Annotated in this window: 48 protein-coding genes, 1 pseudogene and 1 riboswitch; of the genes and pseudogenes, 23 read left to right on the top strand and 26 right to left on the bottom strand. The window is 74.2% G+C overall.

The features are described 5' to 3' along the window. Positions 1-194: 194 nt before the first annotated feature. The 4 genes from ABZ862_RS34440 (at position 195) to ABZ862_RS34425 (ending at position 3,005) form a co-directional block, all read left to right on the top strand. Positions 195-632, top strand: coding sequence for a universal stress protein (locus tag ABZ862_RS34440; RefSeq protein ID WP_360967155.1), 438 nt, complete (start codon positions 195-197; stop codon positions 630-632). A 164-nt stretch (positions 633-796) separates the two neighbouring features. Then, positions 797-1,093 (top strand): DUF1918 domain-containing protein, encoded by a 297-nt coding sequence (locus ABZ862_RS34435; RefSeq protein ID WP_360967152.1) that lies wholly within the window; start codon positions 797-799, stop codon positions 1,091-1,093. Continuing rightward, positions 1,077-1,964, top strand: coding sequence for a universal stress protein (locus ABZ862_RS34430; RefSeq protein WP_360967149.1), 888 nt, complete (start codon positions 1,077-1,079; stop codon positions 1,962-1,964). Before ABZ862_RS34435 ends, ABZ862_RS34430 begins: the two co-directional genes overlap by 17 nt. 264 nt (positions 1,965-2,228) lie before the next feature. Beyond that, positions 2,229-3,005: a chitosanase gene (locus tag ABZ862_RS34425; RefSeq protein WP_360967169.1), complete on the top strand. Its 777-nt coding sequence runs from the start codon at positions 2,229-2,231 to the stop codon at positions 3,003-3,005. 148 nt (positions 3,006-3,153) lie between these two features. On the opposite strand, the gene ABZ862_RS34420 is transcribed toward ABZ862_RS34425, so the two are convergent. The 5 genes from ABZ862_RS34420 to ABZ862_RS34400 all read right to left on the bottom strand — a co-directional run bounded on the left by ABZ862_RS34420 (position 3,154) and on the right by ABZ862_RS34400 (position 8,166). After that, entirely contained in the window at positions 3,154-4,479 is a 1,326-nt protein-coding gene (locus tag ABZ862_RS34420) for a lipase family protein (RefSeq protein WP_360967146.1), read from the bottom strand. Between the two features lie 322 nt (positions 4,480-4,801). Further along, positions 4,802-4,960: a hypothetical protein gene (locus ABZ862_RS34415; protein ID WP_360967143.1), complete on the bottom strand. Its 159-nt coding sequence runs from the start codon at positions 4,958-4,960 to the stop codon at positions 4,802-4,804. A gap of 174 nt (positions 4,961-5,134) precedes the next feature. Continuing rightward, positions 5,135-5,587, bottom strand: coding sequence for an NAD(P)H-dependent oxidoreductase (locus ABZ862_RS34410; protein WP_360967140.1), 453 nt, complete (start codon positions 5,585-5,587; stop codon positions 5,135-5,137). 55 nt (positions 5,588-5,642) lie between these two features. Next, a complete protein-coding gene (locus ABZ862_RS34405) occupies positions 5,643-6,524 on the bottom strand; it encodes a diacylglycerol kinase family protein (protein ID WP_360967137.1) in 882 nt (293 codons plus the stop codon). Positions 6,525-6,606: 82 nt separating this feature from the next. After that, on the bottom strand, positions 6,607-8,166 hold the full coding sequence (locus ABZ862_RS34400) for a hypothetical protein (RefSeq protein ID WP_360967134.1): 1,560 nt from the start codon (positions 8,164-8,166) through the stop codon (positions 6,607-6,609). 318 nt (positions 8,167-8,484) lie between these two features. Then, positions 8,485-8,659, top strand: a riboswitch (cyclic di-AMP (ydaO/yuaA leader). Between the two features lie 56 nt (positions 8,660-8,715). On the opposite strand from ABZ862_RS34400, the gene ABZ862_RS34395 reads away from it, so the two are divergent. From ABZ862_RS34395 to ABZ862_RS34370, 6 genes are all read left to right on the top strand, one after another. Continuing rightward, a complete protein-coding gene (locus tag ABZ862_RS34395) occupies positions 8,716-10,281 on the top strand; it encodes an NlpC/P60 family protein (protein WP_360967131.1) in 1,566 nt (521 codons plus the stop codon). 201 nt (positions 10,282-10,482) lie between these two features. Further along, entirely contained in the window at positions 10,483-11,037 is a 555-nt protein-coding gene (locus tag ABZ862_RS34390) for an SAV_915 family protein (RefSeq protein WP_360967128.1), read from the top strand. Further along, complete coding sequence (locus ABZ862_RS34385) at positions 11,034-11,336, top strand: DUF6317 family protein (protein WP_360967125.1); 303 nt, start codon at positions 11,034-11,036, stop codon at positions 11,334-11,336. Before ABZ862_RS34390 ends, ABZ862_RS34385 begins: the two co-directional genes overlap by 4 nt. Then, positions 11,336-12,625, top strand: a complete 1,290-nt coding sequence (locus ABZ862_RS34380) for a WXG100 family type VII secretion target (RefSeq protein ID WP_360967122.1) — start codon at positions 11,336-11,338, stop codon at positions 12,623-12,625. The genes ABZ862_RS34385 and ABZ862_RS34380 overlap by 1 nt, the downstream gene beginning before the upstream one ends. After that, positions 12,603-13,118, top strand: a complete 516-nt coding sequence (locus tag ABZ862_RS34375; RefSeq protein WP_360967119.1) for a hypothetical protein — start codon at positions 12,603-12,605, stop codon at positions 13,116-13,118. The genes ABZ862_RS34380 and ABZ862_RS34375 overlap by 23 nt, the downstream gene beginning before the upstream one ends. A gap of 252 nt (positions 13,119-13,370) precedes the next feature. After that, positions 13,371-13,847, top strand: coding sequence for a hypothetical protein (locus tag ABZ862_RS34370; RefSeq protein WP_360967117.1), 477 nt, complete (start codon positions 13,371-13,373; stop codon positions 13,845-13,847). Between the two features lie 86 nt (positions 13,848-13,933). Here the strand turns inward: ABZ862_RS34370 and ABZ862_RS34365 are convergent, their stop codons facing one another. Further along, the gene (locus tag ABZ862_RS34365; protein WP_360967114.1) at positions 13,934-14,488 is read right to left on the bottom strand and encodes an XRE family transcriptional regulator; all 555 of its coding nucleotides are present in this window, start codon (positions 14,486-14,488) and stop codon (positions 13,934-13,936) included. Between the two features lie 9 nt (positions 14,489-14,497). Further along, a complete protein-coding gene (locus tag ABZ862_RS34360) occupies positions 14,498-16,792 on the bottom strand; it encodes a helix-turn-helix transcriptional regulator (protein WP_360967111.1) in 2,295 nt (764 codons plus the stop codon). 321 nt (positions 16,793-17,113) lie between these two features. On the opposite strand from ABZ862_RS34360, the gene tgmA reads away from it, so the two are divergent. The 3 genes from tgmA (at position 17,114) to ABZ862_RS34345 (ending at position 19,298) form a co-directional block, all read left to right on the top strand. Then, positions 17,114-17,305, top strand: coding sequence for a putative ATP-grasp-modified RiPP (gene tgmA / locus ABZ862_RS34355; protein ID WP_360967108.1), 192 nt, complete (start codon positions 17,114-17,116; stop codon positions 17,303-17,305). A 14-nt stretch (positions 17,306-17,319) separates the two neighbouring features. Beyond that, a complete protein-coding gene (gene tgmB / locus ABZ862_RS34350; RefSeq protein ID WP_360967105.1) occupies positions 17,320-18,318 on the top strand; it encodes an ATP-grasp ribosomal peptide maturase in 999 nt (332 codons plus the stop codon). A gap of 92 nt (positions 18,319-18,410) precedes the next feature. Beyond that, positions 18,411-19,298: a Gfo/Idh/MocA family oxidoreductase gene (locus ABZ862_RS34345; RefSeq protein ID WP_360967103.1), complete on the top strand. Its 888-nt coding sequence runs from the start codon at positions 18,411-18,413 to the stop codon at positions 19,296-19,298. A gap of 66 nt (positions 19,299-19,364) precedes the next feature. Here the strand turns inward: ABZ862_RS34345 and ABZ862_RS34340 are convergent, their stop codons facing one another. Together ABZ862_RS34340 and ABZ862_RS34335 are read right to left on the bottom strand one after the other, a co-directional pair. Continuing rightward, positions 19,365-19,805, bottom strand: coding sequence for an Lrp/AsnC family transcriptional regulator (locus ABZ862_RS34340; RefSeq protein ID WP_360967101.1), 441 nt, complete (start codon positions 19,803-19,805; stop codon positions 19,365-19,367). Between the two features lie 61 nt (positions 19,806-19,866). Next, positions 19,867-21,216 (bottom strand): transaminase, encoded by a 1,350-nt coding sequence (locus ABZ862_RS34335; protein ID WP_360967098.1) that lies wholly within the window; start codon positions 21,214-21,216, stop codon positions 19,867-19,869. A 351-nt stretch (positions 21,217-21,567) separates the two neighbouring features. Between ABZ862_RS34335 and ABZ862_RS34330 the strand changes: the two genes are divergently transcribed. Next, a complete protein-coding gene (locus tag ABZ862_RS34330; protein ID WP_360967095.1) occupies positions 21,568-22,035 on the top strand; it encodes a hypothetical protein in 468 nt (155 codons plus the stop codon). 49 nt (positions 22,036-22,084) lie between these two features. On the opposite strand, the gene hypE is transcribed toward ABZ862_RS34330, so the two are convergent. The 14 genes and pseudogenes from hypE to ABZ862_RS34260 all read right to left on the bottom strand — a co-directional run bounded on the left by hypE (position 22,085) and on the right by ABZ862_RS34260 (position 37,513). Further along, on the bottom strand, positions 22,085-23,185 hold the full coding sequence (gene hypE, locus ABZ862_RS34325; RefSeq protein ID WP_360967167.1) for a hydrogenase expression/formation protein HypE: 1,101 nt from the start codon (positions 23,183-23,185) through the stop codon (positions 22,085-22,087). Between the two features lie 25 nt (positions 23,186-23,210). Then, positions 23,211-24,353 (bottom strand): hydrogenase formation protein HypD, encoded by a 1,143-nt coding sequence (hypD, locus tag ABZ862_RS34320; RefSeq protein WP_360967093.1) that lies wholly within the window; start codon positions 24,351-24,353, stop codon positions 23,211-23,213. After that, on the bottom strand, positions 24,350-24,667 hold the full coding sequence (locus ABZ862_RS34315; RefSeq protein WP_360967090.1) for a HypC/HybG/HupF family hydrogenase formation chaperone: 318 nt from the start codon (positions 24,665-24,667) through the stop codon (positions 24,350-24,352). The genes hypD and ABZ862_RS34315 overlap by 4 nt, the downstream gene beginning before the upstream one ends. 40 nt (positions 24,668-24,707) lie before the next feature. Continuing rightward, positions 24,708-27,110: a carbamoyltransferase HypF gene (hypF, locus tag ABZ862_RS34310; protein ID WP_360967088.1), complete on the bottom strand. Its 2,403-nt coding sequence runs from the start codon at positions 27,108-27,110 to the stop codon at positions 24,708-24,710. Beyond that, positions 27,107-27,883, bottom strand: a complete 777-nt coding sequence (gene hypB, locus ABZ862_RS34305; protein WP_360967085.1) for a hydrogenase nickel incorporation protein HypB — start codon at positions 27,881-27,883, stop codon at positions 27,107-27,109. The genes hypF and hypB overlap by 4 nt, the downstream gene beginning before the upstream one ends. 150 nt (positions 27,884-28,033) lie before the next feature. Then, positions 28,034-28,375: pseudogene (locus ABZ862_RS34300) on the bottom strand (hydrogenase maturation nickel metallochaperone HypA); the annotation flags it as partial. A gap of 370 nt (positions 28,376-28,745) precedes the next feature. Next, positions 28,746-29,303: a hydrogenase maturation protease gene (locus ABZ862_RS34295; protein WP_360967082.1), complete on the bottom strand. Its 558-nt coding sequence runs from the start codon at positions 29,301-29,303 to the stop codon at positions 28,746-28,748. Next, on the bottom strand, positions 29,300-30,751 hold the full coding sequence (locus ABZ862_RS34290; RefSeq protein ID WP_360967080.1) for a hypothetical protein: 1,452 nt from the start codon (positions 30,749-30,751) through the stop codon (positions 29,300-29,302). Before ABZ862_RS34290 ends, ABZ862_RS34295 begins: the two co-directional genes overlap by 4 nt. Next, the gene (locus ABZ862_RS34285; RefSeq protein WP_360967077.1) at positions 30,748-31,455 is read right to left on the bottom strand and encodes a DUF6084 family protein; all 708 of its coding nucleotides are present in this window, start codon (positions 31,453-31,455) and stop codon (positions 30,748-30,750) included. Before ABZ862_RS34285 ends, ABZ862_RS34290 begins: the two co-directional genes overlap by 4 nt. Then, positions 31,452-32,111 carry a DUF5947 family protein gene (locus ABZ862_RS34280; protein WP_360967074.1) on the bottom strand — a complete coding sequence of 220 codons (660 nt, stop codon included), beginning with the start codon at positions 32,109-32,111 and terminating at the stop codon, positions 31,452-31,454. The genes ABZ862_RS34285 and ABZ862_RS34280 overlap by 4 nt, the downstream gene beginning before the upstream one ends. Next, positions 32,108-32,677, bottom strand: a complete 570-nt coding sequence (locus ABZ862_RS34275) for a hypothetical protein (protein ID WP_360967071.1) — start codon at positions 32,675-32,677, stop codon at positions 32,108-32,110. The genes ABZ862_RS34280 and ABZ862_RS34275 overlap by 4 nt, the downstream gene beginning before the upstream one ends. Then, complete coding sequence (locus tag ABZ862_RS34270; protein ID WP_360967068.1) at positions 32,674-34,458, bottom strand: nickel-dependent hydrogenase large subunit; 1,785 nt, start codon at positions 34,456-34,458, stop codon at positions 32,674-32,676. Before ABZ862_RS34270 ends, ABZ862_RS34275 begins: the two co-directional genes overlap by 4 nt. 96 nt (positions 34,459-34,554) lie before the next feature. Continuing rightward, positions 34,555-35,643: a hydrogenase expression protein HypE gene (locus ABZ862_RS34265; protein ID WP_360967066.1), complete on the bottom strand. Its 1,089-nt coding sequence runs from the start codon at positions 35,641-35,643 to the stop codon at positions 34,555-34,557. 85 nt (positions 35,644-35,728) lie between these two features. Continuing rightward, on the bottom strand, positions 35,729-37,513 hold the full coding sequence (locus ABZ862_RS34260) for a hydrogenase maturation protein (protein ID WP_360967064.1): 1,785 nt from the start codon (positions 37,511-37,513) through the stop codon (positions 35,729-35,731). Between the two features lie 463 nt (positions 37,514-37,976). Between ABZ862_RS34260 and ABZ862_RS34255 the strand changes: the two genes are divergently transcribed. The 5 genes from ABZ862_RS34255 to ABZ862_RS34235 all read left to right on the top strand — a co-directional run bounded on the left by ABZ862_RS34255 (position 37,977) and on the right by ABZ862_RS34235 (position 42,318). Then, on the top strand, positions 37,977-39,605 hold the full coding sequence (locus tag ABZ862_RS34255) for an ATP-binding protein (RefSeq protein WP_360967062.1): 1,629 nt from the start codon (positions 37,977-37,979) through the stop codon (positions 39,603-39,605). Further along, positions 39,602-40,024: a roadblock/LC7 domain-containing protein gene (locus ABZ862_RS34250; RefSeq protein ID WP_360967059.1), complete on the top strand. Its 423-nt coding sequence runs from the start codon at positions 39,602-39,604 to the stop codon at positions 40,022-40,024. The genes ABZ862_RS34255 and ABZ862_RS34250 overlap by 4 nt, the downstream gene beginning before the upstream one ends. Continuing rightward, positions 40,021-40,383: a DUF742 domain-containing protein gene (locus ABZ862_RS34245; protein WP_360967056.1), complete on the top strand. Its 363-nt coding sequence runs from the start codon at positions 40,021-40,023 to the stop codon at positions 40,381-40,383. The genes ABZ862_RS34250 and ABZ862_RS34245 overlap by 4 nt, the downstream gene beginning before the upstream one ends. Before the next feature lie 142 nt (positions 40,384-40,525). Then, positions 40,526-41,101: an ATP/GTP-binding protein gene (locus tag ABZ862_RS34240; protein WP_360967053.1), complete on the top strand. Its 576-nt coding sequence runs from the start codon at positions 40,526-40,528 to the stop codon at positions 41,099-41,101. After that, the gene (locus ABZ862_RS34235) at positions 41,098-42,318 is read left to right on the top strand and encodes a cytochrome P450 (RefSeq protein ID WP_360967050.1); all 1,221 of its coding nucleotides are present in this window, start codon (positions 41,098-41,100) and stop codon (positions 42,316-42,318) included. The genes ABZ862_RS34240 and ABZ862_RS34235 overlap by 4 nt, the downstream gene beginning before the upstream one ends. A gap of 127 nt (positions 42,319-42,445) precedes the next feature. Here the strand turns inward: ABZ862_RS34235 and ABZ862_RS34230 are convergent, their stop codons facing one another. Beyond that, positions 42,446-44,008 carry a helix-turn-helix domain-containing protein gene (locus ABZ862_RS34230; protein WP_360967048.1) on the bottom strand — a complete coding sequence of 521 codons (1,563 nt, stop codon included), beginning with the start codon at positions 44,006-44,008 and terminating at the stop codon, positions 42,446-42,448. 498 nt (positions 44,009-44,506) lie between these two features. Here ABZ862_RS34230 and ABZ862_RS34225 point away from each other — a divergent pair, with 498 nt between their 5' ends. Together ABZ862_RS34225 and ABZ862_RS34220 are read left to right on the top strand one after the other, a co-directional pair. Further along, a complete protein-coding gene (locus ABZ862_RS34225) occupies positions 44,507-45,127 on the top strand; it encodes an L-threonylcarbamoyladenylate synthase (RefSeq protein ID WP_360967046.1) in 621 nt (206 codons plus the stop codon). A gap of 111 nt (positions 45,128-45,238) precedes the next feature. Continuing rightward, positions 45,239-46,009: a dienelactone hydrolase family protein gene (locus ABZ862_RS34220; RefSeq protein WP_360967043.1), complete on the top strand. Its 771-nt coding sequence runs from the start codon at positions 45,239-45,241 to the stop codon at positions 46,007-46,009. Positions 46,010-46,072: 63 nt separating this feature from the next. Here the strand turns inward: ABZ862_RS34220 and ABZ862_RS34215 are convergent, their stop codons facing one another. Then, positions 46,073-48,472, bottom strand: a complete 2,400-nt coding sequence (locus ABZ862_RS34215; protein ID WP_360967040.1) for a M4 family metallopeptidase — start codon at positions 48,470-48,472, stop codon at positions 46,073-46,075. Between the two features lie 425 nt (positions 48,473-48,897). Between ABZ862_RS34215 and ABZ862_RS34210 the strand changes: the two genes are divergently transcribed. Continuing rightward, a complete protein-coding gene (locus ABZ862_RS34210; protein ID WP_360967036.1) occupies positions 48,898-49,728 on the top strand; it encodes an aldo/keto reductase in 831 nt (276 codons plus the stop codon). 105 nt (positions 49,729-49,833) lie between these two features. Here ABZ862_RS34210 and ABZ862_RS34205 read toward each other — a convergent pair whose 3' ends face one another. Further along, positions 49,834-50,298, bottom strand: a complete 465-nt coding sequence (locus ABZ862_RS34205; protein WP_360967033.1) for a peroxiredoxin — start codon at positions 50,296-50,298, stop codon at positions 49,834-49,836. A gap of 676 nt (positions 50,299-50,974) precedes the next feature. On the opposite strand from ABZ862_RS34205, the gene ABZ862_RS34200 reads away from it, so the two are divergent. Next, the coding region (locus tag ABZ862_RS34200) for a beta-ketoacyl synthase N-terminal-like domain-containing protein (RefSeq protein ID WP_360967030.1) at positions 50,975-56,496 on the top strand (5,522 nt) is incomplete at its 3' end.

The following is a 56,496-nucleotide window of genomic DNA, read 5'->3' as shown; positions in this document are numbered from 1 at the left end:
CCAAGAGCCGAACGGCCCTGCACCCGGAGCGCTACGGCCCTGCATGGGGGCACGGGAGGGCGTGACGGAACGGCAGGTGGGCGCCCCTCCCGCCGGCCGGCCCGGCGGCAGCGGGAGCGCCCCGCCCGGAAGGGAGAGACGATGGGCGGGGACGGCCGGAGTGCGGTGAAGGGGGTGCACGAGAGGTGGACGCCATGGACGCAAACTCCTCCGCTCGCCGTGTCGTCGCGGGTGTCGACGGGTCCGCGTCGTCGTTCGAGGCGCTGCGCTGGGCGGTCCGGTACGCCGCGCTGACCGGCGGGACGGTCGAAGCGGTGACGGCCTGGGAACAGCCGTCGGGCTGGTTCGCGCCGCCGATGGAAGCGGCCTTCGACCTGGAGAGCGCCCGGGAGGTGCAGGCGAGGGAGCTCCGCGAGGCCCTCGGGGACGAGGACGCCGCCGGGGTGCGCGCCGTACTGGTGCACGGGAACCCGGGTGATGTGCTGCTGCAGTCCGCCGAGGGGGCGGCGGTACTGGTGGTGGGCAGCCGGGGGCACGGCGGTTTCGCCCGGGCGATGCTGGGCTCGGTGAGCCAGCGGGTCGCGCTGCACGCGGACTGCCCGGTCGTGATCGTCCGCGCCGGCAAGCCGTGACGCGCCGCGGGCCGGATGCAGGGGGTCGCCGGTGGCCCGGCCCGGGGGCCGACAGGCCTCGTGTCGGGACCATCGCCCCCTGCCGGTCAGGGCGATACGGGCATTTCATGACATCAGGAAGGGAAATCCCCTCTCCCCGTTCAGGTCGAGGAGGCGAGGGCGAGATGAGCGCACCCGCACCGGCCCACAAGAGCGAGAAGACGGCCGTCCCGTTCGCGGCCGAGGCGACGGGCAACGCCGTGCGGGCCCGCGTCGGCGACGAGATCGTCGTACGCGGCACCGCGGGCGGAGTCGTCACCCGGGACGGCGAGATCGTCGGTGTCCACCACCCGGACGGCAGTCCGCCCTACGACGTGCGGTGGTCGGACACCGGACACGTGACCCTGTACTTCCCCGGGCCCGACTCCTTCGTCAGGCACCTGGTCCACACGTCAGGAGGCGGCGATGTCCGTACCGAGTGACCGCCGGCCGATCGTGGCCGGGGTGGATCCGGACCCCGGGAAGCGGATGGCGCTGGCGTGGGCCGCCGACGAGGCCGCCCGCCGCCGGGTGCCGCTGCGGCTGGTGCTCGCCGAGGGGGTGCCGACCACCGGCTACCGGGGCAGCCGCGACCTGCCGTCCTGGGAGGAATGGAACCGCACCCGGCACGTGGCGGGCGAGGCCGCGCTCAAGTCCGCGGTGGACTTCGTGGAGGCCCGGCAGCCCGGGACCGAGGTGTCCGGGACCCTCGCGGAGGGCGACCCGGTGTGGCTGCTCGGGGAGCAGAGCAAAGACGCCTCGGCCGTCGTGCTGGGGTCGTGGCACCTGAGCCGGCGGCGGGGGCTGATGAGCCGGGCGTCGGTGGCGCTGCCGGTGCTGGCGCACAGCCACTGCCCGGTGGTCGTGGTGCCCGAGCCGGAGCACGTCACCCAGGAACCGGCCTACGTGGTCGTCGGCGTGGACGGCAGCGAGCACTCCGTCGCAGCCGTGGACCTGGCCTTCGAGGAGGCGGCGCTGCGCGGCGCCCGGCTGCGCGCCCTGTACGTGTGGAGCCCGGGACTGCTCGGGGTGATGGACGAGGCGGCGGCCCGGCTGGAGGGGCGGCGGCTGCTCTCCGAGATCGTCGCGGGGCGCGGCGCGGCCTGTCCGGACGTGGAACTGCGGCACGAGCTGGTCAGCGGCCACCCCGTGGAGAAGCTCGCCGAGGCGTCCGAGCACGCGCTGGCGCTGGTGGTGGGCTCCCGTGGCAGGGGCGGTTTCGCCGGGATGCTGCTGGGCTCGGTGAGCCAGGGTGTGCTGCGGCACGCGCACTGTCCCGTGATCGTCGTACCGCGGGGCGCCGGGCCCGCGTGACCGGGGGCGCCGGGCCTGAGCGGAGGGAGCCGGTCCGAGGCGCGGATCCGGTGCGCGGATCCGGGTACGGGGTTCTTGTCCGGGTCCGCGGACTTGGGCCACGGAGGGTGTGCACGGGCGGCCATTTCTGATAGTAAACCTTCCTGTCAGACAGCGGGACACCCCACTCCCTCCCCCCACTCAGTACCTGGAGTCACCGTGGTGCAGAAATCCGCCGGACCGGCGCATGCCGCCACCTCCTCACGGCGCGCCCTCCTCGCCCTCATGGGTGTGGCGGGCGCGTCCCTGGCCGCCGTCCCCCTGGTGCGCAGCCAGCGCGCCTCCGCCGCCGCGCCCGGTCTGGACGACCCGGCGAAGAAGGAGATCGCGATGCGGCTGGTCTCCAGCGCGGAGAACTCGTCGCTGGACTGGAAGGCGCAGTACCGGTACATCGAGGACATCGGCGACGGCCGCGGGTACACCGCCGGGATCATCGGCTTCTGCTCGGGCACCGGCGACATGCTGGAGCTGGTCGGGCTCTACACCGACCGGGTGCCCGGCAACGTCCTCGCCGGGTACCTGCCCGCGCTGCGGGAGGTCGACGGGACCGACTCGCACGACGGCCTCGACCCGGACTTCCCCGCCGACTGGCGCAGGGCGGCGCAGGACACCGCGTTCCAGCAGGCGCAGGACGACGAACGCGACCGGGTGTACTTCGACCCGGCCGTCCGGCAGGGCAGGACCGACGGCCTGCGCGCTCTGGGGCAGTTCGCGTACTACGACGCCCTCGTGATGCACGGCGACGGCGACGACCCCACCGGTTTCCGCGGCATCCGGGCGCGGGCGCTGCGTTCCGCGGAGCCGCCGGCGCAGGGCGGTGACGAGACGGCGTACCTGAACGCCTTCCTGGACGCCCGGGTGTGGGCGATGGAACAGGAGGAGGCGCACAGCGACACCAGCCGTGTCGAGACCGCGCAGCGCGTGTTCCTGCGCAACGGCAACCTCGACCTGGACACACCGCTCGACTGGAAGGTGTACGGCGACAGCTACCACATCGGCTGACGCCGCGCCGGGCACCGCCCGGAGGGCATGGCGCCGTGGACCGTCCGGGTACGCCACGGACGGCCCACGGGGGTTCCCCGCCCGGCCGCGGGCGTGAGGGGTCACGGCCGGGCGGGTGTCCGACGGGCCCGCCGGACGGCGGCGGGGCCTACGGCTGGACGGGCAGCGCCGCGCAGCCGGAGCCGGCGGCCCGGCCCGCCAGGCGGTCGGTGAGCCAGGACACCGCCGCGCCCTGGTCGGCGAGCAGCGGGGCGAAGTGGTTGAGCAGCGCCCGGCCCACGCTCGGCAGCACGACCGGCACGTAGGTGACGTCGCCGCCCTTTTGGCACCAGGACACGGCCATGTCGCGGGCCTGGGCGTGCGGTACGAGGTCGTCGGCGGTGCCGGTGGCCACCCGGACCGGGCCGGCGGGCTTCAGGGTGCCGATGCGCTGGGCCGCCAGGAAGGCCTTCAGCGCGGGTTCGGCCGCGACGACGTCCTCGATGGACTCGCCGTTCGCCGTCCAGGCGGTGCTGCGCACGGAGTTGTAGGCCAGCAGCGTGTCGCCGACGCACATGGTGGACAGGTCGGCCAGCGCCGCCTTGCCCGCCGTGTTGAGATGGGCCTCGACGACCGGCCGCAGGGCCGGGTCGGACTGCAGGAAGCCGTTGACCGACCAGCCCAGGGCGCCGGCGAGGTCGCTGCCGTCGATCCCCTTCATGACGGCGGACAGGTCGGCGGGCGGGGCCCCGGAGTAGGTGCCGGAGAGTTCGACGTCGGGGGCGTAGGAGGGCTGGAGCTCGGCCGCGGCGGCCGTGGCCCCGCCGCCCTGGCTGTAGCCGAAGAGACCGACGCGCGAGGCGGCGGTGACCGACGCCCCGGCCAGGGCGCGGGCGGCGCGGACGGCGTCCAGCACGGCGTGGGCCTCGTCGACGCGGTTGACGTAGGTGTGCAGCCGGTCCGTCGCGCCGAGGCCGATGTAGTCGGTGACGACGACGGCGACGCCCTGGGCGAGCAGCCGGTAGACCGAGAGGTCCTCGTAACCGACGGACACCGTCTGGCCGTTGAGGACCAGCGGGTGCTCCAGGCCGAGCGAGGCGGCGCACTGGTCGCCCTGCCCCATGGTGCCGGGGGCGAGCACGACGAGCGGGCGGTCGCCGCCGCCCTTCCAGACGGCCGTGGGTTCGATGTAGGCACCGGTGACGGCGGCGGGGCCGCCCGCCGAGTCGGTGGTCTTGTACATGATGCGCGTGGCCCGGCCCGGCAGCGGGCCGCCGATGCTCGGCAGGCTGAGGGCCAGGGTGAGCGGCTCGCTGCGGATCAGGGTGCCGTCGGCCGCCGGGAGGCTCGCCGGGGGGTTGTAGAAGGCGGGGACGGTGACACCGCGGGAGACGACGGGGTCCGTCCCGGTCGCCGCGGCGGCCGGGACGGCCTGTGCGCCCAGGCAGACGGCGGCCGTGACGGCGGCCGCCAGCAGGCGGATATTCATGGACATGACATTCCTCCTGGGGAGGGGGAGGCGGAACGTCCCCGCGCGGACCCCGCGGGCCGGGCGGCCCGGTGGCGTACGGGGTCCCGCAGGTGGCGCGGGCGCACGGTCGTCCCACCGGCACACCCGCGCCGCTCCGAAGCGGTTGTCCAGGACCGTACGACGACAGCTGTTACCGGCGGTAGCACCTCGAAGGTTACGGTTCAGTAATATGACGCGCCGTCTAATAGCGCACACGGCGGCACCCCGTCCCGCTCTACGCGCGTAGGTACACGGCGGACCCGTCCGGTGCGGCCGCTCCTCCCCTGCCGTCCTCCACCCGCCGCCCTCAGCGCACCTGCGCCCGCCGGGCGTTGTTGTAGAGACGCAGGAGATGCTTGGCCGCCGCGCACGGCGCCCCGTCCGCGGTGCACTGCCGGCACGTCCGCAGATGGTCTTCGTAGACATCTCGGGCACGCTGCACCGGGCTGTCCTGTTGAGTTGTCATGCCTGTTCCTCGCACGGGAAATGGGAAAGAAGGGCGACACCGGAACCACTCACGCGGCTCGCCCGGAACATGAATGATGATCTTGTTACTTGCGGTAGGGGAAGGGACGCCCGGGTATTTCCGAATGCCCGACAGGGATGACTCCGTACCCTCTCAACAGCCTTGCGCGAAAGCTCAGTTCATCAAGCCCGCGGCGAGGGTCGCGCCGAGTTCCCAGCAGGCCTCGGTATCGGCCCGCGTGGGCTGCCCGGTCACGGTCACCGCCTCGGCCGTACGGCGCCAGCCGAGCCCCGTCGTGATCGCCTCCATGGCGCGCACCGCGCCGGTGACGTCGTTCCCGCCGTGCACGTAGTACCCGAAGGGCCGGCCGCGCGTGGCGTCGAGGCACGGGTAGTAGATCTGGTCGAAAAAATGCTTCAGTGCCCCGGACAGGTAACCCAGGTTGGCCGGAGTGCCCAGCAGATACGCGTCGGCGGCGAGCACGTCGGCCGCCGTGGCGGCCAGGGCCGCGCGCCGCTCCACCCGGACGCCCTCGATCTCGGGGGCCGTCGCACCGGCCACGACGGCCTCGAACATCGCCTGGCAGTGGGGCGAGGGCGTGTGATGCACGATCAGCAGAGTGGGCACAGCCAGAACCCTGCCCGGCGCGCCGCCCGGGCGCAAACGGGGTGCCGCCGCCCGGCTACCCCACGACCCGCAGAGCACCCGGCAGCACCCGCGCCGTCACCGGCAGGACCGCCTCGACCTCGCCGTCGGCACCGTAGGGCACCTCGCGGTCGGCCTCGATGCGCACCTCCCTGCCCCGCAGGACACAGACCTCGGGCCGCCGGACGTGGGTGCCGGAGGCGAGGTCGTTCATCAGGGCGAAGAACAGCCGGCGCGGCGCGTGCCGGATCATCACGATCTCCAGTTCGCCGTCGTCGACCCGGGCGCCGGGCGCGATCATGCGGCCGGAGCCGTAGTAGGGCGAGTTGGCGGCCACGACGGTGTACCCGCGGTGGGTGCGGGGAACCCCGTCGACCGTGACGCGGTACCCGGCGGGCCGCCAGGTGGTGACGGCGCGCAGACCGCCCGCGTAGTAGGAGGCGGGGCCGGTCAGCAGCCGGGCCCGGTTGGCGTGGCGGTTGGCGAGGGCGTCGACGCCCGCGTACACGCTGCCGAGCACGACCGTGCGGTGGTGGACGGCCGACTCCACCTCGATGGTGTCGACGGCTCGGGGCCCGGCGTGCAGCAGCCCGTTCGCCAGCGCGGCCGGGTCGCGGGGCAGTCCGAGGGCCCGGGCGAAGTCGTTGCCCCGGCCCGCCGGGACGATGCCGAACAGGGCGCCGGTGCCGCTCAGAGCGCCGCCGACGGCGCCGGTGATGCCGTCACCGCCGACGGCGAGGACCACCCGGCCCCGCCGGCCGGCCTCCCGCGCGAGTTCCCGGGCGTGCGCCAGACCGGTGCTGTACTCGGTGTCCACCCGGGCACCCGCCTCGCGCAGCAGCCGGACCGCCGCCGGCGGTGCCGCGGCACCCGTCGACCCCCCTGCCGTGGGGTTGACGACGGCGGTGAAGTCTCGCATCGGGGGTGCCTCCGGGCGGTGGACGATCCTGGCAGGCAGGAATACCAGGTCAGCCGCCCTGCTGTCAGTCCCGGGGGCCGGCTCAGCCGCTGGTCCCCAGGCCCGAGGTCACATAGGCGCACTCGGTGTAGATGTAGCCGGAGCGCAGTTTCGCGGTGTCGGTGCCGTTGCTGGAGTAGGCGGAGCTCTTCGGCTTGTGCAGGAAGTACGTGGTGCCCGGCGGCAGGCTGATCGTCTTCTGCGGGTAGTTCTTGCCGCCGCTGCACGGCTTGAAGCCGCTCAGCAGCGTGCTGCCCCAGCCGTACGCCGTGCAGCTCCCGCACGGCTTCAGGGTGACGCTGCCGGTCACCGGGCCGGTGTAGAGAACGGTGATCTCGTCGGGGCTGTCGTTCTTGATGGTGACCGAGAGGCTGCCGCCGGACGCCGTCGTCGGCACCTTCTTCCCCGCCGCGGGGACCGACTTGGCGATCTCGGCCGCGATCACGATCTTCTTCGCGCGGGCGCTGTTGCGGTCGTTCCCGTTGTCGGCGACGAACTTGTCCAGGGTCGTCATCGCGGAGTCGAAATCACCGTCCTTGTACTGGTCGAGCCCGCACGCGTAGCCGCCCGCCGAGGCGCTGCGGCCGGCGCGGTCCGCGGCCTTGCCCAGACCGCCGGAAGCCGTGCCCGTGCCCGACAGCGTGCCGATCTGGGAGCCGAGGCTCTCCAGCCGGTCGACGGCCGCACAGGGGTCGCCGCCCCGCACGGCGCCGGCCGCCTTGTCGACCGCGGAGCCGACCGCCGGTTCCACCTTCGAGGCCTGCCCGGACTCCGGGAAGGTGGAGAGGAGTTCACCGAAGTACGGTGCCCAGTCGGTGCCGCCGGAGGCCAGGCCGTCCGACCCGCACGCGTACAGCGAGGTGGCCAGCCGGTCGTCCGGCCAGCCGGCGAGCGTGCCGAGCTGCTTCCCGGGCATGGTGCGGGGGACCGTGCGCAGATACTTCAGGGCCGGGATCGCGGCGCAGTACTGCTTGCGCTCGTAGGCGGCGCCGACGGTGGAGTAGAAGGTGCGCAGCCTGCCGGGAACCCGGTCGGCGGCCCGGGAGCCCGGGTGGTCCGCGACCAGGCCGCGGTAGGTGCCGAGTGCCGTGCGGTAGTCCGCCTGCGCGCTCTCGAACGGCTGCGTGCCCGCCTTCGCGACCAGTCGGTCGGCCTTCTCCAGCCGGTCGAGGAGCATCTGCTGGACGGCCTCGTCACGGGCCCGGTCGTACAGCACCGCGCCCCCGGCGGGCACCGCGAGCAGCAGCAGCCCGAGCACAGCGGCCAGCGGGGCACGGCCGGGCCAGGTCAGCCGGGTGCGCAGCCCGACGGCCGCACCGTGGGCCGCGGCCGCCGCGAGGACGACGGCGTAGCCGGTGAGCGCGGCGCCCGGGACTCCGTCGGCATCGGCGGGCAGTGCCACGAACAGCAGGACCACCGTGGCCGCCCAGCAGGCCGCCGCTCCGAGCCAGTGCCGTACGAGCACATAACCGAGGCCCAGTCCGCTGAGGTTGAGCAGGGCCACCGCGGCGGCGCGCGAGCCGTCGGCCGGCGCGGGCGGCGCGGGCGGCGGAGCCGGGGGTCCGGGCGGCATCGGCGGCGGGAACGGCGGCACCGGCGGCATCGGTGGATTCTGCGCGTTCTGTGAATGCTGTGGACCCGGCGGAGGGCCGTATCCACCGCTCGATGGGCCGTACGGACCGTACGCATCTCCGGACATGGCGGCTCCCCCGGTCAACTCTCACCACATGTCTATGTGTTGCCAGTGTACGGACGACAAGGACCGCTCACCAGAACAAATGGGCGAGCACGCCGGTGGTGCGCCGGGGCGACATCACGATTACGTATCGGACATTCCCCGCTTCAACCTTCACGGGAGACACACATGTTCGTTAAGTTGGCGCCTGGGCCGTACGATTCCTCCGGCGAACCCCGCCGGGTCGCACGGCCTCCGCCGAGTCCGGTACGGCCAGTGAGGCGTCCGGAGCCGGGGACCCACCGAATCCCGGGGTGAATCGGCCCGACCGCCCTTCGGGGCGAGGGCCGTAGGGCATGCCTTCCGAGTTCCGCCGCCCGAACCCGTCAGCTAACCCGGTAGGCGGAGTACGGAAGGAGTACGTCCCCCATGGCGCCGGAACGCAATCAGCGTCGCGGAGGCTCCGGCCTCCCCGGTATGCGTGACTCCGATCCGTTCACGGGAGGCGACGGTCCCAGCCGCGCCGAGGTGAAGCGGCGGATCGACAGCCTCTACAACCGGGCCGAGACCGACAGCAGGACCTTCAACGCGACCCGCGCCATGACGCTGGGCACCTCGTCCCCGGGAGCACCGGCGGTCCGCCCGGCGTCCGGCAGGGGACGCGGCGGCTCCGACCCCGCCCTCGACGCCGTCGCCCGGCAGTGGTTCGACATGGCGCGGGGCTCACTGGGCCCCACCGTGGCCGCGGCGCTGCCCCCGGACCGGCTGCCCGACCGCTCGCCCGCCGCCCTGCCGGGCCGCCAGGACTTCAGTGACACCGTCCGCGAGCTGGAGGCCGCCGCGCGTCCCGCCCTGGAGCTGACCGCGGGCCCCGCCACCGCCCTGCCGGCCCTTCCCCCGGCCGAACGCACCGCTGTGATGCCCGAACTGACGGCGGCCCCGGCCGAACTCCGGCCCCCGGCGATCGAACCTGCCGCGCCACCGGCGCAACTCCCGCCCCTGCCCCTCCCGTTGGCGCCGGGGACGGTCACGGTCCCGGGCATCCCGGCCCAGCCGGCCCCCGTCGAAGCGGCCGCGGCCCTGCCGACGGCGGCCCAGCCGGCCCCCGCCCGGCCGTTCACCGCCCAGCCGTTCACCGCCCAGCCGTTCACCGATCAGCCGTTCCCTTCCCAGCCGCTCACGGATCCGTTGTTCACGGAGCAGCTGTTCACCGCGCCGCCCGCGGCCGTCCCCGGACCCGCGCCCGTGGCATCGGCCGCACCCTGGCCGGCGGCGGTCCCCGCGTCACCCCCGCGCTCCCCCTCCCCCGCCAAGCCGAACCGCTCCTCGATGGGTCCCGCCAAGGACCGCAACCGGCTCAAACTCACCGCGGCCCGCCAGCTGCTGGCCCGTCACGTCGCCCGGCTCGCACCGCCGGAACCCGCGCAGACGCCCCCGGCATCTGTGGACCGGGCCGTCCGGCCGACCGCCCCGGCCGCTCCTCCCCGCGGCCCCGAGGGCCAGTGGCCGCCTCAGCAGCCCGACGGCTACGGCACCGCCGTGTACACCGCCCCGGCCGGCGTGACCGCCCCGGGCCCGGCCACCGGCCCCGTCCCGGTCGTCCCGGCGGCGTCAGCCGCCCCGGCCGCCCCCGAACCTCCCGCCCCCCGGCCTCCCGTCGCCCCGTCGCCGGATTCCGCCACCCCCGGCAAGGCCGCGGCGGCGCTCGGTTTCGCCCGTGGCCAGATCGGGCGCCCCTGCCTCTCGGGAGCGGCCGGCCCCGAGGCGTACGACTGCGGCGGGCTCACCCAGGCGGCGTGGCGGGCCGCCGGGGTCGCCCTGCCGCGCACCGCGCAGGAGCAGGCGGGCACGGGCACCGCGATCCCGCTCACCGAGCTCCAGCCCGGCGACCTGCTGTTCTTCCACGGGGATTCCAGCCATGTCGGCCTGGTCACGGGGACCGGGACGATGATCCACGCGCCGGGCCCGGGGGCTTCCGTGCGTGAGGAGTCGGTCTTCTTCGCCGGGCCGCAGGCCATCCGGGGCGCCGTCCGCCCCGTGTGACGGCCTCTGTGCACCCGTCGGCCGCCACGGCCTGGTCATGGAAAAGTCAAGAGATGATCAGGCCGGAACCAAGCGGTCGTATGGGTTGGGTATGCCGCCGCCCGGCCGACCGACATAGCCGGATTTCGGCCCGCCCCCGCTGACTACCGTGGTGCCCCCCGTCCGACGACGGGTGAAGCGCACGGCGCAAAGGGGGCGGCGATGGTGCCGATACGTTCGCGGATACTGGACTTCGTGGAGCCGGGGCCACCCGATGTCCCGTCCGACGGCCCTCCCGGCACCCCCCACGGGCCCTCCGCCGCCACCGGGGCCCCCGCCCCCGGTGCGCACCGCTCCCGTCTCCTGGACTACGCCGACGCCGCCCCGCCGCCGCGCACCGGCCCCGACGGACGCCCGGGTCCGCGGCCGGGCGTCCCGCCGTACCACACACCGGTGTTCGTGCCCGCCCATCCCCGGTACGTCGACGCCACCGACCCGCGGGGCCGCGCGGTGCGCGTGCCGTTCATCGCCTACGAACTGTTCGCCGCCGCACCCGGCACGGCGACCGCTGCCGTGGCCTTCGCCTTCACCTCCCTGGAGCGGCTGGTGGCCGCCCTGGGTGACGCCCAGCCGTGGATCGCCACCTCGCTCGGCCCGCTGGCCGAGGGGATGCGCGAGCGCGGCGCGGGCGTCGTCCTCGACCCGCGTCCCGTTCCCGGGCAGATCAACTGGCGGCCCGCCGATCTGGCCGCCTACGCACGGGAGGTGCGCGGATGACCGCCGACTTCAAGGCCCTCACGGCCGACCTCACCTCGATGGCGAAGACCTTCCACGACCAGGCCCGGGACTACCGCGCTCTCGCCCCGGACGTCGCCCCGCCGGTGGCGAGCGGCGGGGACGAGGGCCTCGACCACGCGATCAAGGAGGTCGCCGACCTCCTCGTCGCCCTGCACACCGGCTTCGCGGACCGGCTCGACGACCACGGCGACAAGGTGACCTACGCACGCGACTCCTTCCACCGCCACGACGTCGACGTGCACGGCATGTTCGAGGACCTGATGGCGGGTGAGGGCTGATGGGCGACAGCTGGGTGGGCGGTGACATCGGCGGGCTGCGCACGATGGCCGACACGTACCGGAACGCCAAGGACAAGCTCGACGACGTGGTGCGGCCCCTCAGCCAGGCCGTGGAGACGCTGGTGACCGACGCCGCGTGGAAGGGCGACGCCGCCGAGACCTTCCGGGCCCGCTGGAGCGAGGACGCCCTGACCGCCGGCGCCTTCGCCAACCTGGTGCACGACGCGGGCGACGTCCTCGACACGCTGGTCCAGGCGCTGTCGGGCTGCGAGACCGCACTGCAGAACGCGGAGTCGGTCGCCGTGGGCAAGGGCGTGCCGATGGGGCAGAAGGGGGTGCCGCAGTCCTTCATGACCGCCGATCCGCCGAGCGCCGAGGACCAGAAGACGATCAGCGCCTTCCACGAGTACGACCAGGTCCGCCAGGAGATCCTGCAGACCGCGCAGCACGCCCGGCTGGTCGCCGCCGACGGGCTGCGCGCCCTGTACGCGCAGGCCACCGGCACCGTGTCGACCGGCGACAAGGTCACCCTGGCCGACTATCTGCGCGGTCTGTACGCCTACGACGCCGAGGACGCGCGGGCCGGGGGCGCGAAGGCGCGGTCCGCGCTCGACGACGCCAAGGCCGAGGAGACGGCCGCCAAGAAGGCGCTGCGCAAGGAGCGCAAGGCGTTCCAGAAGGCCGGGAAGCGGCTGCCGAAGGATCTGCCCGCCAAGGGCGCCTACCGGGACGCGGTGGGCCGGGTCGAGTCCCTGGAGGCGGACATCGCCCGCGCCGACCACGGCAGCACGGCGCTGCCGTACGACCGCGCGCTGAACGTGAAACTGACCGACGCGGCGGGCGCGCTGCGGGCGGGCGAGGGGCTGGAGAAGCTGCCGGACTTCCTCAAGGAGATTCCGGTCCTGGACGTCGCCGCGGCCGGGGCGTGCGGTCTGCTGGAGGCCTCCGACGACCACGACAAGGGCTGGTCCTGGCAGCACGCGGTGGCCGTCGACGGCGGCGCCAACGTGGGCGGTCTGATAGCCGGTACGGCGATCACGGCGGGTCTGGTGGCCGCGGCGCCCTTCGACGTCCCGGTGGCCGTGGTGGCCGGGGTCGGCGGCGCGGTGGTGATCGGCGCCACCGGGGTGATCGACCACTCGCTCCACGAGCACTGGAGCGAGGACATCCACGACCACGGCGTGGTGGGCGGGCTGCTGCACGGCTCCGGGCACGTCCTGTCACAGACCGGGGACGACTTCGTACGACTGAAGGATGACGTCTGGCATGGCATCAAAAGCCTCTTCTGACAGCGGTGTTCCGGCCACCGCGATCCCCGCGCTCCCCGGACTCGGCACCACCTGGTACGCACGCGGGCCGCGCTACTGGCTGCGCCGCGCGCTGGGCGCCGCCCTGTGGTTCGCCGTACTGGCGTTCGTCTGTTACGTCGCCCTGCGGCTCTACGGCAGCTTCCGCACCGAACTCCCGCCGGTCGTCCGGACGGTGTGGGACGGGGCGCAGGCGGCCGGTTCCTGCGTGGCACTGGTGTGGGGCTGGCGGGTGCAGCGCCGGGGGCACCGCGCCGAACTCCGACAACCGCCGTCGCCCGGCTGGGCCCGGGCCGACAAGCGCGACGCCACCCGGCGTTCACCCGGACTCGCCGTCGCGGGGCGGGCGTTGCTGCTGGTCGCGACTCCGGTCGTACCGGCGCTCGCCGCATGGCTGGCCGGCTGGGTCGTGGCGTCGTTCACGGTGCGCGAGTACCCGAGCGAGGCCGGCGCCCGGCGGGCGCTGCGGGGCTGAACAGCTGGGCCGGAGGTCCCCTGTGCAGGTACGGGGCCGGTCACGAATGTCCTGATCGTGTCACCGCCGGCGGGACCCGTGCCGGTCGTGTCGGATCCGCGTAAGGCTTCGTGTTAAGACAGATCCGCGTCGCCCGCACAGGGCCCCCTTTCCGCGACGGCACGGTCTTCGCGGAGGACCTGTCCTTGCGCGGGGCGCCGTACGTTCCGGCAAGCAGGCCCTCCGGGGCCGCAGGGGGAAAGGCACACAGCAATGAACCGAATCCGCACGACCGCCGCGGTCCTGGCCACGGCGGGCCTTCTCAGCGCCACCCAGCTCGGTCTCGCGGGGAGCGCGTCCGCCGCGCCCGTCACGACGCAGGCCACGGGGTGCCCGATCAGCATCAGCTACCCGTCGAGCTTCTACGTCGGCTCCGGCGGCTGGGTCACCGGCGGCGGGCTGTACTTCGGCATCAGGAACAAGAGCACCACGACCAGCTTCAAGAAGGTGACGTTCACCGTCACCGACGTGAAGAACATCCGCTTCGGCACCGCCACGCCGAAGGGCGGTTCGATCACGGAGAGGACGTCGCAGAAGGCGTCCGTCTACACCAAGACGTTCAAGCCCAAGGCGAAGCTCGGCTTCACCGTCCGCACGCGGCTGCTCAGCACCAGCCACTACAAGGTGAAGTTCACCCTGAAGGGCACCGGCTGGAACTGCGCGACCGACCAGGGCACCTGGGGCCGCTGAGTCCCGGTGCGCGGGCCGGACGGACGGCGGGGCCCGGCGGGTGGATTCACCCGCCGGGCCCTTCCCGGGCGCCGTGCGCCGCCGGATCAGATGTCGAGGTCGAGTTCCTCGATACCGGTGAACTCCACCAGCAGGCCCCGGGCGCGGTTGCCCCGGTCGCGGAAGTACATCTCGCCCAGTCCCTCGGCCAGGATCTCCGTCAGCTGCCGCTCGGTGGCGCCGCTCTCCTGGGCGGTAAAGAGCCGGGCCGCGTACTCGGGCGGCAGGGCCTGGTTGACGTAGCGGACGCGCGGGTCGTCGGTCGTACCGGGGGCGGCCGTGAAGCCGAACCGGGCGCGGGTGGAGACGAAGATCCCGCCGGTCCGCGCCGCCTGCTTCCTGGCGGCGTCCCGTACCCGCGGCTGCCAGCGGCGGCGCACCTCGTCGGACAGTCTGCGGGCGAGGTCCTGGCGGGGTCTGCGCAGCTGCTCCTTCACATAGCGCTCCACCGTGCGCTGCGAGACGCCCAGCAGCTCGGCCACCGCCCGGGTGCCCTTCAGCTGCCGTACCAGGAAACGCATCTGTGCGGGCGCCGACTTCGGCACCGGCCTGGTGAAGTGCTGGGCCGCGGCCCGGTCGATGCTGTCCCCGATGCTCACCATGGAGCCGACCTACTCTCCCTCGTCCGGAACGGCGATCCGGCCGCTCTTGATGTACCGCGCCAGGTTGAGGCACTCGCCGTGCTCCTCGCGCAGGGCCTCCGCCCACAGCACGCTCTGGGTGCCCTCGTGCTTGACCATCCCCGGTGACACGCCGAGCCGGAAACCGCCGGGCAGCGGCTTGCCGTCCCGGTGGGGCAGGAAGTCGAGCGGGGAGGGGCCGCCGGAGGCGTAGACGGCGCAGTCCGAGAGGACCGCGACCGGGAACTGCCCGGTGACCTCGGCGAGTTTACGCATCTTGCGGTGCATGTTGACGCGGGCCGTGGAGATCACGGCCGCCCGGATGTCGGGCCGCCAGGTCGGGCGCTCCAGGGCGGCCCACCGCTCCCCCGGACGCCAGCCGGTGCGGGCCCGCTCACGCAGCTTGCCGATGCCGCCCTTGACGGTGGCCTTGACCGCCGCGAGGACCAGCGCGAGCTGCGGGTCCCGGTCCTTGTGCCGGGCCATCGCGGCCAGGAACGCGTCCGGGGCCATACCGGTGACCACGCCGAGGTCGGCCATGGTGGCGATGTAGGCGTCGCGCAGCCTGGTGTACCAGGCGTCCAGGTAGGGGCCGTGCTCGGGGCGGACGTACGCCTCCAGCGGCGCCACCTCGTGGCCGAGTTCCCGCGCGTACGCCAGGGTCGGCGTCGCGTACCAGGCCGGGCCCCCGGGCGGCTCGCCGTCCGGGGTGAAGGGGCTCGGCAGGCGTGGGTCGTGCCGTACATGGGACAGGTCGGCGAGCCAGGAGCCGGGCAGCGCCGGGTCGAAGGCGGGGTTGTGCCGGTGCTCCGGGGCGCCGAGGCCGACCACGGTGCGGTTCGCCGCGGCGGCGAAGGCCATGTTGACGTCGATGCCGACGAGGTGGGGCCGCATGCATTCCTCGTCGGTGAGCGGGCGGGCCCAGTCGTACGCCTCCTCCCGCAGCACCTCGGCCGGGGTGCGCTGGTGGAAGCGCGGCAGATGGGCGAGGAGCGGATGGCCGTCGGGGGCCTCGCAGGGGGCGCAGTCGACCGGCTCGGTGAGGGCGCCCGGGTTGGGGGCCGACACCCACCGGCCGTCGGAGTCCCGCAGGGCGCGGGTCGGCGGGTGCAGGGCGGTCATCAGTTCCAGGCCGGTGACGGCGGTCGAGCCGCGCGGGGTCATGACGCGGGTGGCGTACACACCGAGGATCCGGGCCAGTTCGGGCGCGGGCAGTCCGGCGGCGTCGCCCCAGTGGCGGGCGTCCAGGGCCTGCCAGGACGGCAGGCACAGCTGCACGCACCGGCGGCGGGAGCCCTGGGCCGGCCGGTAGACGCGCGCCCACGGTCCGAGGCCGCGCCGGGTGAGCTGCCAGTCGGCCTTCTCGAGCTGCCGGACCACCTTGTGGGACTCGGCGACACGGCCGGCCAGGCGCTCCTCGTCGGTGAGTACGGCGGGCAGTCCGTAGCGTTCGCAGGCGGCCGCCGTCAGCACCAGGAGGGGGTCGGCGTCCCTGCCGGAGCGGTGCAGCCGGGGCTGCCCGAGGCGGGCCTCCGTGAGGGCCCATTCCACCAGCGCCGGGAGGGACCTGACGGGCACGTCGAGGACCAGGCCGCCGACGCAGTACGCGACGGTCCCGCCGTCCACGGTGTCGACCACGGCGAGGGGGCCGTCGGCGAAGCGGGGGTCGGGGGCGGCGGATCCGGCGGGGGCGGCCCCGGCGGCCGGGGCCGTCGTGCGTGCGGCCGGGCGGCGCGGCGCGGCCGGCTGCCGACGGGGGGCGGCTCGGCGTCCGGCGGCCCCTGTCCCGGACAGCTCCGTGCCGGACGGCTCCGCGGCGGGGGGCGTGCCGGGAGACGGTTCGCGCGCGGGCGCGGGGGCAGTCGTAGAGGCGTGCGCGGACGCAGAGCCCGACCCGGGCGCAGACGCAGCGGCAGCACCGGCCCCGGGCCGCCCGTCAGGACCGTCGGTGCCTTCAGTGCCCTCAGTGCCTTCGGTGCCTTCGGTGCCCTCGGGACGTCCGGCGTCGTCCGGCGCCGCGTCCGGCGGGGGGCAGCGCCGGGCCAGTCCCTCCAGCAGCCTGCGGTACGCCGCGAGCCGCTCTCCCCTGGGCTCGGCGCGGCCCGCCTCCCATGCCTCGATGCTCGGGGGCCGCACCCCGAGCGCCTGGGCGACCGCCGCCCGGGTCAGTCCCGCCGTCTCACGCAGCCGCACCCGCTCCGCCGGCGCGGGCAGCACCGTGCCCTCGTCCACCGCGGCGAGCAGCGAGTCCACGGCGGCGAACAGTTCCTCGGGCTGGTCCGTCATCTCCACAACCGTCTTTCTACCTGACACTCCGGTGCGCGCGTCCGGGACGTGCCACCGGTCACGGCAGCACCGTACGGCGACCACGAAGAAGACAACGGTATCCAAGTTGTCCCGGTGACAGTTGAGGCAGATGTGACGTGTGTGACATACGGGAATTGCATCCTGCGCAAAGGTCCAGGTCCCGACATCGACTACGGAGAGTAAGGAAACCATTCACCCGTTCGATTCGTATAAGTCCACGGAAGCCGAAATCAGGCGGGTGAAATGGCGTCACGACACGAACCGTCCGCTTGGCGAGGCAGCACCGAACAGGGAGAGACGATGCAACCGTTTGCACTCAACTACGCGCGCCCAGCTGCACAGTTGGATGCCACCACTCCGTATTCTTATGACTCCGGACTGCAGTTGAACGTGCTCCCCGACGGGCGGTTCGCCGCCACCGACCACGCGACATTGCGGGCATGGGGGACCACGACCTCGACTGCGGGCTCCAAGACGCACTTTGACGACTGAGCACGGACCGCTACATGACCGTGCTCATCCTGACCTGTGAGGAGGATGTGACGGCCGACATGGTCGTCGTCCACCTCCACGAGACCGGCGTGCCCGTCGTCCGGCTCGATCCCGCCGACCTGACCCACGGTGTCGCCCTCTCGGGCGAGTTCGTGCACGGCGTCTCGCGAGGACACCTGTCCGTAGCGGGACGCCTGGTGAGCATGTCCGGTCTGCGTGCCGTCTGGGTGCGCAGACCGGGCACCCCGGCCGCCCGGGCGGCGCAGCCGTCCGAGTGGCTGACGGAGGAGTCCGCGCAGGCGCTCTACGGCCTGCTGCGCGGCACCGGCGCCCGCTGGATGAACCATCCGGACGCCGCCCGCCGGGCCCGTCACAAGCCCTGGCAGCTGGGGCTGGCGCAGCGCAGCGGACTCGCCGTGCCGGCCACCCTGATCACCACGTTCCCGCAGGCGGCGCGGGAGTTCGCACAGCGCTTCCCGGACCTGGTGGTCAAGCCGGTGTCCGGGGCGCATCCGCAGGAGCCGCCGCGGGCGGTGCCGACCAGCCGGGTCGCCCCGGACACGGACTTCGCGGCCGTGGCCTTCGGCCCGACGCTGCTGCAGCGGCGGGTCGCCAAGCGGGCGGACATCCGGCTCACCGCGGTGGGCGACCGGCTGCTGACCGCCCGCAAGGCGGTGGCCGACGACGCCGATCCGGAGGTGGTGGACGTCCGCTTCGCCGTCTCCACCGAGCCCTGGCGTCCCGTGGACGTGCCGCCACGGGTCGGCGCGGCGGTGCTCACCTATCTCCGGGAGGCGGAACTCGCCTACGGGGCGTTCGACTTCGCAGAGGACGGAGACGGTATCTGGTGGTTCCTGGAATGCAACCAGTCGGGCCAGTTCGGGTTCGTCGAGATGGACACGGGCCAGCCCATCGCGCGCAGCATCGCCGAGTGGCTGTCCGTGGACGGGACCGCGGACGGTTCCGGTCCCTCCGGCGCCCAGGTCGACGGCTCCTGCCGGACGTCCGGCTGACCCGGCCGGGTCCCGTCCGGGAGGGGCCGGCGTGCCACGATCACCAGGAGGACCGCACATGACGGAGACGGCGACCGAGGAGGACCGCGGACATGCGTATCGGACTGCTGGGAACGGGCCCGTGGGCCCGTCTGGTGCACGCCCCCGCCCTGGACGGACATCCCGGGGTGGAGTTCGCCGGGGTGTGGGGGCGGCGCCCGGAGGCCGCCGGACCGCTGGCCGAACGGTTCGGCGTACGGGCCTACGACTCGGCGGACGCGCTGATCTCCGAGGTGGACGCGGTGGCGGTGGCCCTGCCCCCGGACGTCCAGGCAGACCTCGCGGTCCGGGCGGCGCGGGCCGGCCGTCATCTGCTGCTGGACAAGCCGCTCGCGACGGGCGTACCGGGCGGACGGGCGGTCGCGGAGGCCGCGGAGGCGGCCGGGGTCGCCTCCGTGGTGTTCTTCACCACCCGCTTCCAGCGCCGACCGCGCGAGTGGATCCGCGAACAGGCCGCCGCGGGAGGCTGGTTCACCGCGCGGGCGCACTGGCTGGGGGCCGTGTTCAGCGGCGGCGACAGCCCCTTCGCCGCCTCGCCGTGGCGGCGTGCGAAGGGGCCGCTGTGGGACGTCGGCCCGCACGCCCTGTCCGTGCTGCTGCCGGTGCTCGGCGACGTCGTACGGGTGGCGGCCGCCGCGCGGGGCCCGCGCGACGCCGTGCACCTGATTCTGGAGCACTCCGGAGGCGCGACCGGCACCGTGACGCTCAGCCTCAGCGCCCCGCCCGCGGCGGCGGGGGCAGGGGTGGAACTGCGCGGTGAGCCGGGCGTGGCCGTGCTGCCGGAGGGTACGGAGGACGGCCCGGCGGCGTTCACAGCGGCCGTGGACGACCTGCTCGGCGCCGCCCGCACGGGCGAGCGGCACCCGTGCGACGCGCGGTTCGCCCTGCGGGTGACGCAGATCCTGGCGGAGGCCGAGACCCTGCTGCCGGCCACGGGCTGACCGCCCGTCCGGCACACCGCCGGACGGGCCGGCCACCGGCACCGTCCCCCGGTGCGGGGCCGTCCGTCAGCCCACGTCCCACAGGAACCGGTGGGTGTGGATGGCGAAGTAGGGGAACGACTGCACCTGTCGCACGCCCTCCACGGGCCGTACGACGTCGTTGACGAAGTCCAGCAGATCCCTGGGACCGGGGGTGACGACCTCGGCGAACAGGTCGAAGCCGCCGGACGTCAGCACCGAGTAGACGACCTCGGGGCGGGCGGCGAGTTCGTCGGCGACGGCGCGCGGGTCGCCGTCCACGGTGATGCCGAGCAGCGCCATGGCCTGGCCGCCCATGGCCATCGGGTCGGTGACGCCGACCACCTGGACGGCCCTGGAGTCCAGCAGGCGCTGGAGCCGCTGGCGGGCGGCGGAGGCCGACAGGCCGACTCTGGGCCCAAGGTCGGCGTACGCGATACGTCCGTCGGTCTGCAGTTCGCGCAGGATGGCCCGGTCGATCTCGTCCACGGTGCTGCGTCTCCCCTTCCGGCGGCTCCGGTTCACCTTATCCGTGGACCGAGGCCGTTGCTCAGCCGGTGAGTTCGGCGAGGGCGGCGGCGAACAGACCGGTGTGGGTGTCGACGTCCTGCTCGGTGGTGTCGGGGCACATCAGCGCCATGTTGTGGAACGGGGTGAGCAGGATGCCCCGGTTGGCGAGGTAGAGGTGCAGGAAGTCCTCCAGCTCGGTGTCGCCGGCCGCGGCGGACGCGGTGCCGGTGCGCGGCGCCGGGTCGGTGAAGCGGTACTCGGTGCGGGCACCGAGGCGGCTGACCGACCAGGGCAGCGCGTGGGCGGCGATCCCGGCGCGCACCCCGGTGTCGAAGCGCTCGGACAGCTTCGCCATACGGGCGAACGCCTCGTCGGTGAGGACCTGTTCGAGGGTGACGCGCATCGCGGCGACGGACAGCGCGTTGCCCGCGAGGGTGCCGCCGACGCCGCCCATGTCGACGAGGTCGAGGTCGTCGCGGGCCAGCAGCCGGTCGGCCAGTGCGGCGGACAGGCCGTAGGCACCGGCCGGGATGCCGCCGCCGACGGCCTTGCCGATGGTGAGCATGTCGGGCTCCAGGTCCCAGGCGGCGGTACAGCCGCCGGGGCCCGCGGAGAAGGTGTGCGTCTCGTCGTTGATGAGCAGCGTGCCGTGCCGGCGGGTCAGTTCGCGGACGCCGTCCAGGTAACCGGGTTCGGGCAGCACGATGCCGATGTTGGTGAGCGCGGGTTCCATCAGGACGGCGGCCACGTCGCCGTGCGCGAGTTCGCGCTCCAGCCCGTCGAGGTCGTTGAACTCGGCGACGCGGCTGGTGAGCGTCACGTCGCAGGGGGCGCCGACGTTCCCGGGGCGTGCGGCGCCGTTGCCGTCGGGGCCCACGACGATCAGCGACTCGTCCACGCTTCCGTGGTAGCTGTAGCTGTTGACGAGGATCTTGGAACGGCCGGTGACGGCGCGGGCGAGCCGGACGGCCCACCGGTTGGCGTCGGTCGCGGTGAGCGAGAAGCTCCAGCGGGCGAGCCCGAAACGGCGGGTCAGTTCCGCGCCGACCACCTCGGCGTCCTCCGTCGGCAGCATGGCGGTGGCACCGCCCTGCCGGGTGAACCGCCGTTCGACCTCCGCCGCCACGGCGGCGGGCGAGTGCCCGGCCATGGCGCCGGTGTCGCCGAGGCAGAAGTCGATGTACTCATGGCCGTCGATGTCGGTGACCCGGGCGCCGCGGGCACCGTCCAGATAGCGGGGGAAGGCTCCGGCGGTCTTGTTCATCCAGGTCATCGGCACCCGCCCGAAGAGATGTCCGGCCCGCTCGTACGCGGCCCTGGAGCGGGGGTTGCGGCGCTCGGCGTCGGCGCTCTCGCGGGCCAGGAGCTGATGCAGTCGGGCACGGTCCATGGGGCACCTCGGGCAGGAAGGCGACGGAACGACGGAAGCGTACGGTCAAAAACGCGTACGCCACAAGCTTTGGCGATCGAATCAATCGCCTGCGCAATTGATTCGCGCGCGAACCGGGATCCGTGAGGGCGACCGCGCCGACCCGGCCGACCCCTCCCGTCAAAGGCACGGACGTTCGAAGTTCGAGCATTCCGGACCGAAACGCCAGGCCACGCCACCCCGGACGGCTCCATAGAATTATCTATCAGCACGCTTTTGCCGGGTCGGTGTGCGAACGCGCTTCATGTGCGTGTGTCGTCATGTCCTCCCGGTGCCGTCGGGACGGACGCACGACGATCACCGGAGCAGCACGTGACGAACATGATGTGGACGCAGGGCGTGGAGTGGCTGGCGGCCGCCGCGCCGGACCCCCGGGCCTGCAAACGGCAGTGGGACCAGGGCCATGGCATCGCCCTGCTGGAGGCCGGCCGCTTCTGGGACCTGCTGAGCGTCCCCGACCAGCTCGGGCTGCTCACGCTGGACCTGCTGTGGCGGCCCTCCCAGCCGGTGCCCGGGCCCACGCTGGTGGACACCGGGTCGCAGCGGGTCGGCTTCTTCCTGCCGCCCGACCCCGCCAGCCGCTGGATCGGCTCCGGGCTGCGCCACTCGGGGCGGGGGTCCTGGGTCGCCGTGCCGCCGCCGTACCGGCCGGGCCGGTTCCTGGAGTGGCTGATCCCGCCGGACGGCACGGGCAAGCTGCACGCGCCCACCGCGCTGGAGCTCGCGCTGCGGCAGGCCAACGGCACGCTGTCGGTGCTGGCGCCGCCCTGCGGCCGGTGACGCGGGGTGTCCGGCTCCGCCGGCGGACACCCCGCGCCGTGCGGCGGGTTCAGCAGATCCGCGGCAGCTGCTCCCCCAGCGGCATGTCGACCACCCGGGTGCCGCCGAGGCCGGTCCGGGCCACGACCATGCCGGGGTGGTCCGCCACCGCCTCGCCGACGATCCGCGCCTGCGCACCGAGCGGATGCGCGCGCATGGCCGCGAGGACGGCGTCGGCGTGCTCACGCGGCACGAACGCCACCAGTTTGCCCTCGTTGGCCACGTAGAACGGGTCGAGGCCGAGCATCGCGCAGGCACCCGCGACGGCGGGCGGGACCGGGACCGCGCGCTCGGTGATCACGACGCCGGTGCCCGACGCGCGGGCGATCTCGTTCAGCGAGGCCGCGAGGCCGCCGCGGGTGGGGTCGCGCAGCGCGTGCAGATCGGGCGTGACGGCGAGCATCGCCTCGACCAGGGAGCCCAGCGCGGCGCAGTCGCTCTCGATCTCCACCCCGAACTCGAGACCCTCACGCACACTCATGATCGCCACACCGTGCGCCCCGATCGCCCCGCTGACGATCACCACGTCGCCGGGCACGACCCGCTGCGGCCTGAGGTCGACCCCGGGCGGGACGAGTCCGATCCCGGCGGTGTTGAGGTAGATCCCGTCGCCGTGCCCGGCCTCCACGACCTTGGTGTCGCCGGTCGCCACCTCCACCCCGGCGGTCCGCGCGGCGGCGCCGAGTGCCTCGGCGACCCGGGAGACGGTCTCGGTCGCGACGCCCTCCTCCAGGATGAAGGCACAGGACAGATAGGCGGCCCGCGCCCCGCTCATGGCGAGGTCGTTGACGGTGCCGTTGACGGCGAGCTCGCCGATGCTGCCGCCAGGGAAGAACAGCGGCCGCACGACGAACGAGTCGGTGGAGAAGGCGAGCCGGGCGCCGCCGAGGGTCACCTGGGCCGCGTCGCCCAGCTGGGCGAGGGCGGGGCCGCCGTAGGCAGGGGCGAAGACGTGCTCGAGCAGTTCGGCGGAGAGCGTCCCGCCGCCGCCGTGGCCCATGACGATCCGGGGCTGGTCGCGCAGCGGGGCCGGGCAGGTCCAGCCGGTCACGTCGAGGACGTCGGCGCCGGAGCGGAGCCCGGTGCGGGTGGCGGTGGCGGCAGTGGGGATGGGGGTGGCAGTGGGGGTGCCGGTGTCAGGCAACGGGGCTCGCCTCCCGCGGAGTCGGGGCGGCCTGGGCGGCCGGGGCGGCGTCCAGGCGGCGGTAGAGGTAGTACGCGGCGCAGGCTCCCTCGCTGGAGACCATGGTGGCGCCGAGCGGGGTGCGCGGGGTGCAGCGGGTGCCGAACGCCTCGCACTCGTGCGGTTTGAGCAGGCCCTGCAACACCTCGCCGCTGCGGCACTCGGCCGGTTCACGGGTGCGGATCCCCTCGACGCGGAAGCGCGACTCGGCGTCGAAGTCCCGGTATGCCGCGGACAGCCGCCAGCCGCTGCCGGGGATCACGCCGATGCCCCGCCAGGCACGGTCGGTGACCTCGAAGACCTCCTCCAGCATGGCCCGGGCCGCCGGGTTGCCCCCGGCGGACACGGCCCTGGGGTAGGCGTTGTCGACGGTGTGCTCGCCGCGCTCCAGCTGGGTGACGGCGCGGCGTACGCCCTCGAGGATGTCCAGCGGTTCGAAGCCCGTGACGACGATCGGGACGCGGAACCGCTCGGCCAGGCCCGGGTACTCGCCGGTGCCCATCACCGTGCAGACGTGCCCGGCGGCGAGGAAGCCCTGCACCCGGCAGCTCGGCGAGCTCATGACCGCCTCGACGGCCGGGGGCACGCGGACGTGCGAGACGAGCAGGCTGAAGTTGCGGATGCCCAGCTTGCGGGCCTGATGGACGGTCATGGCGTTGGGCGGGGCGGTCGTCTCGAAGCCGATGCCGAAGAACACCACCTCACGGTCGGGGTTCTGGCGGGCGACGCGCAGCGCGTCGAGGGGCGAGTACACCACCCGTACGTCGCCGCCCGCGCCCCGCACCTGGAACAGGTCGCGTCCGGTGCCGGGGACGCGGAGCATGTCGCCGAAGGAGCAGAAGATCACCTCGGGACGGGAGGCGATCTCCAGCGCCTTGTCGATGACCTCCAGCGGGGTCACACAGACCGGGCAGCCCGGCCCATGGATCAACTCGACCTTTTCGGGCAGCAGTTGGTCGATGCCGTGCCGGATGATGGAGTGGGTCTGGCCGCCGCACACCTCCATCAGGGCCCACGGCCGGGTCACCGTGGCGTGGATCTCGTCGAGGAGCCGCCGTGCCAGCTCCGGGTCCTGGAACTCGTCGATGTACTTCACCGGTGCGCCTCCTCTCCGGGTGCGGGGGCGGGGTGCGCACTCTCCCCGCTGTGCGCGGCCGCCTCCCAGGGGTCACCGAACTCCTCCTGGAGCATGCCGAGTTCGGCGAACAGTTCCAGGGTGTGCCGGGCCGACTCCTCGTCCAGCCGCTGGAGTGCGAAGCCGACGTGCACGATGGCGTACTCGCCGACCTCCAGATCGGGCAGATACTCCAGGCACACCTCCTTGACGACACCGCCGAAGTCGACGGTGGCCATCCGGGTGCCGTCGCGATCGTTGATGTCCAGCACTCTTCCGGGTACCGCCAGGCACATGGGCCTCTCCTCGGTGTGTGTGGGGGGATGGGAGGACGGGTCACGGGGTCCCGGCGCGGGTGGCGCGGGCGGCCACCATCAGCTGGCCGAGGGCCAGTCCGCCGTCGCCGGGCGGGACGAGGCGGTGGCGCAGCACGGTGAAGCCGTCCGCCGTCAGGGCCGCCGAACAGGCGGTGAGCAGGACGGTGTTGAGGAACACCCCGCCGGTGAGGGCGACGGTGTCCGTGCCGTGCCGTTCGCGGGCCCGCCGGCAGAGGCGGTGGACGAGCCGGGCGACGGCCCGGTGGAAGCGGGCCGCCACGGTCTCCGGCGGCACTCCGCCGCGCAGGTCGCCGGCGATCTCCGCGAGCACCGGGCCGGGGTCGGCCCGCAGGGGCCCGTCCGCGGCGTCCGTACCGGTGCCGGGCTCCAGCAGGGCGAAGGTGTACGCCGTCCGGTCCCCGGCGGGGGCCCGCAGTGCGGCGGCCTCCAGTTCCATGGCCGCCTGGGCCTCGTACCCGGCGCGGTGGCACACCCCCGCCAGGGACGCCACGGCGTCGAAGAGACGGCCCATGCTGGAGGTAGGGACGCAGTTCAGGTTCCGCGCCAGCTGCTTCTCCAGGAGCGGGAGTTCACCGGCCGGGCAGGCGCTGACGCAGGGCAGGTCGGCAAACCGGCCGAGCCCGGCGGCGCGCAGGTGGGCGACGGCCATGCGGTACGGCCGGTGCACCGCGGCGTCCCCGCCGGGCAGCGGGACGTAGGCGAGGTGGGCGAGGCGGGTGAAGCCGTCGTAGTCGGCGAGCAGGACCTCACCGCCCCAGACCGCGCCGTCGTCGCCGTAGCCGGTGCCGTCGAAGGCCACGCCGATCACCGGGCGGCTGCCGTCCAGACCGTTCTCCGCCATCACGGAGGCGACATGGGCGTGATGGTGCTGGACCCGGACCACGGGCCGTCCCCCGGCCGCACGGTCGGCCCAGCGGGCGGAGCGGTAGCCGGGGTGCCGGTCGGCGGCGAGCAGCCCGGGCCGGACGGGGGTGATGGACTCCAGCTGCTCCACGGCACGGGTGAAGGCGCGCTGGGTGGCCAGGTCGTCCATGTCGCCGATGTGGGCGGAGAGCCAGGCCCGGCGGCCCTCGCCGAGGCAGAAGGTGTTCTTCAGGTCGCCGCCGACCGCGAGGGCGGGACGGACCGGCACCGGCAGGTCGAGGGGCAGGGGCGCGTAGCCGCGGGCCCGGCGGACGACGAGGGGCTGCCCTTCGCAGACGCGCAGCACCGAGTCGTCGCAGGGGACATGGACCGGCCGGTCGTGGGTGAGCCAGGCGTCGGCGAGCGGCGCGAGCCGGTCCAGGGCCTCGGTGTCGTCGGTGACGATGGGTTCGCCGGAGACGTTGCCGCTGGTCATGACGAGCAGCCGGGGCCCCTCGGGATCGCCGGGCAGGCCGAGGAGCAGATGGTGCAGCGGGGTGTACGGCAGCATCACGCCGAGGTCGGGGCTGCCGGGCGCCACGGCGTCGGCCGGGACCGGGCCCGCGGGGGCGGCGTCGGTGCGGCGGCGCAGCAGCACGACGGGGCGGGCCGGACCGTGCAGCAGGGCGCGTTCCCCGGCGGTGAGCCGCACCAGGTGCGCGATGTCCTCGGCGCCGCGCGCCATGACCGCGAACGGTTTGCCGCCCCGCTCCTTGCGGCGGCGCAGCAGCCCGACGGCGCGGGGGTCGGTGGCGTCGCAGGCGAGGTGGTAGCCGCCGAGCCCCTTGACGGCGACGACGGCACCGGCGGCGAGCAGTTCCCGGGCGGCGGCGACCGGATCGGCGCCGGTGCCCGGGCCGACGACCGGCTCGGGCGGTCCGCAGGAGCGGCGTACGAGCAGCGTGAGGCGGGGCCCGCAGCCGGGGCAGGCGACGGGCTGGGCGTGGAAGCGCCGGTCGGTGGGGTCGGCGTACTCGCGTGCGCAGTCCGGGCACATCGGGAAGCGGGCCATGGTGGTCCGGGCGCGGTCGTAGGGCAGGCCGGTGACGATGGTGAACCGGGGCCCGCAGTGGGTGCAGTTGACGAAGGGGTGGCGGTACCGCCGGTCGGCCGGGTCGGCGAGTTCGCGCAGGCAGGCGGCGCAGGTCGCGGCGTCGGGCGGGACCAGGGTGCGGGCGGGTCCGGTGCCGTGGGAGGCGAGGATGGTGAACGCGGTGTCGCCGGTGACGGGCACCTCGTGGTGGTCGACGGTGTCGACGCGGGCCAGGGGCGGCGCGTCCGGCGCGATCCGGGCGCAGAACCGTTCGAGGTCGCCGGCCTCGCCCTCGACCTCGGCCACGACGCCGTCCGGGGTGTTGGTGACGTGTCCGGTCAGCCGGAGGGCGGTCGCCAGGGCGTGGACGTAGGGCCGGAAACCGACGCCCTGCACCACGCCCCGTACGACGACCCGGCGCCGCAGGGCCGCCGGGTGCGCGGCGGAGGCCGGCGGGGCGCTCACCGCTGGGCGGACGTCAGCCGGACCGCGGGACCGGGGTGTTCGTGCTCACGCGGGTCCTCGCGCGGATGTCCGTGGGTGTGCGGGGGCGGCGGGGCCATGACCGGGCGGTGCACGGGGCCGCCGCCGGCCGCGGCCTCGGCCCGCTCCAGGAGGGCGCCCAGGCCGGTGCCCGAGCGGACCGAGGTGAGCAGCACCTCGACACCGGGGTTGACCTGGTCGACGTGGGCGCGGAACGCGGCCTCGTCGAAGCCGGCGGCACGGGCGAGGTCGGTCTTGGTGACCACCACGAGGTGGGCGAGGCCGAACGCGGTCGGGTACTTCAGCGGTTTGTCCTCGCCCTCGGTGACGGACGCCAGGACGACGCGCAGGGTCTCCCCGAGGTCGTAGGAGGCGGGGCAGACGAGATTGCCGACGTTCTCCACGAACAGCAACCGGGTCGGCTCGGGCAGCCAGCCCTCCAGATGGCGGGCGAGCATCCCGGCCTCCAGGTGGCAGAGTCCGTCGGTGAGGATCTGTTTGACCGGGGCGCCGGAACGGGCCAGCCGGACGGCGTCGTTCTCGGTGGCGAGGTCGGCGGTGAGGGCGGCGACCGGCAGGGACCGTTCGCGGGCCAGGGCCAGCTCGTGCTCCAGCAGGGCGGTCTTGCCGCTGCCGGGGCTGGAGAGCAGGTTGACGACCGTGGTGCCCCGGCCGGCGAGGCGGACGCGCAGGGTGTGCGCGGTCTCGTCGTTGCGGGCGAGGACGGCCTGTCGCAGTTCGACTGCACGGCACATGGTTCAGCGCTCCTCGGCGATCGGTTCGCGGACGGCCGCGAGCGGCCCGCCGTCCGCACAGGGCACTTCGCGCGCCTCGCGGTCCGCGCGGGGCGCGCCGCCGTCCTCGCGGCACACCCCGCCGTCCTCGCAGGGCACCCCGCCCTGCTCCCAGCACACGCCGGTGACGCGCAGTTCGCGGCCGGACAGCAGTTCGCCGGCCGCGCCGCCGCAGCGGGGGCAGAGCAGGGCGGGTGGCATGCCGACGTCCCAGTCGTGGCCGCACGGGGCGCAGCGGGCCCGTCCCGGGACCGGCTCGGCGAGCAGTTCCGCGCCCTCCAGCAGGGTTCCGGCGCAGGCCAGTCCGAAGCAGAAGGACAGCGCGTCGGGTACCACCCCGGCGAGCCGGCCGACCTCGAGCCGGACGGTGCGTACGGCGGTGACGTCTCCGGCGCGGCGGGCCGCGTCCCGCACCTGCTCGACGACCTCCAGCGCGATGGACATCTCGTGCATCGGTGGTCTCCGTCCTGGCGGGAAGGCCGCGGTCGGGAAGCGGGGGCGGGGCGTTCGGGCGGGGCGTTCGGAGGTCCCCATTAGAGGCGCGGGGGCGGCGCCCGGCCGACCGGCGCGCCGTCCCGGGGCGCCCGCGTCCGCCGTTCGCCGCAACGCCGCAACGCCGCGACGATGCGGCGGACCGGCAGCCCGGCTGCGTACGGACGCACCGGTGCACGGCGGCGGGCGGCGGCGGGCAGGGGCGCGGCGGCCGGCCGGGGACGCGGGACGCTTCACATGCAGCGCATGCGCAGATAGCGCCGGATGTCCGGCAGGGACTGCAGGACCACGGCGGCCACCACGGCGGCCGCGAGGGCGGCGGCGATCTTCTTCATGCTGTTTCTCCTCGGCTCACGGCTCGACCGGCCAGGGGCCGGGGTGCGGGCTGCGCGGGCGGTTCCGCCAGCAGTTGCTCGATCAGCCGTACCGCGCGCGGTACGGCGTCGGACACGGGCGGGCTGAGCCCGATGCCCTCGTCGAGGACGGCCGGTTCGCAGCCGACGACCAGCGTGCGGCGCGGCGGCCGGGCCCCGGTGCTCGCGCAGAGGGTGCCGAGCAGGGCGAGCACCGCGTCGGGGGTCATCCGGTGACCGTCCGGCGGGGCCGGGGCGGCGGTGTCCTCGGGCTCGATGACGTGCAGGGTGCCGGGTGCCGACCCGCGCCCGACGGCGTCGACGAGGATCACGGTGTCGTAGCCGTCGAGCAGTCGGTAGGCGAGGTGGACCCCGCGGACGCCGGTGTCGGCGGTCTCGGTGCGGGCGGGCAGCGGGCGGGCGGCCAGCGCGCGCACGGTCTCGACGCCGAAGCCGTCGTCGCCGAGGAAGATGTTGCCGATGCCCGCGACGAGGACCCGGCCGGGCGGCGGAGGGGACGGTGTCGGGGAAGTCATCCGGGTACCTCCGCGGGCGCGATCTCGTCGGTCCTGAAGTACAGGTAGCGGCCTTGTTCGCGGCGCAGGTCGGCGCCCGGGTCGCCGTCCACGACGACCGCGAGGTGCACGGCGCCGTCGACGTCGTGCAGGACGGCCTCGACGGTGGCGGTGCGTCCGTGCAGGAACAGGTCCTGGGCGTCGGTGCGGCGACGGCCCGGGCGCAGCACGACGCGGCTGCCCGCGCCGACGCGCCGGCCGTCGACGACCGTGTGGTCGCGGGCCGGGTCGAACCCGGCGTCGGCCGCCGGGTCCCACCAGGGGGTGTCGGGCCGTACGACGCCGTGCTCGTCGGGAAAGGCGTCCGCGGCGTCCGCCCCGGCCGCCTCACGCGTCCGGCCGTCCGTGGCCCCGTGGGTCGGCTCGCGCAGGCCGCGCACCGCGCCGTGCAGGCGTTCCAGCACTTCGGCGGGCATCGAGTCGGCGAGGTCGATGACGGCGGCGGCCCGTGCGTCGGTGCCGCGTGCCTCACGCTTCTCCTCGTCGGTGAGGGCCGCGGTGCGGAGGGCGAGGATCTCGTCGATCTCGGTGGCGTCGTAGAGGACGCCGGGGCTCTCGGGGGCGATGGCCGGGTGGTCCTCCAGGATGATCGGCGAGGACAGCACGACGTCCGCGCGGCCGGGTTCCGCGGCGAGGACCGGCCAGGTGTGCAGGTTGCGGCACCCGGAGACGGCGCCCCTGGCCCATTCGGGAGGATCGGTCATCGACAGGAACGATCCGCCGCTCAGCGCGAGCAGCAGGTGGGCGCCCGCGAGGGAGCGGGTGAGGGCGGTGTCCCGGTGGGCGGGGTCCGGGCCGGGCGGGGTCCAGGCGCTGGTGTTCTCGGCGGTCGCGGTCAGCCGCAGCACCCGGCAGGGGCCGTCGAGTTCGCGCGCGGACAGCCGCAGCACGCCGCCGAGGTCCTCGTGGCGGCGCAGCAGACGGCCCACGACCGTTCCGGCCGCGTCACGCACGAGTTCGGTCTCCTCGCCGGCCGGCCGGCGGAAGGGGATCACGGTCTCCCGGCCGAGGAGCGCGTCCACCGGTGCGGTGGTCTCGACGCGGTCCTCCACCCCCTCGTCCCACGGCACCAGCACCCGGTCCGGCAGCCGCAGTTCGGGAACGGTCTCGAACTCACCCGTCCCGCGGACCCGTTGCACGGTGCGGCGGCGGGTGCGCAGGAAGCGCAGCTCGACGGCGAGTTCGGCGCCCGCCCCCGGTTCCAGGAGGCATTCGGTGCGCTGGAAGGTGTGTTCGGCGTGCTCGGCTCCCCAGGCGGGCGGCACGAGCACGCCGAACTGCCAGCGCAGCCGGTTCTTGGCGGCGGAGGCGCGGTAGGGGTAGAGGACGTAGCCCTCGAAGAGGACGGTGTCGGCGACCTGGCGGGCCCGGTCGAGGCGGGCCGCGACGGGCGGGGCGGGCGCGCTCACGGGGCGGTCCTTCCGGTCGCGGGGACGGCCGTGGGGACGGCTGCTTCGCCGCCGTCCGCGAGGAGCCGGGCCACGGTCGCCTCCCAGGAGGTCAGGGCGCGGCGGGAGCGGTAGGCGAGGAGGGCGTCCAGGGTGGCGCGGGGCAGCCGGAGCCAGCCGCAGCCGGGGAAGTGCTGCTCGACCATCTCCCGCCAGGTCCCGACGGGCATCCGGCAGGTCGCCTCGCGGTCCCAGGGCACGGGTTCGACCCGGTAACCGGCCGGGCCGGTGAAGGCGGTGCCGGAGAACAGCATCAGCAGGGGCACCTCGCCGCCGTCGAGGGCGTCGGCGTAGCGGGTGGCGGCGATGTCCATGTCGTAGGTGCACGGCACGACGAGGTCGGCCTCGGTCTCGCCGGTGAAGCCGGTGACCATGAGCGGGACGTCGGCGAAGCGGACCGGCTGGAGGGTGCTGCCCCACCGGGAGCGTTCGCCGAACAGGTCGGTGAGCGCGGCGGTCTCGGGGCCGTCGTAGCCGCGCCGGGCGGGCTCGATGCGCAACTGGCAGCGCAGGGCCAGGGCGTGGACGCGGACGGGCACGGGTGCGGCGTCACCGGAGTCGCCGGAGTCGCCGGTCGCGGTGATGCGCAGCCGGAAGACCAGGGTGGGTCCGGCGGCGTAGCGGTCGGCGTGCACGCCGGTGCAGGCGAAGGTGAACTCCGTCATCCGGCGGGCTCCTTGTCGTTCTCGTGCGGGCCGGGCAGCGGCCGGGCCCGTTCGGCGGCCCGGGTGAAGAAGGCGTCCAGGGCCGCGCGCGCCTCGGCTCCGCCGTCGAAGCCTCGCCACGACTGCCGCATCCGGCCGACGAGTTCGTAGCAGACGTCGATCGGGACGAGATGGCAGGTGCAGCCGTCGGGGGTGCGGCGCAGCAGCAGCGCCTCGACGTCGGGCCGGAGGAGCCCGGCGAGCCGGCTGCCGCCGAGGGCGGCGGCCCAGGTGGCGGGGTCGAGTTCGCTCTCGGTGGCCCCGGCCGGGCTGGGGTACAGGGCCACGAGGCGGTCGAGTTCGGTGTTGCGGAGGAAGAAGGCGACCCCGACGGGGATGCGCAGGGCGTCCCAGGCGCGGTCGTCGAGCCGGTGGTGCGGGTCGGTGAGCCAGCGGTCGGGTACCGCCCGGAAGCGGCCCGCGTCGGCGCCGGGCGAGGCCAGCGGCATGAAGCAGTCGGGGCAGGCGCACACCAGGGCGCGGCGCGGGGTGTCCACGAGGTGCCGGTGCCGGGCGGCGTCGACGGGCGCCGCGCACAGCCCGCACCGTTCGGGCCTCGGCGGCCGGCCGCCGAGGAAGCGGCGCAGCCCGGCCGGCGGGGCGCAGGGCGCCGTCATCCGCGGGTCCCGATCTGGAGGAGGACCGGCTCGCGCGGGTCGTCGTCCTGCCGTACCAGGACGGTGGTGACCTCGGGGGCGAAGCAGGCGAGCGCGTCCTCGGCGGCCCGGCGGGCGGCGTCGGTGCCGCCGGAGCAGCCGCAGCCGGTGCGGGGGGCGGCCCGCAGCCGCAGGGTCCCGTTCGCCTCGTCGTACCCGTCCGGGGTCAGTTCGTGGTCGCGTACGGTCGCCAGGGCGCGGGCGATGCGGGCGGTGACGTCCTCGGGGTGCAGGTCGTGCAGGACGAGGAGGCCCGCGACGAGTCCGTCGCCCAGCAGGGCGTCCGCCGGGCCGCCCGGGGGCAGCAGTTCGAGGATGCGGGCGAGTCCGGCGCCGTAGAACTCCATGAGGGAGCGCACCAGTTCCTCGGCGGCCTCGCCGGCGGCCGGGTCGGACCGCTCGGCGAGCCGGGTGAGCACCTCGTCGACACGGCGTCCGGCGGCCTCGGCGTCGTGCACGGCGGGGCCGGGCGGGGCGGCGGGGGCGGCGCGTCCGGCGGAGGCGTCGGGGACGGCCGGGGCGCTCATCCGCCCAGTCCGCTCAGGCCGGTCGGCACGTGCAGGGTCTGCACGGTCTTCCCGCCGCCGACGTACATGTGCACGCCGCAGGGCAGACAGGGGTCGAAGCTGCGCACGGCGCGCATGATGTCGATGCCCTTGAAGTTCTCCGGCGGGTTCTCCTCGAAGATGGGCGTGTTCTGCACGGCGTCCTCGTACGGGCCGGGGGTGCCGTAGGAGTCGCGGACGCTGGCGTTCCAGGGGGTGGGCGGGTAGGGGTGGTAGTTGGCGATCTTGCCGTCGCGGATGACGAGGTGGTGCGAGAGCACGCCGCGCACCGCCTCGGTGAACCCGACGCCGAGGCCCTCGTCGGGGACCTCGAACCTCTCCCAGGTCCGGGTGCGTCCGGCGCGCACCTCGGTGAGGGCCTGCTCGGCGAAGTGCAGGGCGAGGGCGGCGGTGTAGGCCTGGAAGTAGGTGCGGGCACGGTTGCGTTCGAGGGCGTTGCTCCAGCGCGGGATCTTCCACTCGTAGCTCGCCTCGGGGCGGGTCATGGTGCGCGGCAGGTTGATCTGCACGCTGTGGCCGGTGGCCTTGACGCCGCCGGTGTCGACGAGTCCGGCGAGCGCGGTGGTCCACAGCCGGGCGAGGGGGCCGCCGCCGGTGTCGAGGGCGAGGTGGTCCGTGCCGTCGAACCAGCGGGGCGACATGACCCAGCTGTACTTGTCGTCGAAGTTCCGCTTCTGCGGGGCGGGGATGGTGTGCTGGTTCCAGGGGTGGCGCGGGTCGACCGGGTTGCCGAGCGGGTCGCGGGTGACGAACTGCTCGCGGCCCTCCCAGTCGTCGTAGTAGGAGCTGCCCAGCAGGATGCGGATGCCGAGGTTGATCTCGGTGAGGTCGGTGGTGACGAGCTTGCCGTCCACGACGACACCGGGGGTGACGAACATCCTCCGTCCCCAGTCGGTCATGTTGGCGTAGGTGAAGTCGCAGTGCTCCGGGTCGTTGAGGGCGCCCCAGCAGCCGAGCAGGACACGGCGGCGGCCGACCTCCTCGTAGCCGGGCAGTGCCTCGTAGAAGAAGTCGAAGAGGTCGTCGTGGAGCGGGACGACGCGCTTCATGAACTCCACGTAGCGCATCAGGCGGCTGAGGTAGTCCGTGAACAGCTGCACGGTGGCGACGGTGCCGGTGCCGCCGGGGTAGAGCGTGGAGGGGTGCACATGGCGGCCCTCCATCAGGCAGAACATCTCCCGGGTGTAGCGGCTGACCTGGAGCGCCTCGCGGTAGAAGTCGCCTTCGAGGGGATTGAGGGAGCGCATGATGTCGGCGATGGTGCGGTAGCCGTGCTCGGCGGCGTGCGGGGCCTCGGTGCGTTCGGCGAGGGCGAGGACGCCGGGGTTGGTCTCCTTGACCATCTTCTCGCAGTAGTCGACCCCGACCAGGTTCTCCTGGAAGATGTTGTGGTCGAACATGTACTCGGCCGCCTCGCCGAGGTTGATGATCCACTCGCCGAGGTGCGGGGGCTTCACGCCGTACGCCATGTTCTGCGCGTACACCGAGCAGGTGGCGTGGTTGTCGCCGCAGATGCCGCAGATGCGGCTGGTGATGAAGTGGGCGTCGCGGGGGTCCTTGCCGCGCATGAAGACGCTGTAGCCGCGGAAGACCGACGAGGTGCTGTAGCACTCGGCGACCCGCTTCTGCTTGAAGTCGATCTTCGTGTGGATGCCCAGGCTGCCCACGATCCGGGTGATCGGGTCCCAGGACATCTCGACCAGGCCGGTGCCGTCGCCTGTCGCCTTCGTCGTCGGTGCCATCGTCTGTGTCGTGCCTTTCCTGGAACGGGATCGGTGCGGGTGCGGGTGCGGGCGGCCGCTGCGGATGCGGTCAGGCGGTGCGGGCGGTACGGGTGCTCACCACGGGGGCCGGTAGCCGGTGGTGATCTTCGTGCCGGTGTGCCGCCACTTGGGCTCCTTGTCCGCCGTCTGCAGCGTGAACTCGCGCAGCCTGCGGATCAGCGCGCCGTAGGCGCCGCTCGCCCGGCTGGAGACGGTGGCGCCGGGCGGCTTGTCCATGAACGGCATGAACTTGTCCGGGAAGCCCGGCATGGTGCAGGCGATGCAGATGCCGCCGACGTTGGGGCAGCCGCCGATGCCGTTCATCCAGCCCCGCTTGGGCACGTTGCACTTGACGACGGGGCCCCAGCAGCCGAGCTTCACCAGACAGGTCGGCGAGTCGTAGTCCTTGGCGAACTCGCCCTCCTCGTAGTAGCCGGCCCGGTCGCAGCCCTGGTGCACGGTGGCGCCGAACAGCCAGGCGGGGCGCAGCTTGTCGTCGAGGGGGATCATCGGGGCGGCGCCGGCCGCCTGGTGGAGCAGATACGTCAGGGTCTCGGCGAAGTTGTCCGGCTGGACCGGGCAGCCGGGCACGCAGACGATCGGGATGCCGGCCCTGGACCTCCAGTCCCAGCCGAGGTGGTCGGGCACGCCCATCGCCCCGGTCGGGTTGCCCGCCATGGCGTGGATCCCGCCGTACGTGGCGCAGGTGCCGATGGCGACGACGGCGAGGGCCTTGGGCGCGAGGCGGTCGATCCACTCGCTGGTGGTGATCGGCTGGCCGGTGACCGGGTCGTCGCCGAAGCCGGACCAGTAGCCCTCGGGCTTGATGGCCTCGTTGGGGACGGAGCCCTCCACGACCAGCACGAAGGGGTCGATCTCGCCGCGTTCGCCTTTGAAGAACCACTCGATGAACGTGTCCGCGCCGCCGACCGGACCGCACTCGAAGTCGATGAGCGGCCAGTGCACGGCGATCTTCGGCAGTCCCGGGATCTCGCCGAGGGCGATCTGCTCGATGCTCGGCTGGGAGGCGGCGGTCAGCGCGACCGAGTCGCCGTCGCAGCTCAGCCCGGCGTTGATCCAGAGGATGTGGACCGTGGGCGCCTCGTCCGCGCCGGGGCCGCCGGTGCCGGTCGTGCCGGCCGTGCTCGGGTTCGCCGCTGTCATGGGACCGCCTCCTCGGGAGGTCAGGGATGAAGGCGTGGGTCTGCGCGCGTCACGCCCGTCGCGGGCATCAGGTCCTTCTCGCGCTTCAGGGGCATTTCGGGTGCCGTTGTTCTTGGTACCAGCGGTCCGGCTCCGGTGGGATGCCGGAGGGGTCCATTGCGGTGACGCGGTGCGGGGAACGGTCCGGACGGCCTCTGCCGACGGGCGCGGCCAGGTGCGGCGGGGTGCGCTCCGGGCTCTCCTTGCGGACGAAGGCCCGGCGCAGGGCGTGGTAGGGGGCCGTGGGGTCGTCGAAGGTGCGGCGCATCAGGTCCAGCTCCCGCGCCCGGAACGCGGCGAGCGGCTCGGTGCGCTCCTGGTGGTCGAGGGCGGCCTTCTTCGCCGCGATCCGGGCCCCGGTGCCCGGCAGCACGGCGAGCCGGGCGGCCAGTCGGGCGGCCTCGGCGGCGAACGCGCCGGGCGCGGCGGCGACCACCCGGTCGGCCAGGCCCAGCCGCAGGGCGCCGGCCGCGCTCACCGGCAGGGCGTCGCCGGTCAGCCGTGCGGCCGCGGCCGCGCCGACGCGGCGGGGCAGGGTGTACGTCCAGTACTCGGAGCCGTGCAGGCCCATGAGCCGGTAGTGCGGGTTGAGCACGGCGCCGGAGCGCAGCCACACCTCGTCGGCGGCCAGCGCGAGCATCACACCGCCCGCCGCCGCGTTGCCCGCGACGGCCGCCACGGTCAGCCGGTCCGTGGTGGTGAGGACCGCCTCGACCAGGTCGTCGAGGGCGTTGATGTTCGCCCAGGACTCGGCGGCGGGGTCGTCGGCGGCCTCGATGACGCCGAGGTGGATGCCGTTGGAGAAGAAGTCCCGCCGGCCGCCGAGGACGAGGACGGTGGTGGGGCGGGCGCACGCGGCGCGGTAGGCGTCGAGCAGGCGGCGGCACTGTGCGGTGCTCATGGCGCCGCCGGGGAACGAGAAGCCGAGGAAGCCGACGGTGCCCACCTCGCGGTAGCGGATGTCCGTCCAGGTGCGGGGGTCGGCGTCCGGGCCGGCGGGAAGGTCGGGCAGCGGCGGCAGCCGGTCACCGAGGGCGGTGACGGCGGGCAGCCGGAAGGCGGCCGGTTCGCCCGCCGGACGGCGGGGGCGCAGCTCCGGGAGCCATACGGCGCCGTCCCGGGTGGCCCGGCACACCGCGCCCGCCCGGGTGGCCAGCAACTCCCCTGGTTCGCCGCGGAGTTCGTACTCGGGGTGGCCGCCGTGCACATACCACCGCGCACCGAGCAGTTCGTCCAGCACACCGGGCTGCGAGTCCGCGGCCCGCAGCCGCCGCAGGATGTCCGCGGTGGTGTCCGTGTGCCAGTCGACACGGCGCGTGCTCTGGTCCAGGTACGGGCGGGCGGGGACTTCGGGCTGGGGACGCGGGACGTACGTCCCCGACGAGAAGCGGTGCACGGCGAGCAGGACGGCCGACAGCGCGGCGTCGGCGATCTCCCCCCGGTACAGGTCGCTCTTGCCGGCCTGCGGGAGCGCGCAGGGCACGGTCGCCCACACATCACCGGCGTCCATCTCCTCCGTCGCCTGAAGGACCGTCACCCCCCAGCGCTCGGCGCCCTCCTGGACCGCCCAGTCCAGCGAGGAGGGTCCGCGGTCGCCGACCGGGCCGGGGTGCACCACGAAGCAGGGCAGGTCGGCCCACACCTCGCGGGGGATCGCGGTCCGCAGCATCGGGGCGATCACCAGGCGCGGCGCGTGGCGCCGTACGGCCCCGGCCAGGTCGTGGCCCCGCAGGGCGAGTTCCACCGCCACGGTGTGGCCGCGGTCGCGGAGTTCGGCGTGGACGCGCTGGGTGAGGCTGTTGAAGGCACTGGCCACGAGCAGGATGTGCACGGTGTGCTCCCGTCGGACGAGGGGCGGACGAGGAGTTCGGGCGGGGGCGGGCGGAGAAGCGGGGAATCGGGGGAGGCGGGAGGGCGCGGGGCGAGGGCGGCCGGTGTGCGGGGCCGCCCGGCCGTCAGCGATCGTGGGGCACCCGGCCCGCCGTGTCCCGGGTGACAGTCCGGCGGGTCACCCGAAAGCGGGGAGCGGGGCCGCCACCCGGCGGTGCGGACCGCCCGGCCGGCCCACCACACGGCGTGCGCGCGTTTCCGTATTGATCAACTCGCTTACAGGGTGCGGCATTTCGGGCAGTCGACGCAGAAGGAACCGGCGTCGCCCGGTTTCACGGTGAAGTCTCGGCCAACCGAGTGAGATCGGCCGATGACCGTGTGTACTGTGCTGCGCAGTGCCGTGCGCGAGGGCCTCGTACCACCGTCCGAGTCCGAGTTCCGTCCGACCCCTGGGAATCGATTCGATGATCGAATTACCGGACCTGGTGACCGGCGGTCTCGCCGTCGGCGCGCTCTCCGCGCTCGTCCTCGGGGGCAGTGTGCTGCGGTCCCGGCGCCGGTACACCGCCCTGCGTGCGGAGGCGGACCGGCTGCACGCCCGGCTCGACGCCTTCCAGCAGGTGCTCACCGCCGAGGTCGAGCATCTCGCCGCGCAGCGCGTCCCCGCCACGGCCCGGCAGCTGGCCCATCCGCATGTCGCGGTGCCGGGCCCCGTGCAGCCGCACATCGCCGGGACGCCCCTCGGTATCGCCCTGGAGGCCGTACTGACCGGTGTGCGGGCCGAGCTGGCCGCCCAGCGCACCCGGGTCGACGCCGCGGCCCAGGCCGGGATGCGGGGTGCGGTCCGGGAGATCCAGGCCGCTCTCTACCGGCTCCAGGACGCCCTGCGCACCCTGCAGCAGCGCTACGACGAGCCGGAGCTGGCACAGACCCTGTTCGAACTGGACCACGAGAACGAGCAGTCCCTGCGCCGTGCCCAGGTGGCCGCGGTGGTGTGCGGGGCCTGGGTGGGCCTGGCGCGCGAGGAGTCGCATCTGGTGGACGCCGTCACCGGCGGGCAGGCCCGGCTGGCCGACTACCGGCGGGTCAAGGTCCACAACCACCTCGAGCCCGGTACCGCCCTGGTGCCGCACGCCGTGGAACCGGTGGCGGTCATCGCCGCCGAGCTCCTCGACAACGCGCTGCGGCACTCCTCCCCCGACACCGACGTCGTGGTCAATCTGGAGCACGTCCACCACGGCGTGTGCGTCACCGTGGACGACGCCGGGCTCGGCATGACGCAGGACGAACGGGTCCGCGCCCGGCGTCTGGTGGCCGGCCGCGAGCCGATCCTGCTCACCGACCTCGGCGACCCGCCCCGGATGGGCCTGGCCGCCGTCGGGCGGCTCACCCGGCAGTTCGATCTCAGCGTCGACCTGTCGTCGCCCTCCCCCTACGGCGGGGTCCGCGCGGTGCTGCGCGTCGACAGTCATCTGCTCAGCCGTCTCGACCCCGCCGAGCTGCCGCCCGCCGCCAGCGCGCCCCGCTCCACCCGCACCCACCGCCCGGCGCAGCCGCCCGCCGCGGCCGCTCCCGAGCCGGAGCCGCCGCAGCCCGCCGCGCACGGCCACGGCCACGGCCACGGCCACGGCCACGCCTACGGCTCGGAGCCCGACGGGACGGCCGGTGCCGCCGCCTCCGGACACCACGGGCCACGGGGCACGGAGGACACGCGGGACGTCGCGGGCGCCCGGGACACCGGGGACGCCCGGGGCACTCGGGACGCCGCGGGCGCCCGGGGCACACGGGACCTGCGGGACACCGGCGGGCTCCCGCGCCGCAGGCGCCGCAGCGCCCGCCCGGCCGCCGGACCGCAGGACGCGCCGTACCCGGAGCACCGGCCGCAGCCGGCCGTTTCGCGGCAGTCCGGCCCGGAACCGTCCGCGCGCCGCCCGGAGGAGGCCGCCGCCGCGCTCGGCGCCCTCCAGGCCGGCACCGCCGCCGCGCGCACCGCGCCGCTGTCCGACCTCGACGACACCGTGCCCGGGGCGGCCCGCCCGCGACCGGCCGGAGCAGCAGACGCCACCGACCACGAAGGGGGAGCGGTTCGATGACCAGTCGCGAGGCGACCGACACGGCATGGGTGCTCGATCCGATCCTGCAGGTGCCGCATGTCGTGGCCGCCGTCCTGCTCACCCGGGACGGACTCGTCACCGGCTGGACCGACGCGCTGTCGCAGGCGTCGGCGGAGCGGGTGGCCGCCATCACCGGCACCGTGCAGGGGGCGTGCCGTACGGCGGCGGCCGCGTTCGCCGACCGGGACGGCGCCGAGGTGCGGCAGGTCGTGATCGAGTCCGACCACGGCTATGTGCTGGTCGTGCCCACCGACCACGGCACCTGTGTGGCCGCGTACGGAGATCCGGAGGTGCGGCTCGACCTGCTCGCGCACCGGGTCCACTCCCAGGTGGCGCGGCTGGGGCAGAAAGCGATGACGGCCGCGCCCAGAGGGGCCGGCGGCGGCGCGCCGGCATGACCGGCCGCGGCGGCGGCCGCCCCCTGGTCCCCGCGTACCTGTCGACCGGCGGCACGGCCCGGCCGAGCCGCCCCCATCTGGAGCGGCTCTCGGTGCTGGCCGCCGGGGGGCGCCCCGCGCCGCCGGACCTGCCCGCCGCCGAACTCGCCCTGCTGGACGTCCTGGACGGCGGCGCGCTGACCGCCGTGGAGGCCGCGGCCCTGCTGCGGCTGCCGTTCTCCGCGGTACGGGTGCTGGCCACCGGCCTCGTCGACCGGGGTCTGCTCCTGACCCGCGCGCCGATCCCGCCCGCCGAGGAATTCGACCCCGACCTGCTGAAGAGAGTCGCCGATGGCCTCCGCGCCCTCAAGAGCACCTGACCGCGGCGGCCCGGGCGGCACCCCGCCCACCGCCCGCCCCGCCCCGGAGAGCCCTGGCACCCCGGACGCCCTCCGCGCGCCCGCCGGTTCCGGTGGTTCGGGGAGTGTCCGTTCGGCCGCAGGGCTCGGGGGCGGACACGGTGTGCATCTGCCCGCCGCCGCGCGGAACCTGGTGAAGATCGTGGTCGCCGGGCCGTTCGGGGTCGGCAAGAGCACCCTGATCGGATCGGTGTCGGAGATCCGCCCGCTGCACACCGAGGAACGGCTCACCGAGGCGTCCACCCCGGTGGACGACCTCACCGGGGTGCGGGAGAAGACGACGACCACCGTCGCCGTCGACTTCGGGCGGATCAGTCTGCCGGGCGGCGTCGTGCTGTACCTGTTCGGCACGCCCGGCCAGGAACGGTTCCGGGCCCTGTGGGACGACATCGCCCACGGGGCGCTCGGCGCGCTGGTGCTGGTGGACACCCGCCGCGTCGACGCCTCGTTCGACGCCCTCGGCCTGGTCGAGGAGAGCGGACTGCCGTACGCCGTCGCCCTCAACACGTTCCCCGACGCACCCCGCCACCACTCCTCCGAGCAGTTGCGCGCCGCCCTGGACCTGGCACCGGAGACCCCGATGGTGACCTGCGACGCGCGGGACCCGGAATCCTGTGTGGACGCCCTGCTGGCCCTGTTCCACCATCTCCTCGGCCACGACTCCACGGAGCACCCTTGAGCCCCGTCCCGCCCGCCGTGCGGCTGTGGGAGGACGGCTTCGCCCGCGACCCGTACCGCTATTACGCCGCCCTGCGCGCCCAGGGCGCGGTCGGCCGGGCGGAACTCGCCCCGGGCGTCGCCGCGTACGTGGTCACCGAGCGGCGGGCCGCACTGGACGTCCTGCGCGACACGCGGACGTTCTCCCACGATCCGCGCCCCTGGGAGACCACCGTCGCGGACGGCTCGCCCGTGCTGGGCATGATGCGCTGGCGGCCGAACGCCCTGTTCGCCGACGACGCGGCGCACGTCCGCTACCGCACCACCCTCATCGACATGTTCGACCGCGTCGAACCGTACGATCTCCGGGCCCGGGTGCACCGGGCGGTCCGGGTGCTGGTGGCCCGCTTCGGGCCGCGCGGCCGGGCCGACCTGGTGGCGGAGTTCGCCCGGCCGCTGATGGCACTGGTGTTCAACAGTCTGTTCGGGCTGCCCGACAGCGAGGGCGACCGGCTCGGCCGGGCCCTGGGCAAGCTGTGGGAGGGCGGCGCCGGGGCGGCCGAGGGCGAGGCGGAGTCCGCCGCCTACGTCCGGGAGCTCGTCGCGGCCAAGGAGGAGCGGCCGGGGGACGACCTGCCGAGCTGGCTGCTCGACCACCCGGCCGGGCTGACCGTCGAGGAGGTCGTCTGGCAGGTGTTCCTCACCCTGGGCGCGGGACACGAACCGACGGCGAACCTGCTGTCCAACGCGCTGTCCAGGATCCTCGGCAACCCGGACTACCGCTCCACCCTCACCGGCGGCGCCCGGCCGGTGACGGACGCGGTGACCGAGGTGCTGCACCACGAGACCCCGCTGGCCAACTACGGCATCCACTACGCCCGTGCCCCGGTGTCGTTCCACGGCACCCGGATCCGTCCGGCCGTGCCGGTGGTGATCTCCTACGGCGCGCTGGCGCACTTCGCCGGGCAGGAACCGGCGGACGGCGCCCGGATGCCGCGTGACGCCTCGCATCTGTCCTGGTCGGCGGGCCCGCACACCTGCCCGGTCACCCGGCACACCCTGCTCATCGTCACGGAGGCCGTCGAACGGCTGATGCAGTGGCTGCCCGATCTGGAACCGGTGCTGCCGCGCGAGCGGCTGAGCTGGCGGCCCGGCCCGTTCCACCGTTCGCTCACGGCCCTGCCCGTCCGCTTCGGTCCCCGCTCCCCCGGCCGCCGGCAGCCCGGGGAGTCCGCGTGACGGGGGTCGGGCGCGGGGGTGCGACCGGTCCCCCGTGCCGGTCGCCGTCCCCCGCGGAAGGCCGAACTTACGTGGCCACGGGACCGTTGGGTACCGCGGCGATGCCCTTTGGGGACGGCCGGGGGACTCACTCGTGCACAAATGAGTCCGGTTGATCCGGATTGCCGAAGTCCGGTGCGTCCAGGTCACCGGCGGCCAGATGGGCCACGACCACCTCGTAGAGGTCGCTGCCGGAGGCGAGGAGCTGGCGTTCCAGCACGGGTTCCGCCCCCCGCACGTGCTCGCGCACGGTCTGCGGGTGGACGCCCAGGTCCTGCGCGGCCCGCTCGGCGTTGCCGTCGGCGGCGATCCAGGCCCGCAGCGTACGGCGCAGGTTCCGGCCGTCCGCCGCCAGGCTCTCCAGCAGACCGTGCGCCCAGAACCGTACGGCGGCCCCGTCCAGCAGATCGCCGAGCCGTACGGCGCCGGGGGTGCCGTACGCCGCCCGGTCGGGGCCCGCGCACGCCGCGGCGGCCTCGGTGTTCAGGGCGAGGTGGACGGCGGCGCGGACCCTGAGGTCGGAGAAGTCGGTGCGCAGCATGGTCTCGACGCGGTCCATGCGGGCCCGCACGGTGTTGCGGCTGACGCCGAGCACCTTGGCCGCGCTGACGGCGGTGAACTCCAGGCCGAGACGGGTGGTGGCGAGCAGTTCGGCCCGGGTGTGGTGGGGCAGCACGTCCAGCGGGCGCAGCAGACACGCCGCCCACGCCGCGAGGGCCGCGGGATCCATGAGCCGCTCGGGGTGGGTCCGTTCGGCGTAGACGGCGGCCTTGTCGGGGCGGACCCGGGCGACCGCGAGGGCACTGATCGCCTGACCGTACGCGGCGGCGGTACGGGCGAGGCTCTGGCGGGTGCTGCCGCCGAGGAACACGCCGGGGTGCCGGGCGACCACGGCGCGCAGACCGTCGGCGGCGGCGGTGCCGGGGGCCACGACGATCACATGGCCGTCCACCGCGGGGCAGCGCACCACCAGGGCCTGCCCCTCGGTCGCCGCGGCGGCCTGCTCGGCGAGGTGGTCGCGCAGGTCGGCGCGGCTCTCGACGACGTAGACGCAGGCCGCGTCCGTGTCGAGCAGACCGGGCCACAGGCCCGCGGCGACCCGGCGGGCCGAGACGGTGTCCTCCACCATCAGCAGTTGCAGGATCGCCAGGCGGAGGTCGGCGGCCGCTCTCTTGAGGCGGGCCGCGGCCACGGTGAGTTCGCGTTCCCGCAGGAGCAGTTCGAGTACGCCGGCGGTGTGGGTGACGATCTCCGCGGAGTGGCGGTCGAAGGGCACGGGGCGGGCCACGGCCAGGACGGCGACGGTGGTGGGAGCGGGGGTGAGGGCGGTGGGTGTGAGGGCGGTGGGGGCGGCAGCCGGTTGCGGGCGGCCCGCGACCACCAGGCGGACGTGGCGGGCGCCGTCCTGGAGCGCGGCGGAGGAGATACGGCCGGCCAGCAGATCCGCGACCAGGGTGCCGTCCAGGGGCAGGTCCTCTCCGGCGAGGGTGCGGCCGGTGCCGTCCAGGAGGGCCACCTCGCCCCGCACGGTCGTGGCCAGCCAGTCGATGACCTTGCTCAGGTCCCGGGCGGTGGGACGGAGGTGGCCGAGGAGTTCCTCGGTCCAGGGGCGGGGGCTGCCGTGCGGTCCGTGTTCTGTGCCGCCGGTCACTTCTCACCCCTTTCGCCGTGGCGGGCGTCAGGCCGTTGACCTGCGCATACGTGGGTGACGTTACCGGACTCGGGTGAACCGGCCCAGTGGAGCGGGCCCGGGGCCCGGGGGCGGGGTCTTGGGTCAGGGTCGTGGTGTCCGGGAGGGGGACGGCCCCGCGGGCGCGCCGGGGGCGGGTGCGCCTGCGGAGCCGTGTCGGCGGCCCGGGGCGGGGGGAGGGCCCCGGGCGGCTACGGGGTCCGGGTTCCCCGGGATGCGGGGGGTATGCCGGGGTGGCGGGGGTGTGGGTCGCCCCCGCCACCCTTTCCCGTTCCCGTCCCCGGGGGCTGCGCCCCCGGACCCCCTGCCGGCCCTGGACGGGTCTGGTCCTCGAACGCCGGACAGGCCGGGAGTGCCGGGCAGGGTGGGGCGGGCAGGGTGGGGCGGGCAGGGGGCGGGGCGGGCAGGCCGGGGCCGCCGGTTTGTCTGCCGGGGGGCCCGGCGGCATAAGCTCGGGGGATGGCCAGGTACTTCGATGTGCATCCTGAGAATCCTCAGGCCCGGATCGTCTCCCAGATCGCCGACAGCATCCGGGCGGGAGCGCTGATCGCCTATCCGACGGACTCCTGCTACGCCCTCGGGTGCCAGCTGGGCAGCCGGGACGGGATCGACCGGATCCGGAGCATCCGGCATCTCGACGACCGGCATCACTTCACGCTGGTGTGCCGTGACTTCGCGCAGCTGGGCCAGTTCGTGCGGGTCGACAACGACGTGTTCCGCGCGGTCAAGGCGTCGACGCCGGGCAGCTACACGTTCATCCTCCCGGCGACCCGGGAGGTGCCCCGCAAGCTGCTGCACCCGAAGAAGAAGACCGTCGGCGTCCGTATCCCCGAGCACGTGGTCACCCAGGCGCTGCTCGCGGAGCTCGGCGAGCCGCTGCTGTCCAGCACGCTGCTGCTGCCCGACGAGAAGGAGCCGATGACCCAGGGCTGGGAGATCAAGGACCGGCTCGACCATGTGCTGGACGCCGTGGTGGACTCCGGGGAGTGCGGTACCGAGCCGACCACCGTCATCGACTTCTCCAGTGGTGAGGCCGAGATCGTACGGCGGGGCGCGGGGGACGTCAGCCGCTTCGAGTGAACGCCGGTCCCGGCCGCGGCCGCGCCGGTCCCGCGTGCCAGGATGGGCCGGACCGGCGGACCGGCTCCGCTTCCGGGCCGCGACGACGACCGTGCGGGAGGACTCTCCGCCATGACGACCGACGTAGCAGGAACCGGCGTCGACATCACGACCGCCGACGGCACCGCCGACGCCTACCTCACCCGTCCCGCGGACGGCCGTCCGCGGCCCGGTGTGCTGATGTTCCAGGACGCCTTCGGGCTCCGGCCCCACCTGCGGGGCATGGCGGACCGCGTCGCCGCCGCCGGCTACACCGTGCTCGTGCCCAATGTGTTCTACCGGCACGGCCGCAGCCCGGTCGTCGACCTCCCCGAGTTCATCGACCCCGCCGCGCGTCCGGAGATCTGGAAGAAGGTCGGGCCGCTCATCCGGTCCCTGGCCCCCGGTCCCGCCATGCGGGACGCCGATGCGTATCTGCGCCTGCTGGAGGAGTCGCCGCTGGTCACGGACGGGCCGGTCGCGGTGACCGGGTACTGCATGGGCGCCCGGCTGGCGCTGCTCACGGCCGGCACCCACCCGGACCGGGTCGCGGCCGCCGCCGGCTTCCACGGCGCGCAGCTGGCGACCGACACGCCCGACAGCCCGCATCTGGTGGCCGGGAACATCACCGCCGAGGTGTACTTCGGGCACGCCGACCAGGACGCGTCGCTGCCGCCGGAGCAGATCGAGCGGCTGGAGAACACCCTGACCGGGGCGGGGGTGCGGCACCGGTGCGAGGTGTACCCCGGGGCCCCGCACGGGTTCACCCAGGCCGACACCGCGGCGTACCGGAAGGAGAGCGACGAACGCCACTGGGAGGCTCTGCTCGGGCTCCTGGAGCGTACGTTCCGCACCCGGTCGTGACGGTGCCCCGCACGCGGTACGTACCGCGTGCGGGGCACCGTCACCTGTGCCTGCCGTCCGGGGTCAGCCGGTCGTCAGCGCCGTGTCGTCGATGACGAAGCTGGTCTGGAGCGAGGAGTCCTCGACGCCGCTGAACTTCAGCGTGGCGGTCGAACCGGCCAGCGAGGACAGGTCGAAGGACTTCTGGGCGTAGCCGGAGGCGGCGTTGAGGTTGGAGTACGTCGCCAGGGTCGTCGAACCGGCGGTCACCGTCAGCTTGTCGTACGCCGTGCTGGTGGTGGTCTCCGAGGTGTCGACGTGCAGGTAGAAGGTCAGCGTGGCCTTGCAGCCGGACGGGACGGTCACCGACTGGGAGAGCGTGTCGGTGTGGGTGGAGCCGTAGCCGTCGAGCCAGGCGTAGTAGGAACCGCCGTGCGCCGCCTCGCTGCTGGAGTTGGTGATGACACCGCTGGACGCCGTCCAGGTGGTGCTGCCCGACTCGAAGCCCGCGTTGCCCAGCAGCTGCGTGGAGGTGCAGGTGCCGCCGCCACCGCTGGTGCTGACGGTCCAGGTGAAGGACGCCGTGCCGGTCGCGCCGGTGGAGTCGGTCACCGTGACGGTGGTGCTGTACGTGCCGGCGGTCGTCGGGGTGCCGGTGATCGCACCGGTCGAGCTGCTGATCGACAGGCCGGTGGGAAGGCCGGAGGCGCTGTAGGTCAGGGAGCCGGAGTTGGTGCTGCTCGCCGAGATCTGCAGGCTCACCGCGGTGCCGACGGTGGAGGACTGGCTGCCCGGGTTGGTCACCGTGACGCCGCTGCTCGGCGGGGTGATGTGGCTGCCGACGTTGATGCCGGCGAACGCGTTGCCCACCCCGGCGTACTGGGCCGAGCTCGTGCCGTAGAGCGCCGCGGCCGCGCTGAGGGCGGCGGTGCGAGCACCGGCGTAGTTGGTGCTGGACGTCATGTACGACGTCAGCGCCTTGTACCAGATCTGGAGGGCGGCGGCCCGGCCGATGCCGGCGACGGCGACCCCGTCGGAGGTGGTGCTGGTGTAGGTGACGCCGTTGATGGTCTTGGTGCCGCTGCCCTCGGAGAGCAGGTAGAACATGTGGTTCGCCGGGCCCGAGGAGTAGTGCACGTCCAGGTTGCCGACGCCGGAGTACCAGCTGTCCGCGGACGAGCCGTCCTTGCTGGGCTTGTCCATGTACCGCAGCGGTGAGCCGTCGCCGTTGATGTCGATCTTCTCGCCGATGAGGTAGTCACCGACGTCGGAGGAGTTGTTGGCGTAGAACTCGACGCCCGTGCCGAAGATGTCGGAGGTCGCCTCGTTCAGTCCGCCGGACTCGCCCGTGTAGTTGAGGCCCGCGGTGTTGGAGGTGACGCCGTGGCTCATCTCGTGCCCGGCCACGTCGAGCGAGGTCAGCGCGTGGGTGCCGCCGGAGCCGTCGCCGTAGGTCATGCAGAAGCAGCTGTCGTCCCAGAACGCGTTGACGTAGCTGCTGCTGTAGTGGACCCGGGAGTAGGCGGCGGTGCCGTCGTTCTTGATGCCGTTGCGGCCGAAGGTGTTCTTGTAGAAGTCCCAGGTCTCCTGGGCGCCGAAGGCCGCGTCCGCGCCGGCGGTCTGGGTGTTGGACCCGGCACCGGTGCCCCAGACGTCGTCGGAGTCGGTCATCAGGGTGCCGGTGCCCGACGTGCCGTTGTTGAGGCTGTACGTCTTGTGGCCGCCGCGCGTGGTGTCGTACAGCTGGTACGTCGACCCGGACAGCGTGGTGTTCAGGGTGACGGTGCCGCTGTACTGGGTGTTGCCCGTACCGGTCTCGATCCCCTGGTACCGGGACAGCTCCTTGCCGGTGGTGGCGTCGGTGATGACGTGCAGCCTGCTGGGCGTGCCGTCGTCCTGGAAGCCGCCGATCACCGTCTCCCAGGCGAGCTTCGGGGTGCCGGAGCCAGCCCAGATCACCTTGCGCGCGCTGTCCGCGCTCGGCGCCTTGGCGTCGAGGGTCCTCGCCGTCGTGAGCGCCTTGGTCTCCGCGGCGGACTTCGCGACCGCGGCCGTGGTGCTCGCCACCTTGACGGCGCGCTTGTTGTTGAAGGTGGTGCTCACCGTGCCCGCGGCCACCGAGGCGGGCGGGGTGTGCACGACGAGGTCGCCGCCGAGGACGGGCAGGCCCGCGTAGGTGCGCTCGTAACGGGTGTGCAGCGTGCCGTCGTTGTCCTTGACGACGTCCTTGACGATCAGCTTCTCCTTCGACCCGAGCCCGAGGGTGCGGGCGGTCGCGGAGGTCTGCCCGGCGGCGCTCTTGATCAGCGCGGTGTGCTGGGCCGGGGACAGCTTCGCCTCCAGGGCGCCGGTGCGCACGGGGGCGGGGTGGGGGGAGGCCGGCGTGGCGGTCGCGGGGACCGCCTGGATGCCGAGGGCGAGGAAGGCAGTGGTGGAGACCAGGGCGGCCGCTGCCGCGGTCCGCTTGCGGGGGATGCGTCTCACTCGTACTCCTACTGCGGCGGCCGCCGGGTCGCGGCCGGAGACAGACCGGGCAGACGGGTGTGCTGCCCGGGACGAGCTCAGCTGTGCGGGGGGCCTTCTGCGGTGGCCGGACCGGGGAGATTTCCGTGTCACGGATGTGGGGGAGAATGACAGAGTTGTTCCGGGCATGTCATCCAGGCCCGGCGCATTCAAGGGTTAACCCTCTATGGCGGAGCGGCGGCGGGCCGGAGCGCCCCGCACGGTCCGCCCTGTGCGCCGTCCCGGCCGCGGCCGCCCGCTCAGCCGCCCGCCCGGCCGCCCGCCCGCTCGTTCCCGGAAGATCGTGACAGGCTGGGCGGAGGCGTCGACGGTGCCTCACGGCCCCCGTACCGGGTACCCGGCGGCGGACGGCGCCACAGAACCGCACAGCAAGGGAAGGTCCCCCCGTGATCAGCATCCCGGCACACACCCTCAACGACGGCACAGCACTGCCCGCCCTCGGCCTCGGCACCTGGCCGATGGACGACGCCGAGGCCGAGCAGGCGGTGCGCGGAGCCCTGGAGACCGGCTACCGGCTGGTCGACAGCGCGGTGAACTACCGCAACGAGACCGGCGTCGGCCTCGGGATCACCCGCAGCGGGGTGCCCCGCGAGGAGATCGTCGTGACCACGAAGCTTCCCGGGCGGCACCACGGCTACGAGGAGACCCTCGCCTCCTTCGAGGAGTCCCGGCGGCGCCTCGGGCTGGACTACGTCGACCTGTATCTCATCCACTGGCCGCTGCCCCGCGTCGACCGGTACGCCGACTCCTGGCGGGCGATGATCAAACTGCGCGAGGACGGTCTGGTGCGCTCGATCGGCGTCTCCAACTTCACCGCCGGGCACATCGAGCGGCTGGAGAAGGAGACCGGCGTGCTGCCGTCGGTGAACCAGATCGAGCTGCACCCGCTGTTCCCGCAGGAGGAGCTGCGCCGTTTCCACGCCGCGAAGGGCATCGTCGTGGAGAGCTGGAGCCCGCTCGGCCGGGGCTCCGGACTGCTGGCCGACCCCGCCGTGACGGCGGTCGCCCGGGCGCACGGGGTGACGCCCGCGCAGGCGGTGCTGCGGTGGCACACGCAGCTGGGCGCCGTGCCCATACCCAAGTCGTCGGATCCCGAGCGGCAGCGGGCGAACCTGGACGTCTTCGGGTTCGAGCTGGACGGGGCGGAACTGGCGGCGATCGGGGGCGGGGCGCGGCGGCGGCTGGGCGGGGACCCGGAGGTCCACGAGGAGTTCTGAGCGGGGACGGGGCGGGGGCGGGAGGGTGTTCGCCCCCGCCGCCCCTTCCCGTTCCCGTCCCCGGGGGCCGCGCCCCGGACCCCGCCGGGCCCCGTGCCCCGGCTCTCAGCCGCGGTTGCGCAGGGCTTCCAGGGCGCGGTCCGCGTGGGTGTTCATACGGAGTTCGCTGCGGACCACCTCCAGGACCGTGCGGTCCTCGACGATGACGAACGTGACGCGCTTCGTGGGTGCCATGGTGAAGCCCCGCTTCACACCGAACCGTTCGCGTACGGTGCCGTCCGGGTCGGACAGCAGGGGCATGCCCAGGGTGTGCCGGCCGGCGAACTCCTGCTGGCGTTCCACGCTGTCGCCGCTGATGCCGACCGGCCGGGCGCCGGCGGCCGCGAACTCGGCGGCCAGGTCGCGGAAATGGCAGGCCTCGGCCGTGCAGCCCGAGGTGAGGGCCGCCGGGTAGAAGAACAGCACCACCGGCCCGTCGGCGAGCAGTGCGGACAGCGTGCGCACCGTTCCGGTCTCGTCGGGGAGTTCGAAGTCCTCCACCGTGTCGCCGACCTGCACTCGCTCCGCCATACGGCACCTCCGGGTCGCGCTCCCGCGGCTCCGAGCGGCCGCCCGGCGATATTACTTGACGGTAAGTGACCGTGACGGCCCGGCGTCGCGGCCCGGTCCCGGCGGGGCCGCGGCCGTCCGCGTGAACCCGTCCGGGCGGGCCCGCGGCAGTGTCCCCGGCGTCGTCGTACGCGTGATGTACGTACGGTGCACGCGCATCCGGGAAATACGTGTTTCTTTTCTTCCCATGCCGCAGGACGGGATCAAGCGGGCCTCTCGGCGCATTGTCCGCCGTGTCACGATCCGATCTGGACAACCTGGCGCCGAGGGGCCGAGTTAACACCCGTGGGGTGATCGGCCCCGTGTGTTTCGGCGATGTGAGAGGCGAGTGAATCGGAGGGAGCCGACCGGGATTCCCGGACGCGGACGCGCGTCACACACGGTCCTCCGGCGCCGCTCCTGAAGGGAATTGATCCGATTTTCGACGGCCTGGACCGCTGCCCTTGTTTGACCGGATCGGCCCCATGCCTTTGGCCGGGCCCAAGGCATCGTTGACCGGCGAGTAATCACCCCACTAGCTTTCTACAGGTTTCAAACAAGGCGTTTTCACCGTCCTTTGTCGCGTCCCACGACCCCCCACCGTGCAGTTTTACCTGTGATTCGGAGAATCATGACGTCCGCTGTACGTTCCGAGGACATGATCATTGGCGTCACGCCGTTCGGTGAACCCGATACCCGGCTCGCCGCGGCCGTGTGCCGTGCCGGTGGGCTCGGGGTGCTCGATCTGGGCGGCGGTGACCGAAGATCGCGCGAGGCGCTGGCGCGACTGCGCGCGACGGCGCCGGGAGCCTTCGGGGTGCGGGTCGGCGCGCGGTGCCGGATGACACCGGCGGACCTCGGGGAGGACGACGGGGACGGGCCGGGCACGGTGCTCCTCGGGCCCGGCGCGCCCTGGCGGCCCGGCGACGTGCCGCGCGGGCGGCGGGTACTGGTGGAGGTCACGGATCTCGGCGCGGCCCGGGAGGCGGTGGCCGCCGGGGCGCACGGGCTGATCGCCCGGGGGGCCGAGTCCGGCGGCCGGGTGGGCGAGCTGGGCACCTTCGTGCTGCTCCAGCAGCTGCTCGCGGACGGCGCGTCGGGCGTTCCGGTGTGGGCGTGCGGCGGCATCGGGCCGCGGACGGCGGCCGCGGCGGTGGCGGGCGGGGCGGCCGGGGTCGTCCTGGACGTGCAGCTGGCGCTGCTGGACGAGTCCGGGCTGCCGGAGCCGGCGGCCTCGGTGCTGCGGTCGCTGGACGGTTCGGAGACGGCCGTGGTCGCGGGTCACCGGGTGCTGTTGCGGCGCGGCCCGGACACCCCGGACGTGCCGGCGGACGATCCGGCGGCGGTGGCGGCGCTGCTCGGGGCCGGGGACCTGCGGACCCAGCTGCTGCCGGTGGGACAGGACGCCTTCCTCGCGGCGCGGTTCGCGGAGCGCTGGGGCGACGCCGGGCGGGCGGTGCGCGCCCTGGCCGCGGCGGTGCGGGAAGCGCTGCGGGACGGCACCGCCGCCGCCGCGCTGCGGGAGGGCTCCGCGATGAGCCGGGCGCTCGGCACCCGGCTGCCGGTGGCGCAGGGGCCGATGACCCGGGTGAGCGACCGTGCGGCGTTCGCGGCCGCCGTCGCCGCCGACGGCGCCCTGCCGTTCCTGGCGCTGGCCCTGGCGAGCGGGGAGCGGACCCGGGAGATGCTCACCGCGACCCGCGCCGCCGTGGGCGAGAGGCCCTGGGGCGTGGGGGTGCTCGGTTTCGCGCCGGAGGACGTCCGCGCCGCGCAGCTGGACGCCGTACGGGAGCTGCGGCCCACGCACGCGATCATCGCGGGCGGGCGGCCCGCGCAGGCCCGGGCGCTGGAGGAGGTGGGGATCAGCACCTTCCTGCACGTGCCCTCGCCCGGACTGCTGCGGCAGTTCCTGCAGGCCGGATCGCGCAGGTTCGTGTTCGAGGGCTCCGAGTGCGGCGGACATGTCGGCCCGCGCGGCAGCTTCCCGCTGTGGGAGGCCCAACTGGGCGTCCTGGAGGACTTCCTGGCCGACGCGGACGACGGGACGGCGCGCGGCGTCGAGGTGTTCTTCGCGGGCGGCGTCCACGACGAGCGGTCGGCCGCGATGACCGCCGCGCTCGCCGCGCCGCTGACCGCGCGCGGCGCGGCGGTCGGGGTGCTGATGGGTACGGCGTACCTGTTCACCGAGGAGGCCGTGGACCGGGGCGCGATCCGCCCGCTGTTCCAGCGGCGGGTGATGGCCGCCGAACGGACCACGCTGCTGGAGACCGCGCCGGGCCACGCGACCCGGTGCGTGCCGAGCCCGTTCACCGACGGCTACCGGGAGCACGAGGCGCTGCTGCGTGCCGGCGGTGTGCCCGACCGGCGGCTGTGGGAGGAGCTGGAGCAGCTCAACGTCGGGCGGCTGCGCATCGCCTCGAAGGGCGTCGACCGTTCCGCGTCGGGCGAGCTGGTGCCGGTGGACGAGCGACGGCAGCTCGCCGAGGGCATGTTCATGGCCGGTGAGGTGGCCGTGCTGCGGTCGGCGACGACGACGGTCGGCGCGCTGCACCGGTCGGTGTCCCAGGGCGCGGCGGAGTTCCTCACGGACCGGGCCGCGGCGCTCCGGGAGTCGCTGGGACCGGCGTCCGCCGCGGCCCCTGAGCCGCCCGCCCCGCTGGACGTCGCGATCGTCGGGATGGCCTGCATGTTCCCGCAGGCTCCCGACCTCGCCACCTACTGGGCGAACGTCGTCGGCGGGCGCGACGCCGTGACCGAGGTGCCGCCCGAGCGCTGGGACCCGGCCGTCCATGTGGAGGCGGGCGTGACGGCGTCGAAGTGGGGCGGGTTCCTGCCGCCGATCCCCTTCGACCCGCTGCGCTACGGCATCCCGCCCGCGTCCCTGGGCAGCGTGGAGCCCGTCCAGCTGCTGGCCCTGGAGGCGGCCCGGCGGGCCCTGGAGGACGCCGGGTACGGCGACGGGGGGCGGGAGTTCGACCGCTCGCGCACCTCGGTGGTGTTCGGCGCGGAGGCGGGCAGCGATCTGTCCAACGCGGCCACGCTGCGGGCCGTCCTCCCGTCGTACTACGGCCGGGTCCCGGAGGGTCTCGAGGAGCAGTTGCCCCGGCTCACCGAGGACTCCTTCCCCGGGATGCTCGCCAACGTCGTCTCCGGCCGGATCGCCAACCGGCTGGACCTGGGCGGCGCGAACTTCACGGTCGACGCGGCCTGCGCCTCCTCGCTCGCGGCCGTCGACGTGGCGTGCAAGGAACTCACCGGCGGCACCAGTGACGTGGTGCTGTGCGGCGGCGCGGACCTGCACAACGGCATCAACGACTACGTCCTCTTCTCCTCGGTGCACGCCCTCTCCCCCACCGGCCGCTCCCGGGCCTTCGACGGCTCCGCCGACGGGATCGCCCTGGGTGAGGGCGTCGCCTGCGTCGTCCTGAAACGGCTCGCGGACGCCGAACGCGACGGGGACCGGGTCTACGGGGTGATCAAGGGCCTCGGCAGCTCCAGCGACGGCCGCTCCCTCGGTCTGACGGCGCCCCGTCCGGAAGGGCAGCGGTCGGCCCTGGAGCGTGCCTACCGCAACGCCCGTGTGTCCCCGGCCGACGTGGGGCTCGTCGAGGCGCACGGCACCGGGACGGTGGTCGGTGACCGAACCGAACTGTCCATCCTCAGCGAGGTGTTCACGGCGGCCGGGGCGGCGCCCGGCGGCTGTGCGCTGGGGTCGGTCAAGTCGCAGATCGGACACACCAAGTGCGCGGCCGGCCTCGCCGGGCTCATCAAGACGGCGCTCGCCCTGCACACCGGTGTCAAGCCGCCCACCCTGCACATGACGGGGCCCAACCCGGCCTGGCGGGAGGAGGACAGCCCCTTCGCCTTCCACACCGAGGCGAGCCCCTGGGCCGTACCGGCCGGTGAACGGCTGGCCGGGGTGAGCGCGTTCGGGTTCGGCGGCACCAACTTCCATCTGGTGCTGGCCGCCCACGGGGGCGCCGCGCCGCGGCAGGGCCTGGCCGTGTGGCCGGCCGAGCTGTTCCTGTTCCGCGGCAGGGACGACGCGGCCGCCGCGCGGGCGGTGCGGGAGGTCCTCGACGCGGCCGGGGCGGACGGCCGTCCGTGGCGGCTGCGGGACCTGGCGCTGAGCGCCGCCCGGCGCGCCGACGCGTCCCACGACCCGGTGCGCGCCGCCGTGGTGGCGACGGATGTGGACGGACTGATCGGGCAGCTGCGGCGGGTACTGGCCGGTGAGCACGCCCCGGCCGCCGGGATCCACCTCACGGGCCGGGGGGACGACGGCGCACGGACCGACGGCGCGGGGACCGACGGCGCCGGAAGCGGTCCGGCGGACCCGGGCACCGGGCCGGGCAAGGTCGCCTTCCTCTTCCCCGGCCAGGGCAGTCAGCGGCCCGGGATGCTCGCGGACGTCTTCGTCGCCTTCCCCGAGCTCCAGCACTATCTGCGCCTCGGCCGCGCGCACGCCGCCCGGCTGTATCCGCCGGCCGCCTTCGACGACACCGCCCGTGACCGGCGCCGGTCCGCGCTCACCGACACCCGCGCCGCCCAGCCCGCCCTGGGCATCACCGGGCTCGCCGCCCACGCCCTGCTCACCGCGGCGGGCGTCCGGCCCGACATGGCGGCCGGGCACAGCTACGGCGAGCTCGTCGCCCTCTGCGCCGCGGGGGCGCTCGACCCCGGGACGCTGCTGGAGCTGAGCACCGAGCGCGCCGAGGCGATCCTCGCGGCCACCGGCGAGGACGATCCGGGCACCATGGCCGCGGTCTCGGCGGGCGCCGAGGACGTGGAGAGCGCTCTGCGGGCGGCGGACGCGCCCGCCTCGGTCGTCGTGGCGAACCGCAACTCGCCCCGGCAGACGGTGATATCGGGTCCGACGCAGGACGTCACCGAGGCCGTGCGGCTGCTGAGGGCCGCGGGCCTCGGCGCCAAGCGCCTCCCCGTGGCGTGCGCCTTCCACAGCCCACTGGTGGCCGGTGCCGGGGAACGCTTCGCACGGGCGCTGGCGCACCGGCCGGTGCGGGAGCCCGAGTTCGCGGTGTGGTCGAACCGTACGGCGGCCCCGTACGCCGCGGACGCGGACGCGGTGCGGGCCGGGCTGGCGGCCCAGATCGGCGCCCCGGTCGGCTTCACCGCGCAGATCGAGGCGATGTACGAGGCGGGGGCGCGGGTCTTCGTGGAGGCCGGGCCCGGCTCGGTGCTCACGGGTCTGGTCGGGCAGATCCTCGGCGGGCGTCCGCATCGCGCGGTGGCCTGTGAGCCGCGGGCGGACAGCGGGCTGCGGGGCTGGCTCGACGCGCTCGCGCAGCTGGCCGCCGCGGGGGTGCCGGTGCGCGCCGGATGGCTGCTGCGCGGCCGGGACGCCGTCGACGCGGTGCGCGGCCCGGTGCCGAAGCGGCCCGGCTGGACGGTGGACGGACAGCTCGTGCGCACCGCCGCCGGAGACCTCCTGCCCGGTGCGCTGGCACCGGCCCGACGAGTCGTGGAGACGACAGTGACGACGAATCCCGCGCCCGGCGTCCCCTCCGACCGGGACGCGCTGATCTCCGAGTTCCTGCGCACCAGCAGGGAGATGGTCGCCGCCCAGCGCGATGTGCTGCTCACCTACTTCGGGGCGGTGCCCGGCGAGCGGATCGCCGTACCGGCGGCGCCGGCCGTACCCGCAGCACCGCAGACCCGTGTCCCGGTGGAGCCGGCGGCCCGTGTCGCCCCGGCGCCAGGGGATGGAGGCGGGGACGGCACCGGTGCCGTGACCGGGGCCGACGTGCTGCGCACCGTGCTGGAGATCATCAGCGAACGCACCGGCTACCCCACCGACATGATCGAACCCGACCTCGACCTCGAAGCCGACCTCAGCATCGACTCCATCAAACGCGCCGAGATCGCCGGCGAACTCGCCCAACGCCTCGGCATCACCACCGACACCGACACCACCCTCGACGACACCGAACTCGAAGAACTCGCCAAAGCCCGCACCGCCGCCACCATCACCACCTGGCTCACCACCCGCCTCGCACCAGCCACCCCACCCACCGCACCGACGGCCGGCACGGTCACCGGGGCCGACGTGCTGCGCACCGTGCTCGAGATCATCAGCGAACGCACCGGCTACCCCACCGACATGATCGAACCCGACCTCGACCTCGAAGCCGACCTCAGCATCGACTCCATCAAACGCGC

The organism is Streptomyces sp. NPDC047000 (assembly GCF_040644295.1).
Classification (GTDB): domain Bacteria; phylum Actinomycetota; class Actinomycetes; order Streptomycetales; family Streptomycetaceae; genus Streptomyces.
This window is presented reverse-complemented; position numbering and strand designations above follow the sequence as displayed.

What these genes read in the sequence shown, in the direction of transcription:
- ABZ862_RS34440 (WP_360967155.1), top strand. Translation starts at nt 195, where the DNA reads ATGGACGCAAACTCCTCCGCTCGCCGTGTCGTCGCGGGTGTCGACGGG.
- ABZ862_RS34435 (WP_360967152.1), top strand. Translation starts at nt 797, where the DNA reads ATGAGCGCACCCGCACCGGCCCACAAGAGCGAGAAGACGGCCGTCCCG.
- ABZ862_RS34430 (WP_360967149.1), top strand. Translation starts at nt 1,077, where the DNA reads ATGTCCGTACCGAGTGACCGCCGGCCGATCGTGGCCGGGGTGGATCCG.
- ABZ862_RS34425 (WP_360967169.1), top strand. Translation starts at nt 2,229, where the DNA reads ATGGGTGTGGCGGGCGCGTCCCTGGCCGCCGTCCCCCTGGTGCGCAGC.
- ABZ862_RS34420 (WP_360967146.1), bottom strand. Translation starts at nt 4,479, where the DNA reads ATGTCCATGAATATCCGCCTGCTGGCGGCCGCCGTCACGGCCGCCGTC.
- ABZ862_RS34415 (WP_360967143.1), bottom strand. Translation starts at nt 4,960, where the DNA reads ATGACAACTCAACAGGACAGCCCGGTGCAGCGTGCCCGAGATGTCTAC.
- ABZ862_RS34405 (WP_360967137.1), bottom strand. Translation starts at nt 6,524, where the DNA reads ATGCGAGACTTCACCGCCGTCGTCAACCCCACGGCAGGGGGGTCGACG.
- ABZ862_RS34400 (WP_360967134.1), bottom strand. Translation starts at nt 8,166, where the DNA reads ATGCCGCCGGTGCCGCCGTTCCCGCCGCCGATGCCGCCCGGACCCCCG.
- ABZ862_RS34395 (WP_360967131.1), top strand. Translation starts at nt 8,716, where the DNA reads ATGCGTGACTCCGATCCGTTCACGGGAGGCGACGGTCCCAGCCGCGCC.
- ABZ862_RS34390 (WP_360967128.1), top strand. Translation starts at nt 10,483, where the DNA reads ATGGTGCCGATACGTTCGCGGATACTGGACTTCGTGGAGCCGGGGCCA.
- ABZ862_RS34385 (WP_360967125.1), top strand. Translation starts at nt 11,034, where the DNA reads ATGACCGCCGACTTCAAGGCCCTCACGGCCGACCTCACCTCGATGGCG.
- ABZ862_RS34380 (WP_360967122.1), top strand. Translation starts at nt 11,336, where the DNA reads ATGGGCGACAGCTGGGTGGGCGGTGACATCGGCGGGCTGCGCACGATG.
- ABZ862_RS34375 (WP_360967119.1), top strand. Translation starts at nt 12,603, where the DNA reads ATGGCATCAAAAGCCTCTTCTGACAGCGGTGTTCCGGCCACCGCGATC.
- ABZ862_RS34370 (WP_360967117.1), top strand. Translation starts at nt 13,371, where the DNA reads ATGAACCGAATCCGCACGACCGCCGCGGTCCTGGCCACGGCGGGCCTT.
- ABZ862_RS34365 (WP_360967114.1), bottom strand. Translation starts at nt 14,488, where the DNA reads ATGGTGAGCATCGGGGACAGCATCGACCGGGCCGCGGCCCAGCACTTC.
- ABZ862_RS34360 (WP_360967111.1), bottom strand. Translation starts at nt 16,792, where the DNA reads ATGACGGACCAGCCCGAGGAACTGTTCGCCGCCGTGGACTCGCTGCTC.
- tgmA (WP_360967108.1), top strand. Translation starts at nt 17,114, where the DNA reads ATGCAACCGTTTGCACTCAACTACGCGCGCCCAGCTGCACAGTTGGAT.
- tgmB (WP_360967105.1), top strand. Translation starts at nt 17,320, where the DNA reads ATGACCGTGCTCATCCTGACCTGTGAGGAGGATGTGACGGCCGACATG.
- ABZ862_RS34345 (WP_360967103.1), top strand. Translation starts at nt 18,411, where the DNA reads ATGCGTATCGGACTGCTGGGAACGGGCCCGTGGGCCCGTCTGGTGCAC.
- ABZ862_RS34335 (WP_360967098.1), bottom strand. Translation starts at nt 21,216, where the DNA reads ATGGACCGTGCCCGACTGCATCAGCTCCTGGCCCGCGAGAGCGCCGAC.
- ABZ862_RS34315 (WP_360967090.1), bottom strand. Translation starts at nt 24,667, where the DNA reads ATGTGCCTGGCGGTACCCGGAAGAGTGCTGGACATCAACGATCGCGAC.
- hypB (WP_360967085.1), bottom strand. Translation starts at nt 27,883, where the DNA reads ATGTGCCGTGCAGTCGAACTGCGACAGGCCGTCCTCGCCCGCAACGAC.
- ABZ862_RS34295 (WP_360967082.1), bottom strand. Translation starts at nt 29,303, where the DNA reads ATGACTTCCCCGACACCGTCCCCTCCGCCGCCCGGCCGGGTCCTCGTC.
- ABZ862_RS34285 (WP_360967077.1), bottom strand. Translation starts at nt 31,455, where the DNA reads ATGACGGAGTTCACCTTCGCCTGCACCGGCGTGCACGCCGACCGCTAC.
- ABZ862_RS34280 (WP_360967074.1), bottom strand. Translation starts at nt 32,111, where the DNA reads ATGACGGCGCCCTGCGCCCCGCCGGCCGGGCTGCGCCGCTTCCTCGGC.
- ABZ862_RS34275 (WP_360967071.1), bottom strand. Translation starts at nt 32,677, where the DNA reads ATGAGCGCCCCGGCCGTCCCCGACGCCTCCGCCGGACGCGCCGCCCCC.
- ABZ862_RS34270 (WP_360967068.1), bottom strand. Translation starts at nt 34,458, where the DNA reads ATGGCACCGACGACGAAGGCGACAGGCGACGGCACCGGCCTGGTCGAG.
- ABZ862_RS34265 (WP_360967066.1), bottom strand. Translation starts at nt 35,643, where the DNA reads ATGACAGCGGCGAACCCGAGCACGGCCGGCACGACCGGCACCGGCGGC.
- ABZ862_RS34255 (WP_360967062.1), top strand. Translation starts at nt 37,977, where the DNA reads ATGATCGAATTACCGGACCTGGTGACCGGCGGTCTCGCCGTCGGCGCG.
- ABZ862_RS34250 (WP_360967059.1), top strand. Translation starts at nt 39,602, where the DNA reads ATGACCAGTCGCGAGGCGACCGACACGGCATGGGTGCTCGATCCGATC.
- ABZ862_RS34245 (WP_360967056.1), top strand. Translation starts at nt 40,021, where the DNA reads ATGACCGGCCGCGGCGGCGGCCGCCCCCTGGTCCCCGCGTACCTGTCG.
- ABZ862_RS34225 (WP_360967046.1), top strand. Translation starts at nt 44,507, where the DNA reads ATGGCCAGGTACTTCGATGTGCATCCTGAGAATCCTCAGGCCCGGATC.
- ABZ862_RS34220 (WP_360967043.1), top strand. Translation starts at nt 45,239, where the DNA reads ATGACGACCGACGTAGCAGGAACCGGCGTCGACATCACGACCGCCGAC.
- ABZ862_RS34205 (WP_360967033.1), bottom strand. Translation starts at nt 50,298, where the DNA reads ATGGCGGAGCGAGTGCAGGTCGGCGACACGGTGGAGGACTTCGAACTC.